Source organism: Gammaproteobacteria bacterium, assembly GCA_041395725.1.
Lineage (GTDB): Bacteria > Pseudomonadota > Gammaproteobacteria > Pseudomonadales > Pseudohongiellaceae > NORP240.
In genome coordinates this window covers 2,939,261-2,995,906 of record JAWKZW010000001.1, presented here as the reverse complement: position 1 = coordinate 2,995,906, position 56,646 = coordinate 2,939,261, and the positions used below count along the sequence as shown (strand labels likewise).

At 56.0% G+C, this 56,646-nt stretch carries 58 protein-coding genes (2 of these 58 only partly in view); 26 read left to right on the top strand and 32 right to left on the bottom strand.

Going from position 1 to position 56,646, the window contains the following annotated elements:
• The 5 genes in view from R3F50_13160 to R3F50_13140 are tightly spaced (at most 60 nt apart) and all read right to left on the bottom strand, a layout consistent with a single transcriptional unit that may run on beyond the window.
• A protein-coding gene (locus R3F50_13160; protein MEZ5491252.1) for an acyl-CoA dehydrogenase crosses the window boundary here: on the bottom strand, nt 1-141 show its 5' portion. 999 nt of this gene lie to the left of the window's left edge; 141 of the gene's 1,140 nt are visible here — the first part of the coding sequence; it begins with the start codon at nt 139-141; its stop codon lies beyond the left edge, outside the window.
• A 10-nt stretch (nt 142-151) separates the two neighbouring features.
• On the bottom strand, nt 152-1,372 hold the full coding sequence (locus tag R3F50_13155) for an acyl-CoA dehydrogenase family protein (GenBank protein ID MEZ5491251.1): 1,221 nt from the start codon (nt 1,370-1,372) through the stop codon (nt 152-154).
• 56 nt (nt 1,373-1,428) lie between these two features.
• On the bottom strand, nt 1,429-2,469 hold the full coding sequence (locus R3F50_13150; protein ID MEZ5491250.1) for an alcohol dehydrogenase: 1,041 nt from the start codon (nt 2,467-2,469) through the stop codon (nt 1,429-1,431).
• Between the two features lie 18 nt (nt 2,470-2,487).
• Nucleotides 2,488-4,593, bottom strand: coding sequence for a 3-hydroxyacyl-CoA dehydrogenase NAD-binding domain-containing protein (locus R3F50_13145; GenBank protein MEZ5491249.1), 2,106 nt, complete (start codon nt 4,591-4,593; stop codon nt 2,488-2,490).
• A gap of 60 nt (nt 4,594-4,653) precedes the next feature.
• On the bottom strand, nt 4,654-5,874 hold the full coding sequence (locus R3F50_13140; GenBank protein ID MEZ5491248.1) for a 3-oxoadipyl-CoA thiolase: 1,221 nt from the start codon (nt 5,872-5,874) through the stop codon (nt 4,654-4,656).
• A gap of 460 nt (nt 5,875-6,334) precedes the next feature.
• Here R3F50_13140 and R3F50_13135 point away from each other — a divergent pair, with 460 nt between their 5' ends.
• Together R3F50_13135 and R3F50_13130 are read left to right on the top strand one after the other, a co-directional pair.
• The gene (locus R3F50_13135; GenBank protein MEZ5491247.1) at nt 6,335-7,483 is read left to right on the top strand and encodes an acyl-CoA dehydrogenase family protein; all 1,149 of its coding nucleotides are present in this window, start codon (nt 6,335-6,337) and stop codon (nt 7,481-7,483) included.
• Nucleotides 7,484-7,733: 250 nt separating this feature from the next.
• Entirely contained in the window at nt 7,734-8,138 is a 405-nt protein-coding gene (locus tag R3F50_13130; GenBank protein ID MEZ5491246.1) for a hypothetical protein, read from the top strand.
• Here the strand turns inward: R3F50_13130 and R3F50_13125 are convergent.
• The gene (locus tag R3F50_13125) at nt 8,132-8,617 is read right to left on the bottom strand and encodes a cytochrome c (GenBank protein ID MEZ5491245.1); all 486 of its coding nucleotides are present in this window, start codon (nt 8,615-8,617) and stop codon (nt 8,132-8,134) included. The genes R3F50_13130 and R3F50_13125 overlap by 7 nt on opposite strands.
• A 339-nt stretch (nt 8,618-8,956) precedes the next feature.
• Between R3F50_13125 and R3F50_13120 the strand changes: the two genes are divergently transcribed.
• The 4 genes from R3F50_13120 to R3F50_13105 all read left to right on the top strand — a co-directional run bounded on the left by R3F50_13120 (nt 8,957) and on the right by R3F50_13105 (nt 12,381).
• Nucleotides 8,957-9,400: an Hsp20/alpha crystallin family protein gene (locus R3F50_13120; GenBank protein ID MEZ5491244.1), complete on the top strand. Its 444-nt coding sequence runs from the start codon at nt 8,957-8,959 to the stop codon at nt 9,398-9,400.
• A gap of 263 nt (nt 9,401-9,663) precedes the next feature.
• Nucleotides 9,664-10,578, top strand: coding sequence for a universal stress protein (locus R3F50_13115; GenBank protein ID MEZ5491243.1), 915 nt, complete (start codon nt 9,664-9,666; stop codon nt 10,576-10,578).
• Nucleotides 10,579-10,594: 16 nt separating this feature from the next.
• Complete coding sequence (locus tag R3F50_13110; protein ID MEZ5491242.1) at nt 10,595-11,452, top strand: universal stress protein; 858 nt, start codon at nt 10,595-10,597, stop codon at nt 11,450-11,452.
• A gap of 92 nt (nt 11,453-11,544) precedes the next feature.
• The gene (locus R3F50_13105; protein MEZ5491241.1) at nt 11,545-12,381 is read left to right on the top strand and encodes an ion transporter; all 837 of its coding nucleotides are present in this window, start codon (nt 11,545-11,547) and stop codon (nt 12,379-12,381) included.
• Nucleotides 12,382-12,462: 81 nt separating this feature from the next.
• Here R3F50_13105 and R3F50_13100 read toward each other — a convergent pair whose 3' ends face one another.
• The 3 genes from R3F50_13100 to R3F50_13090 form a co-directional block, all read right to left on the bottom strand.
• Nucleotides 12,463-13,050, bottom strand: coding sequence for a hypothetical protein (locus R3F50_13100; protein MEZ5491240.1), 588 nt, complete (start codon nt 13,048-13,050; stop codon nt 12,463-12,465).
• Nucleotides 13,051-13,134: 84 nt separating this feature from the next.
• Entirely contained in the window at nt 13,135-14,043 is a 909-nt protein-coding gene (locus R3F50_13095) for a universal stress protein (GenBank protein MEZ5491239.1), read from the bottom strand.
• A gap of 148 nt (nt 14,044-14,191) precedes the next feature.
• Complete coding sequence (locus R3F50_13090) at nt 14,192-14,524, bottom strand: TraR/DksA family transcriptional regulator (GenBank protein ID MEZ5491238.1); 333 nt, start codon at nt 14,522-14,524, stop codon at nt 14,192-14,194.
• 113 nt (nt 14,525-14,637) lie between these two features.
• Here R3F50_13090 and R3F50_13085 point away from each other — a divergent pair, with 113 nt between their 5' ends.
• The 3 genes from R3F50_13085 to R3F50_13075 all read left to right on the top strand — a co-directional run bounded on the left by R3F50_13085 (nt 14,638) and on the right by R3F50_13075 (nt 17,456).
• Nucleotides 14,638-15,381: an endonuclease/exonuclease/phosphatase family protein gene (locus R3F50_13085; protein ID MEZ5491237.1), complete on the top strand. Its 744-nt coding sequence runs from the start codon at nt 14,638-14,640 to the stop codon at nt 15,379-15,381.
• Nucleotides 15,382-15,433: 52 nt separating this feature from the next.
• Nucleotides 15,434-16,846, top strand: a complete 1,413-nt coding sequence (locus R3F50_13080; GenBank protein MEZ5491236.1) for a phospholipase D-like domain-containing protein — start codon at nt 15,434-15,436, stop codon at nt 16,844-16,846.
• 166 nt (nt 16,847-17,012) lie between these two features.
• The gene (locus tag R3F50_13075; protein ID MEZ5491235.1) at nt 17,013-17,456 is read left to right on the top strand and encodes a universal stress protein; all 444 of its coding nucleotides are present in this window, start codon (nt 17,013-17,015) and stop codon (nt 17,454-17,456) included.
• Nucleotides 17,457-17,764: 308 nt separating this feature from the next.
• Here R3F50_13075 and R3F50_13070 read toward each other — a convergent pair whose 3' ends face one another.
• Nucleotides 17,765-18,673, bottom strand: coding sequence for a universal stress protein (locus R3F50_13070; protein ID MEZ5491234.1), 909 nt, complete (start codon nt 18,671-18,673; stop codon nt 17,765-17,767).
• A gap of 302 nt (nt 18,674-18,975) precedes the next feature.
• On the opposite strand from R3F50_13070, the gene fnr reads away from it, so the two are divergent.
• Nucleotides 18,976-19,776 (top strand): fumarate/nitrate reduction transcriptional regulator Fnr, encoded by an 801-nt coding sequence (fnr, locus tag R3F50_13065; GenBank protein MEZ5491233.1) that lies wholly within the window; start codon nt 18,976-18,978, stop codon nt 19,774-19,776.
• A 364-nt stretch (nt 19,777-20,140) separates the two neighbouring features.
• Entirely contained in the window at nt 20,141-21,007 is an 867-nt protein-coding gene (locus tag R3F50_13060; GenBank protein ID MEZ5491232.1) for an NAD(P)-dependent oxidoreductase, read from the top strand.
• A gap of 9 nt (nt 21,008-21,016) precedes the next feature.
• Here R3F50_13060 and R3F50_13055 read toward each other — a convergent pair whose 3' ends face one another.
• The 4 genes from R3F50_13055 to R3F50_13040 form a co-directional block, all read right to left on the bottom strand.
• Complete coding sequence (locus R3F50_13055; GenBank protein ID MEZ5491231.1) at nt 21,017-21,868, bottom strand: alpha/beta hydrolase; 852 nt, start codon at nt 21,866-21,868, stop codon at nt 21,017-21,019.
• Between the two features lie 97 nt (nt 21,869-21,965).
• On the bottom strand, nt 21,966-22,901 hold the full coding sequence (locus R3F50_13050) for a fused MFS/spermidine synthase (protein ID MEZ5491230.1): 936 nt from the start codon (nt 22,899-22,901) through the stop codon (nt 21,966-21,968).
• On the bottom strand, nt 22,891-23,538 hold the full coding sequence (locus tag R3F50_13045) for a fused MFS/spermidine synthase (GenBank protein ID MEZ5491229.1): 648 nt from the start codon (nt 23,536-23,538) through the stop codon (nt 22,891-22,893). The genes R3F50_13050 and R3F50_13045 overlap by 11 nt, the downstream gene beginning before the upstream one ends.
• Before the next feature lie 230 nt (nt 23,539-23,768).
• Nucleotides 23,769-24,557, bottom strand: coding sequence for an SDR family oxidoreductase (locus tag R3F50_13040; GenBank protein MEZ5491228.1), 789 nt, complete (start codon nt 24,555-24,557; stop codon nt 23,769-23,771).
• A gap of 434 nt (nt 24,558-24,991) precedes the next feature.
• Here R3F50_13040 and R3F50_13035 point away from each other — a divergent pair, with 434 nt between their 5' ends.
• Nucleotides 24,992-26,359, top strand: coding sequence for an MFS transporter (locus tag R3F50_13035; GenBank protein MEZ5491227.1), 1,368 nt, complete (start codon nt 24,992-24,994; stop codon nt 26,357-26,359).
• Nucleotides 26,340-27,155 (top strand): phosphatidylinositol-specific phospholipase C/glycerophosphodiester phosphodiesterase family protein, encoded by an 816-nt coding sequence (locus tag R3F50_13030; protein ID MEZ5491226.1) that lies wholly within the window; start codon nt 26,340-26,342, stop codon nt 27,153-27,155. The genes R3F50_13035 and R3F50_13030 overlap by 20 nt, the downstream gene beginning before the upstream one ends.
• 44 nt (nt 27,156-27,199) lie before the next feature.
• On the opposite strand, the gene R3F50_13025 is transcribed toward R3F50_13030, so the two are convergent.
• Nucleotides 27,200-28,348 (bottom strand): glycosyltransferase, encoded by a 1,149-nt coding sequence (locus tag R3F50_13025; GenBank protein MEZ5491225.1) that lies wholly within the window; start codon nt 28,346-28,348, stop codon nt 27,200-27,202.
• A 171-nt stretch (nt 28,349-28,519) separates the two neighbouring features.
• Here R3F50_13025 and R3F50_13020 point away from each other — a divergent pair, with 171 nt between their 5' ends.
• Nucleotides 28,520-29,566 carry a hypothetical protein gene (locus R3F50_13020; GenBank protein ID MEZ5491224.1) on the top strand — a complete coding sequence of 349 codons (1,047 nt, stop codon included), beginning with the start codon at nt 28,520-28,522 and terminating at the stop codon, nt 29,564-29,566.
• A 254-nt stretch (nt 29,567-29,820) separates the two neighbouring features.
• Here R3F50_13020 and R3F50_13015 read toward each other — a convergent pair whose 3' ends face one another.
• The 7 genes from R3F50_13015 to R3F50_12985 form a co-directional block, all read right to left on the bottom strand.
• Nucleotides 29,821-30,900, bottom strand: coding sequence for a phosphotransferase family protein (locus R3F50_13015; protein ID MEZ5491223.1), 1,080 nt, complete (start codon nt 30,898-30,900; stop codon nt 29,821-29,823).
• A 46-nt stretch (nt 30,901-30,946) separates the two neighbouring features.
• Entirely contained in the window at nt 30,947-31,087 is a 141-nt protein-coding gene (locus R3F50_13010) for a hypothetical protein (protein MEZ5491222.1), read from the bottom strand.
• The gene (locus tag R3F50_13005) at nt 31,084-31,656 is read right to left on the bottom strand and encodes a histidine phosphatase family protein (protein MEZ5491221.1); all 573 of its coding nucleotides are present in this window, start codon (nt 31,654-31,656) and stop codon (nt 31,084-31,086) included. The genes R3F50_13010 and R3F50_13005 overlap by 4 nt, the downstream gene beginning before the upstream one ends.
• A 6-nt stretch (nt 31,657-31,662) precedes the next feature.
• A complete protein-coding gene (locus R3F50_13000; protein MEZ5491220.1) occupies nt 31,663-32,796 on the bottom strand; it encodes an acyl-CoA dehydrogenase in 1,134 nt (377 codons plus the stop codon).
• Nucleotides 32,797-32,857: 61 nt separating this feature from the next.
• Nucleotides 32,858-34,057 carry an acyl-CoA dehydrogenase family protein gene (locus tag R3F50_12995; GenBank protein MEZ5491219.1) on the bottom strand — a complete coding sequence of 400 codons (1,200 nt, stop codon included), beginning with the start codon at nt 34,055-34,057 and terminating at the stop codon, nt 32,858-32,860.
• A 216-nt stretch (nt 34,058-34,273) separates the two neighbouring features.
• Nucleotides 34,274-34,798, bottom strand: coding sequence for a DUF4136 domain-containing protein (locus R3F50_12990; GenBank protein MEZ5491218.1), 525 nt, complete (start codon nt 34,796-34,798; stop codon nt 34,274-34,276).
• 64 nt (nt 34,799-34,862) lie between these two features.
• Nucleotides 34,863-36,545, bottom strand: coding sequence for a Na/Pi symporter (locus tag R3F50_12985; GenBank protein ID MEZ5491217.1), 1,683 nt, complete (start codon nt 36,543-36,545; stop codon nt 34,863-34,865).
• 137 nt (nt 36,546-36,682) lie between these two features.
• Between R3F50_12985 and R3F50_12980 the strand changes: the two genes are divergently transcribed.
• The 3 genes from R3F50_12980 to pal all read left to right on the top strand — a co-directional run bounded on the left by R3F50_12980 (nt 36,683) and on the right by pal (nt 38,316).
• Nucleotides 36,683-37,171, top strand: a complete 489-nt coding sequence (locus R3F50_12980; protein ID MEZ5491216.1) for a YeeE/YedE family protein — start codon at nt 36,683-36,685, stop codon at nt 37,169-37,171.
• Complete coding sequence (locus R3F50_12975) at nt 37,168-37,602, top strand: YeeE/YedE family protein (protein ID MEZ5491215.1); 435 nt, start codon at nt 37,168-37,170, stop codon at nt 37,600-37,602. The genes R3F50_12980 and R3F50_12975 overlap by 4 nt, the downstream gene beginning before the upstream one ends.
• 168 nt (nt 37,603-37,770) lie before the next feature.
• The gene (gene pal, locus R3F50_12970) at nt 37,771-38,316 is read left to right on the top strand and encodes a peptidoglycan-associated lipoprotein Pal (GenBank protein ID MEZ5491214.1); all 546 of its coding nucleotides are present in this window, start codon (nt 37,771-37,773) and stop codon (nt 38,314-38,316) included.
• Between the two features lie 210 nt (nt 38,317-38,526).
• Here pal and R3F50_12965 read toward each other — a convergent pair whose 3' ends face one another.
• Nucleotides 38,527-39,870: a DUF4105 domain-containing protein gene (locus tag R3F50_12965; protein ID MEZ5491213.1), complete on the bottom strand. Its 1,344-nt coding sequence runs from the start codon at nt 39,868-39,870 to the stop codon at nt 38,527-38,529.
• Nucleotides 39,871-40,109: 239 nt separating this feature from the next.
• On the opposite strand from R3F50_12965, the gene R3F50_12960 reads away from it, so the two are divergent.
• From R3F50_12960 to R3F50_12950, 3 genes are all read left to right on the top strand, one after another.
• Nucleotides 40,110-40,325 carry a hypothetical protein gene (locus R3F50_12960; protein ID MEZ5491212.1) on the top strand — a complete coding sequence of 72 codons (216 nt, stop codon included), beginning with the start codon at nt 40,110-40,112 and terminating at the stop codon, nt 40,323-40,325.
• Between the two features lie 93 nt (nt 40,326-40,418).
• Nucleotides 40,419-41,399, top strand: coding sequence for an aldo/keto reductase (locus R3F50_12955; GenBank protein ID MEZ5491211.1), 981 nt, complete (start codon nt 40,419-40,421; stop codon nt 41,397-41,399).
• Nucleotides 41,400-41,518: 119 nt separating this feature from the next.
• The gene (locus tag R3F50_12950) at nt 41,519-43,084 is read left to right on the top strand and encodes an acetolactate synthase large subunit (GenBank protein ID MEZ5491210.1); all 1,566 of its coding nucleotides are present in this window, start codon (nt 41,519-41,521) and stop codon (nt 43,082-43,084) included.
• A 253-nt stretch (nt 43,085-43,337) separates the two neighbouring features.
• On the opposite strand, the gene R3F50_12945 is transcribed toward R3F50_12950, so the two are convergent.
• From R3F50_12945 to R3F50_12930, 4 genes are read right to left on the bottom strand one after another with little or no spacing between them, the layout of a single operon-like run.
• Nucleotides 43,338-43,805 carry a GNAT family N-acetyltransferase gene (locus tag R3F50_12945; protein MEZ5491209.1) on the bottom strand — a complete coding sequence of 156 codons (468 nt, stop codon included), beginning with the start codon at nt 43,803-43,805 and terminating at the stop codon, nt 43,338-43,340.
• Nucleotides 43,806-43,818: 13 nt separating this feature from the next.
• Nucleotides 43,819-44,424, bottom strand: a complete 606-nt coding sequence (locus R3F50_12940; protein MEZ5491208.1) for a LysE family translocator — start codon at nt 44,422-44,424, stop codon at nt 43,819-43,821.
• Nucleotides 44,421-44,837, bottom strand: a complete 417-nt coding sequence (locus R3F50_12935) for a cupin domain-containing protein (GenBank protein ID MEZ5491207.1) — start codon at nt 44,835-44,837, stop codon at nt 44,421-44,423. Before R3F50_12935 ends, R3F50_12940 begins: the two co-directional genes overlap by 4 nt.
• Nucleotides 44,838-44,855: 18 nt before the next feature.
• Complete coding sequence (locus tag R3F50_12930) at nt 44,856-46,385, bottom strand: sodium:solute symporter family protein (GenBank protein MEZ5491206.1); 1,530 nt, start codon at nt 46,383-46,385, stop codon at nt 44,856-44,858.
• Between the two features lie 282 nt (nt 46,386-46,667).
• Here R3F50_12930 and R3F50_12925 point away from each other — a divergent pair, with 282 nt between their 5' ends.
• Nucleotides 46,668-47,699, top strand: coding sequence for an amidohydrolase family protein (locus R3F50_12925; GenBank protein ID MEZ5491205.1), 1,032 nt, complete (start codon nt 46,668-46,670; stop codon nt 47,697-47,699).
• Here R3F50_12925 and R3F50_12920 read toward each other — a convergent pair.
• The 3 genes from R3F50_12920 to R3F50_12910 all read right to left on the bottom strand — a co-directional run bounded on the left by R3F50_12920 (nt 47,681) and on the right by R3F50_12910 (nt 49,838).
• Nucleotides 47,681-48,121, bottom strand: coding sequence for a PaaI family thioesterase (locus tag R3F50_12920; GenBank protein MEZ5491204.1), 441 nt, complete (start codon nt 48,119-48,121; stop codon nt 47,681-47,683). The genes R3F50_12925 and R3F50_12920 overlap by 19 nt on opposite strands.
• A gap of 31 nt (nt 48,122-48,152) precedes the next feature.
• Entirely contained in the window at nt 48,153-48,695 is a 543-nt protein-coding gene (locus R3F50_12915) for an N-acetyltransferase family protein (protein ID MEZ5491203.1), read from the bottom strand.
• Nucleotides 48,696-48,758: 63 nt separating this feature from the next.
• Complete coding sequence (locus tag R3F50_12910) at nt 48,759-49,838, bottom strand: patatin-like phospholipase family protein (protein MEZ5491202.1); 1,080 nt, start codon at nt 49,836-49,838, stop codon at nt 48,759-48,761.
• A gap of 104 nt (nt 49,839-49,942) precedes the next feature.
• On the opposite strand from R3F50_12910, the gene R3F50_12905 reads away from it, so the two are divergent.
• Nucleotides 49,943-51,127 carry an MFS transporter gene (locus R3F50_12905; GenBank protein ID MEZ5491201.1) on the top strand — a complete coding sequence of 395 codons (1,185 nt, stop codon included), beginning with the start codon at nt 49,943-49,945 and terminating at the stop codon, nt 51,125-51,127.
• A 181-nt stretch (nt 51,128-51,308) separates the two neighbouring features.
• Nucleotides 51,309-52,742, top strand: coding sequence for a sodium:proton antiporter NhaD (gene nhaD / locus R3F50_12900; protein ID MEZ5491200.1), 1,434 nt, complete (start codon nt 51,309-51,311; stop codon nt 52,740-52,742).
• Between the two features lie 91 nt (nt 52,743-52,833).
• On the opposite strand, the gene R3F50_12895 is transcribed toward nhaD, so the two are convergent.
• On the bottom strand, nt 52,834-53,430 hold the full coding sequence (locus tag R3F50_12895) for a cytochrome b (protein MEZ5491199.1): 597 nt from the start codon (nt 53,428-53,430) through the stop codon (nt 52,834-52,836).
• A 279-nt stretch (nt 53,431-53,709) separates the two neighbouring features.
• On the opposite strand from R3F50_12895, the gene R3F50_12890 reads away from it, so the two are divergent.
• Entirely contained in the window at nt 53,710-54,252 is a 543-nt protein-coding gene (locus tag R3F50_12890) for a CDP-alcohol phosphatidyltransferase family protein (GenBank protein ID MEZ5491198.1), read from the top strand.
• An 18-nt stretch (nt 54,253-54,270) separates the two neighbouring features.
• Entirely contained in the window at nt 54,271-54,813 is a 543-nt protein-coding gene (locus tag R3F50_12885) for a CDP-archaeol synthase (protein ID MEZ5491197.1), read from the top strand.
• Nucleotides 54,814-54,839: 26 nt separating this feature from the next.
• Here the strand turns inward: R3F50_12885 and R3F50_12880 are convergent, their stop codons facing one another.
• The gene (locus R3F50_12880) at nt 54,840-55,007 is read right to left on the bottom strand and encodes a hypothetical protein (protein MEZ5491196.1); all 168 of its coding nucleotides are present in this window, start codon (nt 55,005-55,007) and stop codon (nt 54,840-54,842) included.
• A 192-nt stretch (nt 55,008-55,199) separates the two neighbouring features.
• Between R3F50_12880 and selD the strand changes: the two genes are divergently transcribed.
• Nucleotides 55,200-56,646: the 5' portion of a selenide, water dikinase SelD gene (gene selD, locus R3F50_12875; GenBank protein MEZ5491195.1), read on the top strand. 839 nt of this gene lie beyond the right edge of the window; only the first 1,447 of its 2,286 coding nucleotides appear in the window; its start codon is at nt 55,200-55,202; its stop codon lies beyond the right edge, outside the window.

The window sequence follows — 56,646 nt, the reverse complement described above, 5'->3', positions numbered from 1 at the left end:
GCGCCAGATTTCCGGGTCATATCCCAGCGGATCCCGACTGTCCCGAAGCCGGCGAAGATTACTGAGTGACACATTTTCACGGCAGAAGCTGACCGCGGCTTCCTTGAGCAATCGTTGATCTTCGTTCAGAACCAGTGCCATAGCACCACCCCTATTTCCGCGTCAAACTCAGCAGGTCAGGTAATCCCAACACCCGCTTGGCGATGACATTCAGTTGAACTTCCGCAGTACCGCCTTCAATGGAATTAGCCTTGGAGCGCAGCCATTCCCTGGTGATACCCAGCTCGCCGCTGTCAAAATCCTCTCCCTCCCAGCCCAGGGCCCGATTTCCCATAGCCGACAGCATCAATTCGTAACGGCGCTTGTTCAACTCACAGCCGTAATACTTGAGCACCGACGAGGTGGCATTAGGCCCCTCACTCTGCTTCGACTCATCCAGCGAGCGGCGAGAGGTGAACTCGAAGGCTTCTGCATCCATCATGAAGTGGGCAATCTGGTCTCTCAGAACCGGATCAGTAATGCGCTCCCCATCTCCCCGGTAATGCCTGGCCGCCTGCTCCAGGGTCATCGCATTGGCGCCCCTGTCAATATTGCCGCCGGCCAGACCAAAGCTGGAGATCATCGTACGCTCGTGCTGCAGAAGACGCTTGGCGATAGTCCAGCCGTCATTCAGCCGCCCTACCAGGTTCCCAGCCGGAACGCGGACATCGTCGAAAAAAGTCTCGCAGAATGGCGAAGATCCGCTGATGAGCTGGATCGGGCGGGTACTGACCCCCTTGCTGGTCAGATCGAAAAGTATAAAACTGATGCCCGAATGCTTGGGCACATCGGAATCGGTTCTGACCAGGCAGAATATCCAGTCAGAAACATTGGCATAGCTTGTCCACACTTTGGAGCCGGTGATTCTGTAGGTGTCGCCATCAAGCACCGCTTTGGTTTGCAGGCTCGCCAGATCGGAACCCGCTCCCGGCTCGGAATACCCCTGACACCAGCGGATCTCGCCCCGCACAATCCTGGGGAGATGCTCCAGCTTCTGCTCCTGCGTACCGTACTCAAGCAGCACCGGGCCAAGCATGCTGATACCGAAGCTGCTCAGGGCCGGCCTGGCATTAATACGCTTGAGTTCCGCAGCGAGGACCAGGCTTTCCTCCTTGCTCAGGCCACCACCGCCGTATTCTTCGGGCCAAGTGGGGCAGGTCCAGCCTTTGCTGCCCATGCGCTCCAGCCACAGCCGGCTCTCCGGATTTTTGAACGTAGCGTTTCGTCCACCCCAGACAATTTCGTCGGTAACCATGGGCGTACGCATGGATGGCGGGCAATTCTGCTCCAGCCAGGCACGGGTAGTGTCCCGGAAGTCTTCAAGGTAGCTCACTGTATTTAATCCTCACTAATACTGCTGGCGGGCATTGTCGGGGCAGCCCTCGACTTTCAGACGTTCATCAGCACCTGCCGACCCTTGACCTTGCCCGCCTTCAGATCGGCCAGGGCGTCAGTGACTTCCGCCAGCGGGCGCTCAAGAATTTCAATGGGGGCAACCTTGCCGTCACGAACCATGGCCATTAACTCACCCATCTCCTGCAGGGTCCCTACATAACTGCCCTGGATGATTCGTGCGTTCATGGGAATAAAGGGAATCGGCAGGGTGAGGGAGCCACCATAGAGGCCCACAATAATCAGCTTGCCGCCCTTCCGCAGGCAGTTCAGCCCATAGTTGACACTCGCTTCGGCACCGACGAAATCAATTACCGCATAAGCGCCGCCAGTGCGCTTGCGAATTTCTTTCGCCGTCTGCGGGTCTGAAGAATTAAAGGCCGCTTCGGCACCCAGCTTCCTGGCGGCGGCAAGCTTTTCGTCGTCTATATCAACGACAAGGGGCTGAATGCCAAATACCGAGATGGCAATCTGGACTGCCATCATACCTACACCGCCAACGCCCAGGATGACAACCTTATCCAAAGGTTTCAGATCCCCCACTTTATTCAGTGCCCCGTAGGCGGTCAACCCACTGCATGCGTAGGTGGCCGCCAGGGAATCGGGAACTGCCCCCTTGTCGAACAGGTAGCGACTATGGGGTACCAGCACATGATCAGCGAACCCCCCCGGCCTCACGATACCCAGCGCCCTGCCCGGTGTGCACAGATGCTCGTCTCCCCGCTGACAGGCGGCACACTCGCCACAACCGATCCAGGGGTAGACCACACGCCGATCACCGGGCTTTATGCCCTCGGCATCGGGTCCGACAGCCACTACTTCGCCAAAAATCTCGTGCCCCAATACCTGCCCCGTCTGAGCCACATCAAGACGTTTGCCGTTGCCCAACTCAAAGGCTCCATCATGAAGATGAATATCTGAATGGCAAACTCCGCAGGCCAGCATTCTGAGCAGCACCTGAGCCCCTTCAGGCTGAGGGGTCTCTTTTTCGACCCGGGCCAATGGCGCACCCGGCTCAGTGGTTTCATAAGCGATCATAGGGCTTCTCCAACAAGCTCAAGCGTTTTCCCGGGCCCACTCAGCAAAAGTCTTGCCTTCATTGGCTAATTTTTCCAGCAGCGGAGCAGGCTTCCAGTATTGTTCGCCGTACTTATCGCGAAACTCACAGATTTTGTCATAGATATTATTCAGACCAAGCTGGTCGGCCCAGAACATCGGGCCACCCTTCGCGGCAGGAAAGGCATAACCGTAAACGTAAACGACATCGATATCGCTGGGGCGCTGAGCAATACCCTCTTCGAGGATCAATGCTCCCTCGTTGACCAGCGGATAGAAACACCGCTGGAGAATTTCTTCATTAGTGAATTCCTGTTGGTCAATACCCAGCTCTTCAGCCTTCTGGCGGATCAGCGCCTCGACTTCCGGATCCGAAGACCGCGCTCTGGTGGCGGGATCATATTGATAGAAGCCGGCACCTGATTTCTGCCCGAGGCGGCCCATCTCAACCAGCGTGTCGGCAACAATATAGCCCTTGGGATCAGCAGGCAGATCTTTGCGCGCCTTGCGGGCCTTGTAGCCTACATCCAGGCCTGCCAGGTCGCTCATGGCGATGACTCCCATGGCCATGCCGAAATCTTCCAGCGCCGAGTCGACCTGGGCCGGCGTACAGCCATCCATTAACAGCATCTGAGCCTCACGACCGTAACCGGACAGCATACGATTGCCAATAAAACCATAACAGACCTTCGACAACACGCAGACTTTGCCGATCTTTTTGCCCAGCTTCATCACCGTAGCCAGGACATCCTGGGCAGTTTTTTCACCACGCACCACTTCCAGCAGCTTCATCACATTGGCGGGGCTGAAGAAGTGCAGGCCGCAGACATCTTCCGGCCGTCGGGTGGCGGTCGCTATATCATCAATGTCCTGGTAGGAAGTATTCGACGCCAGTATGCAGCCCGGCTTGCAGACCGCATCCAGCCTGGTAAAGACTTCCTTCTTGATATCCGGATTTTCGAATACCGCCTCGATTACCAGGTCGACATCTCCCAGATCGGCATAGTCCGTAGTGCCCGAAATCAGACTCAGGCGCTCCTCAACCTTGTCTTCGCTGAGCTTGCCTTTCTTTACGGTGATGCTGTAGTTCTTCTTGATTATGCCGATTCCCCGCTGCAGCGCTTCGTCATTGATTTCCAGCAAAGTCACGGGAATACCCACATTGGCAAAGCACATTGCGATACCGCCTCCCATGGTACCGCCGCCGATTATGGCGACCTTCCGGATGTCGCGATTTGCGGTATCGCCGGGTACGTCTTTGATCTTTGCCGCCTCACGCTCTGCAAAGAAGATATGCCGCATCGCCGCCGACTCGGGAGACTGCACGAGTTCACCGAACAATTCACGCTCCCGCTCCAGGCCCCGGTCCATCGGCATGGTTACCGCCGCTTCCACACAGGATACAATCCGATCCGGTGCTATCTGGCCACGGGCCTTGCGCGCCAGCTGCTTGCGGTAATTCTCAAAGAACCCGGGTTCTATTGAAGAAGGGTCGATATTAATGTCCCGGATCCGCTTCAGCGGTGCTCCGGATTCGATCAGATCCTTGACATAGGCCAGCGCCCCGGCCTTAAGATCGTCACCCTGAATAACCTCGTCGATCAGCCCCATGTCACTGGCTTTGGTTGCGGGCACCGGACTGCCACTGGTCATCATGTCCAGCGCCGCCCTGACGCCGGCAACACGTGGAACTCTTTGTGTGCCACCTGCCCCGGGAAGCAAACCCAGTTTAACCTCCGGCAGCCCCACCTTCGCGGAAGGCAATGCGCAGCGATAGTGGCAGGCCAGGGAAGTTTCAAAGCCGCCGCCAAGCGCGGTTCCGTGAATTGCTGCAACGACCAGCTTCTTGGAATTTTCTATGCTGGCCAGAACCTCGGGCAGCGAGGGCGATTTCGGAGGCTTGCCGAACTCAGTGATATCAGCACCGGCGATAAAGGTTCGCCCCTCGCAGATCAACAACACCGCGTCACTGTCATCATCCTGAGCCTGTAACAGCGCATTCTGGATCCCTTCCCGGACCGGATGGGCGAGCGCGTTTACCGGGGGATTATTGACCGATATGACGCCTATGTTGTTGATTACTTCATAGCTGACTACGTTCGACATTGGAATTTCCTTCTTTATTTAGCAGGATTAGTTATTAACGTGCTGCCGGGAGAGACTGCACTAGTCCAAGCGTTCAATAATTGCGGCAGCACCCTGACCGATACCGATACAGAGACTGGCAAGCCCAAAGCGGCCGCCAGTGCGCTCAAGCTGCCGCAGAGTTGTCAGGGCAATTCTTGCCCCGGAAGCTCCCAGAGGGTGCCCTATCGCAATAGCCCCTCCATTGGGGTTGACCCGGGAATCGGTAAAATCGACCTCAAGCAGTTTCAGGCAACCCAGCACCTGTGTGGCAAATGCTTCGTTTATCTCAATAACATCCAGATCGGCCATGTTGAGACCGGCCCTCTGCAGGGCTTTGCGCGCCGCGAAGACAGGCCCCAGACCCATGACACGCGGTTCGACGCCGGCAACGCCACCGCTTATTATCCGCGCCCTGGGTTTGACGCCGTATTTTTCGCCGATAGCACGGCTGCCAATTATCAGGGCCGCGGCTCCGTCATTGATTCCTGATGCGTTGCCAGCCGTTACCACACCGCCCTCATAGAGCGCCCGCAGGCCTGCCAGCGCCTCGAGATCAGTACCCGGGCGGGGATGCTCGTCTGCCTCCACGGTCAACGGTGGCTTCTTACGCCCCTGGGGTACCGAAATAGGGATGATCTCGTCTTTAAAGAACCCGTCAGCGCGGGCGGCCTCGTACCTGGCCTGGGAGGCGGCGGCAAACCGGTCACTGTCCTCTCGCGAGATTCCCAGATCACGGGCAATATTGTCCGCCGTCTCGGGCATGCTGTCGTTGCCGAAGGCGGCAACAAAGGCAGGGTTGGGAAATCGCGCACCCAACGTGCTGTCGGCAATCTGCTGGCCGCGGTCGTAGGCGGTATGGGCCTTGGATAATATCAATGGAGCCCGGCTCATGGATTCCACACCACCGGCGATGAACAGATCACCTTCGCCGCACTTGATGGCCCTGGTGACATCCAGTACGGCCGCCAGACCGGACGCACATAGCCGATTGACCGTGAGCCCGGCCACGGTGGTCGGCATGCCTGCCAGCAAAGCCGCGAATCGGGCCACATTCCGACAGTCCTCGCCCGCCTGGTTGGTGTTCCCTGCAACCACATCCTCGTAAGCATCCGCGGCAAAATCGTTGCGGGCCGTCAGGTTCCTGATGGTATGTGCCAGCAGATCATCAGGCCGCACCGGCGCCAGTGCGCCACCGTGACGCCCGAAAGCCGTACGACCGCCATCGTAAATGAAGGCCTCAAAGAGTGTGCCAGTAGTCATCAGTCTTTCCCTCTCAGACAGGGCGGGACAAGCTGAAGACGCGGGGTTTCCCGGGCAGGACGGTCCCGGGACAGCACATCCAGGATGCCTGCCAGACCGCCCCCTTTCAGCTGGCCCAGCATTTTAAAGGCCGCCAATTCTAGCACAGGGCCAATGAGGGTGGAATTCGACCACCAGGCCCGCATTGCGCCAGGAATGGTGCCTGTTTCAAGGCGCAATCGCCGTTTATTGACGCCCGGTAGTCCAACCGATCGGGATATGACGTATCGGCTTCAATTCCCATCAAAAAAGTTGTTGTGCTGGGCCATTTTTGCCTCCAGCGTTGTTGGAATTCGCTTATTTAGAACGACTAAACTACACTCATTCCGCCTGGCTGGAGGCAAAAATGACCTCCAGCAGCGGCAATTAAATTCGTGGGAGCAGGCCCTGGCTTACGCGCTCCCGGCAGGAGGCAGAGAAAATGATCAGAGACCAGGAAATACTTGACCAGTTGGTGGACATCGTTGAGCGTTTCGTCCGTGAGCGCCTGATCCCGGCGGAAGACGAGGTCGCTGACAATAACAGGGTTCCCGACACAATAATCGAAGAAATGAAGGAGCTGGGCCTGTTCGGCATGACAATCCCGGAAGAATACGGGGGACTCGGCCTGACCATGGAAGAGGAAATCCACGTGGCCATGGCCCTGGGCCACACTTCCCCGGCATTTCGCTCTATCCTGGGCACCAACAACGGTATCGGCTCTGCGGCCGTGGTGTTCGACGGGTCTGAAGAGCAGAAACAGAAGTTTCTGCCCCGCTACGCCAGCGGTGAATGGATTGGCTGCTTCTGTCTCACCGAACCGGATGTAGGCTCCGATGCGGCCGCCTTAAAAACCACGGCCCGGCGGGACGGTGATCATTACATACTCAACGGCACCAAACGCTATATCACCAACGGGCCGGTGGCTGACACGTTTAACGTAATGGCCCGCACCAACCCGGAAATCAAAGGGGCACGGGGCATTTCTGCCTTTATCGTCGAGAAAGGAACTCCCGGGATTACCCTGGGGGCCATAGACAAAAAGATGGGACAGGCTGGATCCCTCACCTGCGATGTCATCTTTGAAGATTGCCCGGTACCGGCTGACAACCTCATTGGCGAGGAAGGCGCTGGATTCATAACTGCCATGAAAGTACTGGATCGCGGCCGCCTGCATATATCCGGGGTAAGCGTGGGTGTCGCTGAACGCTTGATAGACGACGCCCTCAATTACGCGATTAATCGCCAGCAATTCGGTAAACCGATTGCCGAACACCAGCTTATACAGGCCATGCTGGCCGATTCCAAGACTGAGGCCTATGCGGCACGCTGTATGACCCTGGAAACCGCCAGGGCGCGCGACCGTGGCGAAAACATAAGCACTGAATCCTCGGCCTGCAAACTGTTCGCCACGGAGATGGTTGGACGCGTGGCCGACCGGGCCGTGCAGATCCATGGCGGAGCAGGTTATGTAAGCGATTACGCGGTGGAAAGATTCTATCGCGATGTCCGTCTGTTCCGACTGTACGAGGGCACCAGCCAGATACAACAAATGATTATTGCCCGCAACATGATCAGGAGCGCATCCTGATAAACCGGGCTGAGAAGCGGAAAAGTGCAGACAGCTGCAGCCTAACCTGTGCGCAACTTGTGGAAAACTATGCTGGAGCTCCGTCACCGAAAACTTATATCAGAAAATAGTGGCGAAACTTCTGGCGGTTATTTAGACTCTTCGCCGAGAGAATTTTAATTACAATTCAAAAATAAAATGCGCCTGCCGGACTCGCTTCCTCACAGAATCAGGGGCGGTCGACATTTTTACTGATCAGGCGACACCGGCCATGGCTCAATTCAAACGCATCAAGGACTCGCGCTCAGACCTGACAATCATTGAGATTATCGGCAAACTTACCCTGGGAGAATTGAGCAGGTTTCTCGATTCACTCCAGGTTGACAACGCATCATCAAGAGCGATCTTCGATTTCCGGGCCGCGGATCTTTCCGCTCTCGCAAAGGCCTGTATCAAGTCAGAAATCCGCAAATTAGAGAGATTCTCCCACCCGGAACTCAAGGCGGCGCTGGTATTTTCCAACCCGACAGACTTTTCAACCGGCAAGGCCATCAGCAAGGCCGTCAGCAAAGAAGGATACCTGGCAGATATACGAGGGTTTTATAACCTTTATCTTGCCAAGGACTGGCTGTTGTACCAGGGCCAATCGACCAGTCTGATCCCCGCCACTCAGTGAGTCCGATAGAATCCCTCGGTGGGGATTTCCGGCTTGTACTGACGGTGACAGCCGTCGCAACTTTCCCGAATGGCGTCGGCGGCAGTCAGCAGTGCCGGCAGGTCCTGACTACGGCTAGCCCTCAGGGCGTCAGCGGCCGCTTCATTGAGCAGACCGACATACTCGCGCCAGCCACTTTGTGCCACCCACATGGCGTCATTGACGCCTGATCCACCCATGGTTATCGCCGAAGTGCTGGAAATCAACTGAATCGCGTTGTGCTCCAGTTCCTGCCAGGCGCCCAGGGTAAGACGGGGCTCGTCATCCAGGGTGAGGCGCAGCAATTCGTGGGCAGAATGATCAACCTGCCCGACCATGACCTCATTGATACTGATCTCCGGCACAAAAGGCACATTGATACCAACTACTCCCTCCCGCGGCCGGGGGGCAGGAGGGCTGCAGGCCCCAAGCAGAGACAACAACACAAGACCAACCGCCATCACGGGCACCCGTGCGCGCCAAAGTGTATTACTTCCCACGATATTTCACCCTCATACTGGTTCCACGTCATGTCATCAGCTTTTTACCCGGTTCGCAACCCCTGCCGGCGAAAATCCCGGACCGGCCCGGGCACATCACTTGAAACAGGCCATTTTGAATCCCATTTACCACTGCGTAAGCGTGACTTGACATAGATCAATCAGGGTAAGCACAAGCTGGCAAAAAATGAGTTCTCGTCCGCCTGTGAGCAGTCGAGAACCACTGATCGAATGCAACACCCTGGCAGATTGTCAAGCATGCAAGCTCTCAAGACTGGACTGAATTTGGAGGAATAAACGATGAACCTGCTTCCACGCAAGCACTTCGATGATTTTGACGCTCTGTTTGACGATTTTTTCACGGGCTTCCCCGTCCCTATGGGCAAATCCGATATGGCCAAGTCACTAGCCGCCATGCGCGTCGATATTCACGAAGACGACGACGGCTACGAAATCACGGCGGAGCTGCCGGGGGTGAAAAAAGAGGACATTGCTGTCACCTTGAAAGACCACGTTCTGTCCATCAGCGCCAGCAAGGAAAGTTCAAGTGAAAAGAAAAAGAGGGGTAAAATAATTCGTCAGGAAAGAAGCAGTGGCACCTTCACCCGAAGTTTCACCGTCGATGACGGTGTGCAGCAGGATGATATTACGGCCAGCTTCAATGACGGTGTGCTGACGCTGAGCGTGCCCAAGAAAGGCAAGGTAGAATCCACGCCAAACACCTATAAAATTGACATAGGGTGACAATTCAGCGCCTGATTCCTGGCAATCCTTCGCCCGATATACACCTCGGGGCCGAGGCTGGTATGATTGCAGCCACGTAAGCGTGCTGGTGATGCCTGCCCCGGCCCCAATCGATTGAGTTTTACTGACTGTCCAGGGCTAGCGCGCCGGGCAGTTTTTCAAATTTAAGGAGACTCTGATCTGTTACCAAAATAGCCTGGTAATTAACAAAAGGCTCCCTGTGATGGCCACGACTGATAACTAGAAAAAGCAAAGGATTTCCTATGGCAACCATCGACAGCATCCTTGTCATCGTCGACCCTACCGTTGAGCATGATTTTGTCATAGATCGGGTCAAGGCAATCGTCGAGCGTAACAAGGCATCCGTGCGCTTTTTTATTAATACCGCCAACACATTGACCCAGCATTCCTATGCCTATGAGGGAATGGACGGGCATTTCCTGGAAAAGCAGAGGCTGCTTTTTGTCGAGCACTACCAGAAGATTCTGCAGGATCTGGTCCTGGAATTCAGTGAGCTGGGCATCAGCGCCACCTCGGCCTTCACCGAAGAGCACAACCTGGCGGAGGCTATCCTGGCTGAAGTCAAGGAATACGATCCCGATCTGGTATTGAAAAGCACCCATCATCACGGTGTATTCCGTAAATCAGTCATCACCAACACCGACTGGCGGCTTATTCGTAAATGCCAGAAACCCCTGTTACTGGTCAAGCCACGCAGCTGGTTTGATAATGGCGCTGTAGTTGCGTCGGTTGACCCCTTACACGCCAAAGCCGCGCAATCAAAGCTCGACCATCGCCTGATCGAAACGGCGGAAAACATTGCCGCCGCCTTCAATCAGACCGCCAAGGTCTTTCACTGCTACTTCCCGTTCGTGGGAACACTGTTCCCGACTGCGGCCGAAACCTCAGAGCAGATGCTGGATCTTAAGATCAGGCATGAGGCCAAACTGACTGAATTGCTTGCGAGCCACTCAATCACACCCGAAAACGTTGAGCTTGTGCGCGGTGACCTGGTTCCTTCTCTGATTAATTACCTGGACAAGAGCCAGGCCAACATCCTGGTGATAGGCGCCCTTTCCCGGAATATCCTGGAACGCGCCATCGTCGGCAACACGGCCGAGAAAATTCTGGATGACTGCCCCTGCGACGTATTGATCATCAAACCAGCTCGAGAATGACTTCAGGCCATTGCCTATGAACAATCACGTCCTGGTCATAGCTGACCAAGAACCGTCCAGTATGGCGGCCCTGCAGAAGGCGAGCGAGTTTGTCAGCCCTGCGACCGCGCAAATAACGGTGCTGGCGTTCATAGACACCGGTGGCCCGAGTCGGGGAGACATAAGCCACAATGAAAGGCTGGAGGCTCTGGATGTCGCGACGAAGAAGTGCTTCGGCAGCCGGTCGCGCATCTCCCTCGACATCGTTTCAACCGCCGAAATCGCAGGCTACTGCGCCGATTTCTGTACCAGACAACAGGTCGAACTGGTAATCAAGACGGGCCATCGCTCTGAGTCACTGGTTTATACACCGCTCGACTGGCAGCTGATAAGAGCCCTGCCCTGTCCGGTCATCATAGCCGTCAATCACCGACTTTCCGCCGAGCGAAAGCTCCTGGTGACTCTCGATGTACAGACCGGCTATTCGCATCAGAAAGCGCTGGACACCAAGGTATTGAAATGGGCTGGGGAATGGTGTGATCAGCACGACTACTCTCTCTATGTTGCCTGTTGCGTGGAAGCATCCGATCCGCTGACTAATGCAGATCTCCAGATGCTGATGGACCTGGAGGCCAAAATGCGTCCACGTATTGAGCCGGTTGTGCAGCAGATGCTGAGCCGGCTCTCACTGGCCTGCAAGGCGATACTGATCACGGCAGGCTCTCCTGTAACGGCACTTCGACGACTGGCCGACGAACTGGACGCTGACCTGGTGGTACTTGGCTTTACAGCCAGGCACGGGCTGGGTCAGCTGCTGGTCGGTCATACCGCCGAGAAACTGATGCACAAACTGGATAGAAATCTGGCCGTGGTACCAGATAAACCCGGCGTCTAATTCTATTTACCCGAACAGTGGTGCTTCGATTGCGGAAATCCCATCGATTACCTCGGGGACGGAATACCGACGTCAGTTCACACGGACAAAGCATGAACGCTGAAAACACTGATAGTTCGGGACTGAAAGCAATCATCTACGATGTGATTTTCGGTTACGAGTCCAAGGCCGGCAGGCTGTTCGATCTGGCACTTATAGTCATGATCATGGCCAGCGTGGTTGCCGTCGTGCTTGATTCTGTCAGCACTTTCCACCTGCAATACGGCCAGTTGCTCGCCGCGCTGGAATTGTTCTTTACCCTCGCGTTCACCATCGAATACGCCCTGCGCATCTATTCCTCACCGCATCCACGAGGCTACATATTCAGTTTTTATGGACTGATCGATCTGCTCTCGATTCTGCCAACCTATATTGCCTTCCTTTTTCCGCAAACAGTCTATCTGATCGTGGTTCGCATACTGCGGGTTTTAAGAATTTTTCGAATCCTTAAGCTGTTCAGGTACATAGGCGAGGCCAATGTGCTGTTTCGGGCACTGGTGCATGCGCGGCGCAAAATCTTCGTTTTTCTGTTCAGTGTTTTGACACTTATTGTTGTATTTGGCACGTTAATGTTCGTCATAGAAGGACCGCAAAACGGATTCACCAGCATCCCCAAAAGCATGTACTGGGCTATCGTAACCGTGACCACTGTCGGCTACGGGGATATCTCGCCACACACCCCATTCGGCCAGCTGATCGCGGGTCTGGCAATGATTTGCGGATACGCCATTATCGCAGTACCCACCGGAATAGTCGGCGTGGAAATAATGAACGAAGTTCAACGGCAGGACTTCGCCCGGCAGGACATTCAGAAAGCCTGCATCAACTGCAATCTCTCCCGGCATGAAGCCGATGCCAGATACTGCAAGCGCTGTGGCACGGAACTCTGAACTTCTGGCAGAGACCAACAGTCTTCCCAGGACCCCCTGACCAACTGCCGCGGTGCTCTGCGACAGTTAGTCAGAGGCGCCCTAACTCTCTGAACGGACTTCGTCCCGCAGCGTCAACACTCTGGCCTCGATGTCCCGCTCATCGCCGTAATCCAGGAACTTTGCGTAACGCGAATGCGCGCCGGACAGATTTCTTGCATGCTTTATCGGGCACCAGTACTGTTCGGTGCGAGAGGTCACCTCCCGGGCATAAGCAAGGACGCCATTCGCGTACCCACAGTACACACAGTTGATTTTTTCAATGGCATTCAGATAGGAGAGGTAGTGACGATCGATGATGATGTAATCCGATCGTCGAACCCGTGGCACCTGGTAAAGACGAAAGCAAACAATCTGGTACAGCGTTATTGCCAGGTCGAGGGCCGCGACAGGGAAAATCATCGCGTAAATAAACGGTGCCGACAGCACATTTCGGATGGAAGCTGACCTGAACCAGGTCAGCAGGCCGGTTTTGACTTTCACATGGGCATCTTTTACAGCCTGGTCGAACCGGACCCGCGTTCCTTCCAGCTGGTATTGGAACTGCTCTCCCTGCTCACGAACCTCCCTTCTTATTTCCTCCTCCAGCCGGTCCAGCTTCTCCAGCAGCTCTTGCATTCGCGCGTTCATAGTTACCCCTTTTGTGGTAAAGAACCTGGCTTGAAATCAGGCTGCAGAGAACCAACGACCGGTTGATTCAAGGTGGCTGCAGGGTCAGGAGATAGATTGAGGCTTCACAATCAGGACATCGGATTCCAGATAATCCAGTACTTGCTCTGCCGTATTGCCTATCAACGCATCTGCCAGGCGTGAACGTGAGAGTGCACCCATTACGATAACATCGCTCCCCAGCTTCTCTTCGTAGTTCTGCAGGGCAAATACCGGAGATTCGTCGACCAGGTGGCAGTTTTCCCCCGCCAGAGAGAAATCGGCCAGCAACTCTTCGAAAACCTGGCCATGCGCCCTGATGACCTTATCCGGCAACGCGAAGGGTCTGCCGACCTCGGCGTAGGCGTGGAGTACGTGAACCGTGCCACCCAGCTGGGCACCGACGCTGACAGCGGTACTGACGATTTTATGATCCAGTCGCAGAGGTTTGTGATGTCCGTGCATCGGATCCACCGCAGCCAGTATGACCGGGTTCTGCTTCCAGGGCCGGTCCTTTAACAACAGTAACGGTTTGGGACAGTAACGCACCAGCTGCCAGCTGTCATTGCTCAAGAACGCACGGGCCAGCTTGGAATAGGGCCGCGTGTGCTGAACTACCAGGTCGGCGGCATACTCGATGGATTTTCTGGCAATCTGCTCATAACGTGGAAACGCCCACACCAGCTCCGAATGCACACTGTATCCCTGCGCTTCAACGCGGGAGGCGACACGGCCCAGGGTTTCCTCCAGGCGCTTACAATGCTCTTCCCGGAGTACCTTCAACTCATCGCCAAAACTGTAATAGCTGTCATGTAAAAATTTTTCGTAGCCACAGATCAGCAGAAATATTTTAGCGTCCTGCTTGTCTGTAACGAACCGCAGTGCCTTGCTCACCTCGACGGGGAGCGCATCGCCATCCTCCGGCAGCTCCTCGTAATTATCGAGCACTACCAGTATGTTGTTGTAAGACTGCATGCCTGATTCTCCCAGTTCGAATTACCAGTCTCGGGAAACCTGACTGTGTTCTGCAGCGCCCTTGTCGGAGAGCCAGGGCGTTGCGGTAGTCAATCAGTGGTTCCCTGTTCCACGTTAATGTCCTGCGCGCTTCAAGGCCTTTCCGCAATCAATCTGCCGCGCTGGCGCATTCAATACACAGATCCGCATAGGGGATTGCCAGTAAACGTGCTTCCCCGATATCTGCGCCACACCCTGAACAGACACTGTATTCGCCCTGCTCAAGCCTCTGCAAGGCTTTATTTATCTGTCTCAGCTCTTCACGCCCCTCCAGGTCCAGCGCTCGGACCAGTTCGTCGTTCTCTGTTTCTTTGATCTGCTCATTGAAATTGGCGCTGACAGGTTCCTCTTTTTCAAAGAGGTGCTTGTGAGTACGTTGCAGCCGGGACTCTATCTCGGCCTTCTTTTCCAACAGACTTGCTTTTACCAGATCCGTATTCATGAACTAATTCTCCTGCTTGGGCCAAATGCCGGTTTTATAATCTAATTCAAACACCTATCATACAGGTTGACCCAGCTCAACACGGACCGACTCCCGAAGAACACACTGGCAGTATGACGCCGACCGACTTTAACGTACTTACCCTTAACATCCATAAGGGGTTTTCCACCGGGCAACGGAAGTTCACCCTTGAAAACATACGCAATTGTCTGCGCGACAGCAAGGCAAGCGTGGTCTTTCTGCAGGAAGTGGTGGGTGAGCATCGACATCTGGCCAGCAAGGTTCCTGGCTGGCCGCAGGAAAACCAGCTGGAATACCTGGCCGACTCGGTCTGGTCACACCATGCCTATGGCAAAAATGCGATTTACCAGCAGGGCCATCATGGTAATGCCATCCTCAGTGAAGTGCCGTTCAAGTCCTGGCACAACCTGGATGTGTCGCTGCTCAGTTTCTCCCAGCGGGGTATACTCCATGGGGTAACATCCAACGACATTCATCTGCTGTGTATCCACTTCGGACTGTTTGAAAGCGAACGGAGGGCGCAGGCACGCAAGCTGATTGATTATATCTCGGACAGGATTCCACCGGATGCTCCTCTTATTCTGGCTGGCGACTTCAATGACTGGCGCAAAAGCATACACAATCTGCTGGTCGGGGAACTGCACCTGCAGGACGCGCATCAGAAATTCAACAAACGTATGGCAAGGACCTTCCCCTCCTTTCGCCCCCTCCTGCCGATGGACAGAATTTACCTGCGGGGCTTTCAAGTGCGATCCTGTGACGTGATGAGCAGTCCACAGTGGCGCAGGATCTCTGATCATTGCGCCTTGATTGCGAGGCTGAGTCTACGACACTGACTGCCGCTGCCCTGCCAGCTGCCGTCGCCGCACAGCCCCCTGCGAGGACGAATTGAACACGGCACTACTTATTTCAACGTTGGTGGTACTGACCGGTTTTTCTGCCGCCTTACACGCCCTGCTAACCAAGCGGGATTCCAAGTCCGCTTTCGGCTGGATCGGGTTCTGCCTGGTGCTGCCGGTCGCCGGCCCGCTCACCTACCTGCTGTTCGGCATCAATCGAGTCAATCAGCGGGCCCACCGCGCCTACCTTGCCCGTCTCGAAACTGACGAGTCACCGAGCATTCTCGATCCGGCCAATGTTGATCTGCGACCAATGTCTACTGTCGGCGAGAGAGTCACCGGCAAAGGATTACGTGCCGCAAGCTCCGTCACTCTGCTGGAGAATGGCGAGCAACTTTTCCCCCGGATGTTGCAGGCGATTGAAGCTGCCGAACTGCAGATCCACCTTTCCAGCTATATTTTTGACAACGACAGTGTCGGAGCGCAGTTCATAGACGCGCTCTGCAGGGCCCGTGACCGGGGCGTCAATGTCAGGATAATTGTCGACGCCCTGGGAGAATTAATGGGCTTCCCCCGAGCCCGGATCGGCAGCCTGCTGAAAAAGAACCAGTTGAAATTCGGGCGGTTCAATCCGATCACCCTGGTACCACCGGCCCTGCATATCAATATGCGTAATCACCGCAAAATTCTGGTAGTCGACGGCAAGGTAGCTTTCACCGGGGGGCAGAATATCGGCGAGCGGCAGCTGGCCGGGAACGCCAGTATTCGGCACCGGGCCACCGACCTGCATTTCATGTTTACCGGCAAGATTGTTGACGAACTGGAGCGGGCATTTCTGCGCGACTGGTATCACTCGTACGGTAAAAAGGATATTGAGCCGTTTCAACCGTCCAATGATAACCCGGACACAGCCCCTATCTGGACCCGCCTGGTTCTTGACGGCCCCAATGAATACCTCGACCGGCTGAACGACCTGCTGGTCGGCATTCTATCCACCGCCCGACAGCGGGTGTGGATAATGACACCGTATTTCCTGCCCGGCCCTGACATTGCTGCGGCACTGGTGGGTGCCAGGCTCCGGGGTGTCGACGTCAAGATTATCCTGCCGTCCAGGAGCAATATCTTTCTTGTTCACTGGGCGAACCAGAATATACTGCCCTATTACCTGGAGAAGGATATCGAGGTCTATTTCCAGCCACCGCCTTTTGCCCACGCCAAGGCACTGATTATCGACCAGAACTATTCCCTCATCGGCTCAGCCAACCTGGATGCCCGCAGCCTGCGCCTCAATTTCGAGCTGGGTGTGGAGATATTCGATACCTCACTCAACGCTCTACTGGCCAGCCACATCGAGGAGAAACTCCAGTTGTCCAGCCGACTTACCAGGCAACAGCTGAAAGCCATCTCTCTGCCTGCCCGGATCCGCAACGCCATCGCCTGGTTGTTCACTCCTTACCTGTAAGCCAGCGCGGTGAACCGGCCGGATTCAGGGAAGCCCGGCACGGCGCTTGACATAGGTCAATTGCATAATCGAACATATGTCGTTCAATGGTCTGAACACGACCCAGCGGTCCCAGATCCCCGCACCGGCTCCTGACCCGGCGCACAATACGAGAAAGGGAATAACTATGAGCGTATATAACAAGATTGTGGTTGCCATTGACCTGTCCAGTGATTCGCAGAAAGTCATCAACGCGGCACTCAAGGTAACCGGGGGTGATCCTGGCAAAATTCATCTGGTGCACGTGGTAGAACCCATCGCGGCTGCGTACAGCATGGATGCCTATGCAATCAACATCAATGAATTGCAACAGGAAGCCCTGTCGATTGCCGCCGACAACCTGGCGGAAATTGCGGCGAAAAATTCTGTAAGCAAAGAGCATCAGCATACGCTCCTGGGCTCTCCTGCCATAGAGGTGCGGAATCTGGCGTCAGAACTCGAAGTCGACGCTATCGTGATAGGCAGCCACGGACACTCCGGGTGGAAAATCCTTCTTGGCTCAACCGCCAATAAAGTGCTACATGGCGCCTGTTGTGATGTGCTTACAGTTCGGGTTGGCAGCGACGACTAGCTGGCCGCTTGAAACGAATTGGTGGCGGGGAGCGCACAGAAAAAAGGCGGCATAAGAACACAGCGACTACAAACAGGAACCATAAGCCCGGTTGAAAAACCCTGCCAGAACAGGCTTTAACACGACAACCTCAAACTGACACAGGCCGGCCAGCAGTAGAAGCTGACCGGCCTTTTTGATCACACCGAGAAGCACTATGACCCAGGCACCGATGATTTCTTAAAGTTCCCCTGAGCCTGTTTTGCCCGGCTCAGAGACAAGAGCACCCTGAAGGCCCTTAGGAGATGGGCTCCATAACACTTTAAGCGCTATAAAAGCACCGTTTCGTGGGCCTTCACGTCATCCGGCTTGATAACCAGGACATCACACTCCAGCTTATCCAACACCTTCTCTGCAGTATTACCTATCAGCATGCGATCCAGCCTGGATCTTGAAACGGCACCCATAACCACGACACTGGCCTGGATCAGGTTGACCAGCTCGGGCAAGGAACGAGTGATCTCCACATCGCTCACGTAGCAGTGGTCTTCAGGGACATTGTGCTGCGCGCCCAGATCCTTGATTTTAGCTGTGTCGACCCGGTAGTCGCTTTCGATTGGGTACATACCTGCAAGCGGTGGCAGGTGGGTTGAGTGATACAGATGCACAGAACCGCCGCTGACTCTTGCCAGCTCTGCCGCCGCACGCACCAGCTTGTGATCGAGAGCGGCGGGCTTGTCATGGGAATGCTCAGGATCGACAGACGCAACAAACTTGGGCTGCCCGGCCCAGCTACCGTCTTTCACCAGCAGCAAGGGTGCGGGACAGTAGCGGATCAGCTCCCAGTCATCGTTGGCGAGCAGCAACCTTGTCAGGCGCTCGTGGTGTCTTGTGCTTTTAATGACCAGATCGGGTTTGAGTTCGTCGACGCGCCGGATGATTTCTTCATAAGGGGGATTACCCCATGCTGTCGCGCAGGACACCTCCAGGCCATTTTCCCGCAAGGGTTCGGCCAACTGCTCCAATACACCCAGGGTCTTTTCACCGTGCTCGCGTCGCAACTCCCGGGCACGTACCGGATCGAAGTAATAGCCGTCTTCCAGGTAGGTGCTGTAATCACTGACAAACAGCTCCAGCTCGGCTTCAGCACACTTTGCCAACTCCATGGCCCGCTCCAGCGCCGGTTGTTTTTCTGCGCCGGATTCGATAATCACCAGGATCTTATTCAGTTCAAGCATGGAGGACTCCCTGATTGTTCTATTTGTCTTGCTGCTCAGTCTTTCTTTTTGTCTTTTTATTCGCTTTTCTATTAGTTTTTCTATTTGAATTTCTACTTGCCTGCTTGTCTTTTTACCCGTTCTGCCCGTTGCCTTCGCCGGCCGGGCCGCTATGACCGGGCAACCGGGCGGATTACGTCAAAAAACAGCCGCCCGGTCTCTCACTGAATATGTTAATGCAGAACGGGCAATTATTCTAAGAGATTGTTTATTTGAGAATTTGGTGGCACTATCTATGCCCTGCAACAGATCGAGGAGTGCTGATGACTGCGCCTAGCCAAAACGCTGGTATTAGCGTTGCCAACCAGGGGTCTGAAGGGATCCGTGTCTCCACTATCACCAAGGGCACAGCCAGGCCATGCCCCCATAATCCGTCTATTTCCTGTGCAAGCTGCCGACTCAGCGAGCTGTGCCTGCCTATTGCCCTGAATAAGTCTGAAATACACCAGCTAGATGAAATCGTCCAGCGTAACAGGCCCATGAAGAAAGGCGATCACCTGTATCGACAGAACGATACCTTCCGATCAGTCTTCGCAGTGAGATCCGGCAGCTTTAAGTCCTATGTCCTGGGCCCTGACGGCCAGGGCCGGGTAACCGGGTTTTTCATGCCAGGCGAAATCCTCGGCATGGACGGCATCGCCAGCAAAGCCTACTCTAACTCCACTGTGGCGCTGGAGCATGCGTCAGTCTGCGAAATTCCGTTTACCCAGCTTGAGAAATTGAGCCATCAGCTACCGAACCTGCAACATCATTTCTTTGCCATTATGGGTAATGAGATTGCCAAGGATCAGCAAATTCACACCCTGCTGAGCAGTTACACGGCCGAAGAGCGGATTGTTTCGTTCTTACTTGGCCTGTCAAGCCGCTACGCCCGTGTCTCTCTGGCGCCAGACAAGTTTCTGCTGCACATGACCCGTGGTGACATCGGCGAGTACCTTGGCCTGACGCTGGAAACAGTCAGCCGCATATTCACCGGCTTGCAGAAGAAAGGCGTGATTTCAGTCAAGAACAAGGAAATCGAGATTCTTGATTTCGACAAGATGAAAGCTATTGTTTCCAGTTAACTGACTGGAAATCACCAACTCTTCCCTGCCCGGTGCCACCCGCCAATTCCGAATGAGACGCGGTCTGCAAGACCGCGAATCATATCTGGCCAGCAGTCCTGTGTGACCCGCCCCTCGCCAGTCGCCTGTTCTGAAACCTAAGCCGCAATCGCAAACCTGAGTCTGCAGGAATAGAAGCCCAAACCAACAAGGGACAGTCACAGAGCGATTGCTGCGCGCCTGACTTGCGCCTTAGAGGTTCATCGGCCTGGCAGGCAACCAACCTGGCATTGGCGGCCCAGATCAGAGAAAATAATTTCGCCAGCAAGACAGCAACGCCGGCGGAGTGTCAATTCACCGTTATAACTGACCAGGGCAGAAAAACATGAAAGTTGCATTTATCGGACTGGGGGTCATGGGCTACCCAATGGCAGGCCACTTACAGAACGCCGGGCTGGATGTCTGCGTTTACAACCGAACCAGCAGCAAGGCAGAGCAGTGGTGTAATGAGCACCCGGGCCGGCGGGCAGAGACGCCCGCCCAGGCGGCCGACGGTGCTGAGATCGTGTTTGTCTGTGTTGGAAACGACGACGATGTGCGAGCCGTCGTCCTTGGCGACGAGGGAGCCCTCGCCGGCATGCCCCCTGGCGGGGTTCTTGTTGACCACACCACGGCATCCGCCAGCCTGGCGCGGGAACTGGATGCCGCGGCCAGCGGGCAGGGCAAGGAATTTCTTGATGCCCCTGTTTCTGGCGGTCAGGCCGGCGCCGAAAACGGCGTTCTGACAGTCATGGTCGGCGGCCAGGAGAGTACTTACAGGCGCGTAAAGCCTGTACTGGATCACTACGCCAGGTTCAGCAAACTGCTGGGTCCTGCTGGCAGCGGACAACTGGCCAAGATGGTGAATCAGATCTGTATTGCCGGCATCGTCGAGGGTCTCGCCGAAGGCCTTAATTTTGCACTCAAGGCCGGCCTGGATGCTGAGGCAGTGATTGAAACCATCTCCAAGGGAGCAGCCGGGTCGTGGCAAATGGAAAACCGTTATAAAACCATGCTGGATGACAGATATGATTTCGGCTTTGCTGTGGACTGGATGCGAAAAGACCTGGGTATCGCCTTCGCAGAGGCCGAAAGAAATGCTGTCGAGCTGCCGGTAGCCCGGCTGGTCGACAACTTTTACGAGGAGGTTCAGGCCATGGACGGCGGTCGCTGGGATACCTCCAGCCTGCTGGCCCGCTACACCAGAAAATAGCCCCCGGAATCAGTCGGCTGCGGCGCTGTGGCTCAACAGGTACCGGCTGAACCAGGCCAGCCTGGCGGCGGCTGCCCGGTCGGCGTCATCACCGCGGAATCCGTGCCCGGCCCCGGGAATGGTAATGAAGTCAGACGCCACATTGTGCTTCTGAAACTCAGCAAAGATTATTTCTGAATTGCTTATTCCCACCAGGTCGTCGGCATCCCCGTGAATCAGCAGGGTTGGCGGGTCTTCAGGGTCCACATGAAGAATAGGTGAAATTGCCGCCGCCTCGTCCGGGGGAAAGTTCAACGCAGGGAAACGCTCGCTGGGGCCGGCCAGCGGGCGCAGGTCGACCGGCGGATAATAGGCGACTACCGCCGCCACCCCATTGCCGGAGCGGAGCACCGGGTCTTCGGCATCAGCCATGCCGGTATCGGAATTCAGCCCCAGCATCAGGGAAAGATGGCCGCCGGCACTGCCACCGGTAACTCCGATACGCGCTGCATCGATCCCATAATCGTCGGCATGCAGGCGAATATGCCGAATGGCACGACTGACATCGGCGTATGCATCGGGCACGTGGTACCTGGGAGAGCTGCCGTGATGAACTGGAATAACGGTGAAACCGGCTTCCAGCAAATCGGCGAACTGCCGCACCCGCTGTTCCGGCGGCGCCCAGCGGGAGAACCAGCCGCCACTCACCATGTAGACCACTGCTGCCCCGTTGGCATCGTCTGGCTGCAGAACGTCATAGACCAGCGCCATGCCGTCCTTATGTCCATAGACCACATCGGCCCTGATGGCGGTTTCGGCACTGCCGGACTGAATCTGGACCAACAGCATGAGCGCCATCAACCCTGTACTCAATTTTTTCATACCCTACTCCTGATGCTTGTTATCATCTCTTGGTTCCCAGTAGCTCGACAGGCAGGCTCTGGTTGGAGCACCAATAAAAATACGGCAGGTGAATCCCTCAGTTGGCCCTGAGCAGGTTCGCTGGCGAGAACTGATCAGTCAAAACCCGTCGGCTCATATCCCAATCCACAGTGGTGGACAGTCTTGCCGGGTATTCCAGTATGGGAATGTCATATTTTTTGAGACGCTCCGAAAATGCCCTGGCCTGCTGGGTCAGGTCTCCCTGCTCTGGCAATGGCTCCAGGCCGGTAATAATTATGCGGTTCCCGGATGATGGCAGTTTGAAATTGAAAAACTCCCCGAAAACCGCCTGATAAGTGACTGACTCGTGATCGTAAAATCTGCTGGTGGAAAAGGTATTCGCCACCAGGACACCGCCCGGCGCAAGAATTGCTGCAACCTCTTCCAGAAACTCCCTGGTCAGCAGATGCTCGGGAATATAGTCACCAGTGAATGCATCCAGGACGATATAGTCATACTGCCGGCCTTCCAGCCCCGCTCTTTTCACAAAAACCCGCGCGTCCATGACGGCAACAGTCATGTTGTCGTTCTCTTCGAAAAAGAAATAGTCCTTAGCCACACTGTAAACCGCCTGGTCAATCTCCACCACATCAATGCGCGCAGCGGGGAACAGGTCGGCCAGAGTCATGGGGATACTGCCACCGCCGAGCCCCGCCACCAGAATCCGCTCTGGTTGTGGCTGCAGCAACAATCCGGCAAAACTCATGCGAGTGTAGGAGAAAACCAGTTTCTCCGGCTCATCCACGTCGACACAGGTCTGATTACGGTCACCGATTCGGATATTGAAGATCAGGCAACGACGGGGGCCATTCTGAACAACCGTAATATCACGGTAAAGCGAACGCTCTTCGTGGATCACCTCGGCACTGACCGACACGGAAAAAAGCAGCGGAATAAGCAGCAGCACCACTAAAGCCGCCACTATGATGATCGCCCTTCGCAGAGCCTTGTCGTAATCTGCATTAACTCTCATATTGCTGAACTCCTGTCGTGGAACGCTGTGGCAGGTAATACACCCCCAGCACTGTGGCTCCGGCGGCACTCAGCGTCAGCACCACACCCCACAGGATAAAATTAACATCGAACCAAAGAACGAAATAAAAGGAAGTACCCAGAGTACCAAGCGCACTGCCAATCGTGGAGACAAAATAAAGTTGCCCGGCAATGTGACCACTGTGATCCTCGTTACGCACCAGCAGACGAATCGAGTAAGGCGAAATCATGCCCAGAACTACCGTAGGGAAGAAAAACAGCAGCATAGAAGCCAGCAGTGAGCCATACCGGGGATCTTCGACTATCAGAAATACCTGCTCCATGATGCCATCGGCAAACAGCACAATAGGCATGACCAGCACTGCTGCCATGACGAAAAACAGGGCATAGGTAACCGGATTGGGCGAGCGCATCGAAAGCCTGCCGCCGCCAAGGTATCCGAAGGACAGGGACAGCATAAACACCGTGATGATACTTCCCCACACATACACGCTGCTGCCGAAGTAAGGCGAAAGAATCCTCCCGCCAAGCAACTCAATAGTCATGATGCAGAAACCGCTGATAAAAGCGACACATAGCACGGTCGTGCGAAGGATTTTCTGATGCAAGGCTGTCATTAAAGTGGGAACCCGGTTCTGGTTAGGCCTGGATTGTTATTGTCGGACTTCGTCGGAAAAAATCTGCCCGCTAAGTTAACATCTGGGTAGAACGAAACAAAGAGGTTTTGCGGCTAATGCCCAGAACCCCGCTATCTCAGGCACTGAGCGCCAGTGTAACAATCAGCCCGGCGGGAAGATAACCGTTTGGCGTCAGATGACAGGACTTCACCGCAACTCCAGCCGACAGCTCATTGGCGACTTCCCAGGTGACGACCGCCATCCAGTGCAATCACCTGGCCGGTCATATACCGGGCAGCGTAGGAGGCCAGGTAAAGTGCCAGGCCGGCCATGTCCTCGGGACATCCTATACGACCCAGCGGATTCTCACTCTCAATCCTGTCACGGTAGTTGTCCAGCATATAAGCCATCATCTGACTTTCGAACGGCCCGGGTGCAATGGCATTGACGGTGACACCCTGTGGCGCAAGTCTGACGGCCAGATTCCGGGTAAGGAAATGCACCGCAGCCTTGCTGGTACCGTAGGCAAAGTTGTCGGTACTGGACACCCGCAACCCGTCAATGGAGCCAATATTGATTACCCGGCTGGGATTCGCCGGGCTGGCATCCTTGCGCAATAGCGGCAGTAAATCCCGCGTCAGCATGAACACCGCTTTCACATTGATATCCATCACCTTGTCATAACCGGACTCCGGGTACTCCTCGAATGGTGCACCCCAGGCAGCGCCAGCGTTATTCACCAGAATATCCAGCTTCGCCTCACGTTCATTGAACTCACCGACAAACTTTTTGCGCCCCTCGCTGGTCGCCAGATCAACCGGTATCGGGATGCATTCCCCGCACTGGGACAATTCTTCGGCTGCGGCTTCACAAGCCGGCGCTTTGCGAGCCGTGATGTAGGTCCGTACGCCGTTCTCAACGAATCCCTGCGCAATCATTTTCCCGATGCCACGGGAACCGCCTGTCACGATGGCTACCTTCCCGGCCACGGAAAAAAGCTCGTTTACCTTGTATGTCATGATAGTGCGACTCCAATGGGTGCATTGCCCTCCCTGCCTGCTGCAATCCGGAATGCCGGGACGGAACCAGCAACGGGCGCCAAAAAACGACGCCGAAAATACGTTATCGATGATGACTGGTCAAGGTGAGCCCGGACCCAGGCCTGGTCTTTTAACCGCGCACGGAACTGTGTTTGGTGTATTGATTATGGGAGGGACTGCTTCGAAGCAGCCGGTCTCTGGCGAACAGTTTGTGGTGCTCCGCGGACTGGCCCGCACCGCCTCAATCGAAGGCGCTGCCGTGGCAGGCAAACGCCACCGCCTTATTGTGTGGACATTTGCCACACCCGCTTTTATGCTTCGGGTTCGCTCGATGGCAGCGAAGTAATCGCCCTGCTGCCTTGGTTGCCCTACTCACCCGCCAGCTACAACTGGCATACCGGAACAGTCAGCGTTTGATATTTTATACCGAGGAAAAAGGCCAGTTCCTGCCGGTTACCGAGGAACAGCACAGCCGTCTGTTACGCTGGCGCATCTCCACCTTCTGGGTGATGCTGATCGGCTATGTCGGCTACTACCTGTGTCGGGGCAACCTGTCAGCCGCGTTTCCGCTGCTGGAACAGGAATTCGGCTATTCAAACACGCAGCTGGGTGTTATCGCCTCGCTCTCGGAGATCGCTTACGCCGTCGGTAAGTTCATCAATGGCCCCCTGGCAGACAAAATGGGGGGGCGACGTATTTTCCTGATCGGCATGGGCGGGGCCATCTTCTGGAACCTGATTTTTGCGCTGTCCTCCAGCCTCACGGCATTCATTATAGTCTGGTGTTTCTGCCGCTACTTTCTGTCCATGGGATGGGGCGGACTGACCAAGACCATAGGTAACTGGTACCCCCCCGAACGCAACGGTACCGTCATGGGGCTGATCAGTGTCAACTTCCAGTTTGGCGGTGTTGCCGCCACCTTGTTCGCCGGGTTCCTGGTTGCGCTTGGCGTGGCCTGGCAGGGTCTTTTTGTCTATCCCGCCCTGGTGGTCAGCGGCATCCTGCTCTGGTCCATAATGGCGTCGAAAGCCGATCCGAGGGACGTGGTTCCTGGTGTCACATTCGGGCGAAGCGAGGTCGGGAAGAAGCAGCTGGCAGATTATGGCGACGAGGAAAACCTGGGTGTAAAAACCATCCTGAAGACCCTGTTAGGCCTGCCAATCTATCGGCAACTGCTGGTCTTCAGTTTTTTAACCACCCTGCTGCGCTCAGTGTTTTTCTTCTGGACTCCCAAGTTTCTGTTCGACATTGGCCTGGGCGCCAGCGCAGCGATTCTGCAATCGGCAATTTTCCCTTTCCTGGGCGTCATCGGAACAGTCTTTATAGGCTGGTACACGGATCACTATGCCGACAACGGGGATCGTGCCAGAACCATGTGGATCATGTTGTTGTGCCTGGTGATCTGCCTGGGTTTCATTACCATACTCAGCAATTCTGAAACTCCCAATTTTGCGCTTATCATGGTTTTCCTCGGGGCCAGCGGCTTCTTTCTGCTGGGGCCCTATTCCATGAGCAGCGGCTGCCTCACCCTGGATATCGCCGGGCCTAAAGGGGCCGGGTCGTGCACCGGTATAATCGACGGCCTGGGGTATATCGGGGGCGCTATCGCAGCGTTCAGCGCCGGCTATCTGTCAGATTATGTTGGCTGGTCACAGGTTTTTATGATCCTGACCGGTTTTTCCGTTATTTCCACCTTGAGTGCGTATTTCATGAGCAGGGAGTTCCAGCGAATTGCTGCCACCAAGAACAAGGAGACTACTCATGTTCAGCCGTCTATTTAGCGCCTTCGTCATCACCCTGGCACTGTTTTCTTGTCTGCCCGTTGCACAGGTATCCGCCCAGCCCGGAATTCCCCTGCCGGCTCATTCCCACAACGATTATGACAGGCCCCGGCCGCTGTTCAGCGCCCTGCAACTGCGATTCGCCAGTGTCGAAGCCGATATCTACCTGTCCGACAATGAACTGCGGGTGGGTCACGACCCCGAGGACCTGCTGCGTGGGCGAACTCTGCGCAACCTGTATCTGGAACCACTGCGCCTGATTGTTATGCGTGGCGCCGGACAGGTATACCCGGAAACGACCACTCCCCTGATTCTGCTGATCGACATCAAGTCAGAGGCGGACACCACCTACCAGCAACTGGAAAGAGCGCTGGCGCCCTATGAGCCCTTTCTGACCCGTTTTACTCCTGACGGTGTCGAGCCTGGCGCCGTCACGGTAGTCGTGTCCGGCAACCGGCCGAGAGAACTGATGGAGTCCCAGGCAGAGCGGTTCATGGGCTACGATGGTCGCCTGTCAGATTTGAGCAGCGGCGCCATAGATCCAAACTTCATGCCCATGGTGAGTGGTAACTGGGACGACGTGTTCAGCTGGCGGGGCGGCGATGCCATGCCAGCCGAGCAACGGGAACAACTCAAGTCCCTGGTTGCACTGGCCCGCGAGCAAGGAGTCAAGTTGCGCTTCTGGAATGCCCCGGACATTCCGCCGGTCTGGGGAGCATTGAATGAGGCAGGTATTGACCTGATAGGTACCGACCGGATCGACGCCCTGAGAGAGTTTCTTTTTCAAGCGCCCTGACCATTTTTATCGCGGCGCGAAAACCGATGCCGGCGCCCGGCCGGTCATTTCTTTCTGGCAGCGCGGAGTAACTCCTCGTACAGGCTGGTGTGCAGGCTGGCGGCATGGTTCCAACTCATATCCTGTGCCCTCCTCAGCTGCAACCGGCGTTCCGGCAGATTACTGCCTGGCAATTCCAGCTTCCTGCGCAGCAGTGCCCGCAACGACTCCTGATTGCCTGCCTGAAAAACATTTTCCCTACCCGTTGCCAAAGATGCCAGGCCTCCGACGTCGCTGACCAGAACCGGCACGCCCTGAGCGGCAGCACGCGAGACAGCGCCGGAGTGCCCGGAAAACCGGCGATAGGGAAAGATAGCGTAACGGGCCTGCCGGATGAGTCTGTCCAGTTCGTCATCGGCAATAAACCCTAGGCGGGATTCAACATTGAGCAACCCGGGATCATCCAGCAACTGCCGAATAATCCGGCCGTGTTTTTCTGTACCCAACAGCCGTGCCACCACCCGCGACAGCAACGTCTCTCCCTGCCAAAGCTGCCCCGCCACGATCAGTCGGAACTGGGGATACTCTGCAGCCAGGTCCTGCCAGGCAGCCAACAGGAGGTCTACCCCTTTGTAAGGCCGGATGTTGCCGAAATACAGCAGGTAGGGCGATGTGTGATCGGCTGCCTGCAAGTCTCTGTCAGATAATACGAGGGACTCTGTGCCATGGTGAATCACGTGTACCTTGGGTCGCCATTGTGACGGTATGGCCGTCAAGCCGCAGGCGTCGTGAATTACCAGGGCATCGGCCAGCCTCAGACAACTGTTTTGCAACCAGGCGGGCAGGCCAGCCATTTCATGGGCTGCCGGATTGTGCAGGGTCAGCACGGTCGGGATACCCAAGCGCTTCGCCTCTCCGAGCACCCGTCGATGCATCAATGCCGTGGCAAAGGTCCAGGCCTGCAGATGGATCAGGTCAGGCTGATAACGCTTCAGACTCCAGGTCCAGGGCCGGGCATAATGGAGCACCCGCAGATTGTTCTGCTTCGGCGGGGACTTTTGCGCCGGATGCAGCCAGTCGGGGTAGATCTTGGCGTAGTCCACCGGCATAACCTGGATAGCATCAACCGCATTGAGTGCCCGCAACAGGCAATCGCTGTAATAACTGATACCTCTGACTTCCGGACCAAAGGTAGATAACAGGGCGACCTTCATGGGCCAGACTCCGTAACACAGTGTGGTTAATGGGTTTTCGGCCGCCAACAGCCGATCTTGGCAATCCGGGGTTCCTGATCCCAGCCTTGCGCCGCCGCCGGTCAGGCCTTTACAAAGCCGACCGACAGGGATACTTTTGACCGGTTACCTTTTATTTTCAGGAGATCAGACATGTCAAACCCGAAGACACTGTCCCTAAAGTCAACACTGCAGGGGCTGTCAGTCTCATTGGCGGCGACCTCACTGTTCGCCCAGAGCGGGGCCATCCCGGACCTGGAAGGAACCTGGACAAATGCATCCCGGACGCCGCTTACCCGTCCTCGTGGTATAGAGAGCCTGGTCGTCACTGCCGAGCAGGCGGAGCAGATCGTGGCAAACATGTCGATTGCCGGAATTTCCGCAGAAAATGTTGCCTCCGGGCCGGCAATTGACACAGCCACCGGCGCGCCACCGGCAGGAGCACAGGATTTCGGCCTGCGGGGATATAACCTGTTCTGGACCGACCCGGGCGCGACCCTGGCCTATGTAAAGGGTGAATTTCGCACTTCACTGGTTATCGACCCACCCAACGGCCAGATACCCCGCCGCGAGGACCCCAAACTGGACTTCCAGCGAGCCAACTATGGCGCCCGCTACCTGACCGGCATCGGCGACACCCGCGGCCCTGAGGCTATCCCGCTGGCTGAGCGCTGCCTGATTGGATTTGGCAATACCGCCGGACCCGGCATGATGGGCACGCTGTACAACAGCTCCTACCAGTTCGTGCAGACCGATGACTACGTCGTGATTCATGTGGAAATGGTGCACGAGGCGCGTGTCATTCCCCTGTTCGACAATGCCGCGGAGGCCCGGGCCAACCGGCGCCCCGAGGTGCATGAACCCTGGCTCGGTGATTCTGTCGGCTGGTACGAGGACGGCTCGCTGATTGTGGAAACAGTCAATATCAAGCCTCTGCAGCTGAGTGAAAGCGCCATCCCCATCACCAAAGAAGGCCGGATTGTCGAACGCTTCACTCCCTACTCCGACACCGAGATCGTCTACCAGTTTACCGTTGAAGATGACAACATCTACCGTCAACCGTGGACTGCAGAGATGAGCTACCACGCTCTGGACGGGCAGATTTATGAGTATGCCTGCCACGAGGGCAACTACGCGATGCCAGGTATACTGGCAGGTGCCCGCCGTCAGGAAGTGCTCGATGAGTTCAAGGTAGATTGATAGCGATCGTCAGAGTCCAAGGGGGCAGCAGTTGCCACTGGCATAAACTGCGCAACCCGCGACGGGGCGGCCAGCCGGTCGCAGGGCCTCCACCAGCCCTGCGGCAGGGGCTGGAATAACTGACCGAAAAGGGCATCCAGAAGAAGATTCAACAGCTGCCGAAAGCCCCGCTGGAAACAGGACTTCAGACCTGTCTCCAGCGGGGCTTTTCAGTTTACGGCGGACAAGGCCGAACGGACCGGGCCCCGGGTGGCTTAGCTGGCGACCTTGCCACTGATAATCAGGTCACACATCTGCTTGAGGATACGAGTCTTTTCAACCATCATCCTGAAACGCTGATCCTGAGTCACACCGTGGTAATAGCGATAGTAGATCTGTTGCCCTATAACGGCGAGCCGGAACTGTCCAAAGCAGAAATAGAATGGGAAATTGTCAACCGACAGGCCGGTGCGCTGACTGAATCGCTGTACGATCTCTGCCCGCGTGGGAGCGCCGGGCGTGTCGCTTGGCATGGTTCGATACTCACGCATCCACTCCGGGTCACTCTCCTGTACCCAGTAAGCCAGCGTGCAACCCAGATCCATGAGGGGATCACCTACCGTAGACATTTCCCAGTCCAGCACGCCGATGACCTGCAGCGGGTCTTCGAGGGAGAAAATAACATTGTCCAGTTTGTAATCATTGTGTATCACACTGGCCAGACCACTCTCCGACGGCATGTTATCCAGCAGCCACTGCATGACCGACTCCATCGCTACGGTATCCGGCGTGACGGCGGCCTCCCAGCGCTTTATCCAGCCTTCAACCTGGCGCTTGACGTAACCCACCGGGCGACCAAAATCCTGCAGGCCGGCTTCGACAAGATCCACGGAGTGCAGCTCACTGAGCACATCGAAAAAATTGAGCAGTTGCTGGCGAATCTGTTCCGGGCCGAGCGCCAGGCCCTCAGGGTAATCTCTGCGTATAACCAGACCCTGGATATAATTCATCAGGTAAAAATCGCACCCGATTACAGAATGATCATCACAGAAATGAACCGGCCTGGGGCCATAGGGGTAAATATCTTTGAGCGCGCTGAGAATGCGATACTCACGGGACATGTCATGGGCAGATTTGACTTTACTCCCAAACGGGGGGCGTCTGAGGACCCATTTTTCATCTCCGCAGCTGATAAGATAAGTAAGGTTGGAAAAGCCGCCCGGGAACTGCCTGATTTCAAGCCTGCCGACCTGTTCTCCCAGAATCGGGCGCAGATACCCCTGCAGCTTTACCAGATCCAGCTCTTCACCACGCCGGATTTCACCGGCTTTGTCCATCAGGCTAGTGTCTGCCACCACACAGTTTTCCCCGTAATCCCGAGACGTTGTTGTTACTAACAGCTCAGCGAAATGTCACCATGTGTTGCAAATCCGGCTTCTCAAGGTGCGCGAGATTGTTAAACAGGGTCAGCGAAATCTTACCGCCGCCGTAGCGGATACGGGTAACCGAACTGTTATGCACCATCCAGTTTGTAGCAATCACCTGGGCATCAGGAAACCCCAAGGCCCGCGCAGGGCTAATGCTATCACACCCCCGGACGTGGAGATGAGCACCTTGCTGCCATTCTGATGGGCTTCCATCAGCTCATCCATGGCACTGTGCACGCGGGCCTGGAAATCCCGCCACGGTTCAAAACCCACATCCGTATCGGCAGGCTCAAGCTCATCTCGGATCCATTTTGCCGTGGCCGCTTCAAACACCCTCTGGTAGAGACGCTCTTCCGGTATTGGCAGGCTCAGTTCCGCCGGAAAGCCTCCTTCCCGCCGGTGATTGCGCAGGTAGATAGCAATCAGAGGATCACCGTTGTATTCGTTGAAGGCTGGCATAACCTGGATCCTGCGCTGCGACACTTCCACATGGTCCAGCAGTTCCCTGGCCGTTTCCTGCTGACGTCTCAGATCACCGGCATACAGGTGATGGAAGCTTTCGCCCAGTTCCCGCCAGTGTCGGGACAGCTGCTTTACCTGTTCTATGCCCGCCTGGCTGAGTTTGTCGTAAGAATCAGCACCAAACGAAGCCTGGCCATGTCGCACGAATACCAGTTCGCTCATAAGCTTCTAAAGGCTGGCAAACCGACGGGTATGAAAATCCGTGTTACCGAACAGGGTTTCAATGGCAGTGACCCGCTTGAACAGATGGGCAACATCCAGTTCATCAGTGATGCCTATTCCGCCATGCAACTGCACGGCTTCCTGGCTGACTTTGATTAGGGCCTTACCGACCCGGCTCTTGGCAGCCGACACAGCTTTAGCCTTCTCCGTCTCACTGGCGCTGCTGTCCAGTTTCATTGCCGCCATCAAGACTATCGAACGCGCCAGCTGGCACTCGACAAACATATCAGCCATGCGATGCTGAAGTGCCTGAAAAGTGCCGATAGGCACGCCAAACTGTTTACGAGTCTTACTGTATTCGACTGTTTTCTGAAGCAGGGCATCCAGGGCACCAACGGCTTCCGAAGCCACTGCTACGGTAGCAATATCCACCACCTGCTCCAGCCCCGCCAGGGCCTCGCCAGGCGTCCCCAGACAGGCATTGGCGGAAACCTCAACGCCGTCGAGCTGGACGGTCGCAGCACCGTGCCCATCTATCTGAGTATACCCCTGGCGGGTAACCCCCGCAGCTTTGGCATCTACCAGAAAAACCGAGATCCCCTGCCGATCCTGCGCGGCGCCGGAGCTTCGGGCCACCACCAGCAAGCGATCAGCCTGAGCACCGTTAAGTACCGCCACCTTGCTGCCACTGATGACAAAACCATCACCCTTTGCGGCCGCCGTGGTGGCCACATTGGCCAGATTGAAGCGACTGCCGGGCTCACTGATGGCACAGGCCAGCTGCAGTTCACCACACATGATTGCGGGCAGCAGATCCGCCTTCTGCTCAACCGTTCCCAGCCTGCTGATCAGGCCGCCGGCCATTACGGCAGTGGGAATAAACGGCTCTACGACCATCCCTTTACCCAGCGCTTCCATCATCACCATCAGGTCCACAGCGGAACCGCCAAAGCCCCCGTCTTCTTCCTGGAATGGCACTGTCAGCCAGCCCAGCTCCGCAAACAGGTTCCAGTTGTCGATGCTGAACCCGATGTCGCTGGCCAGAATCCCCTTACGGGTCTCAAAATCGTAATGCTCGCGCACAAACTTCTGCACGCTGTCCTGTAGCATCTGTTGCTCGCCAGTAAATGAAAAGTCCACTTGCTAAACCTCGAATTCTTGAGTTCGAACTGTGACAGATCGCGCCATGACGCGACCGTGATTACAGCCCCAGCACTGCCTTGCAGATAATATTTTTCTGGATTTCGTTGGACCCACCATAAATGGAGACCTTGCGATGATTAAAGTAATCCAGGGCCGTCGATGCCAGGTAGCCTTCACCCAGGGGCTCTCCCTGGAACCCGCCCTCGAACTGCTCCGGCACAAAAGGCAGGGCGTCGTAGTCGGCGACCTCCAGGAACAGCTCATCAGCCCGCTGAGCTACTTCTGTACCAACAATCTTCAGAATTGAGGATTCAGGGCCCGGGGCCTTGCCAACAGACACAGCCGCCAAAGTTCGCAGTTCAGCATATTCCAATGCCAGCAGATCGATCTCCATCTCCGCGACCTTGGTTGCAAACACGGGATCATCGGCAAGCTTGCCACCGAATCCGTCATCGCGATTGGCAGCAGCAGTTTTAAGCTCATTGATGCGGCGTTTGGTGTAGGGCACGCGGGCGATATTGGTCCGCTCATGGGTCAGCAGTACCTTGGCATAGGTCCAACCCTTGTTTTCCTCGCCAATAAGGTTCTCCACCGGGACTTTGACGTTATCGAAAACCACCTCGTTGACCTCGGGGCTGCCGTCCATCAGCACGATAGGATTGACGCTGATACCGGGTGACTTCATATCGATAAGCAGAAAGCTGATTCCCTCCTGCTTTTTGGCGGTATTGTCGGTACGCACCAGGCAGAAGATCCAATCGGCGTATTGCCCCAGTGTGTTCCAGGTTTTCGTTCCGTTGACCACATAATGATCACCTTCCCGGACCGCGCTGGTTTTGAGGGAGGCCAGGTCGGAGCCTGAGTTGGGTTCGGAATAGCCCTGGCACCACCAGGTCCTGCTTTCGAGAATATCCGGCAGAAAGCGTTGCTTCTGCTCTTCCGAGCCGTAAGCGATAATGACCGGCGCCACCATTTTGACACCGAAGGCAACTGGCTCGGGGGCGCCGATACGGCCCATTTCCTGATTGAAAATATATTTCTGAGTCGGGGTCCAGCCGGTTCCCCCGTACTCTTCAGGCCAGTTCGGGGCCATCCAGCCCTGCTTGTTGAGAATTTTTTGCCAGCGGACCAGGTCGTCCTTGCTGAGGCGCAGGTTATTGTCAACTTTCTCCCGGATTTCAGCCGGAAACTCAGTCTCCAGAAATTCTCTTACCTCTTGTTGAAAGGCAAGTTCTTCTGCCGTGAATTCCGCGTTCACCACTTACTCCTTCTCTGCCAGAATCGAAAAATCAGTCTCGGTGTCTGGATATTTTTACGAACCGGACATCCTGACGGTTCAGCAATTCATGCCACCAGAGTATCCGGAAACCGGGTGACTGAAACCACCCGGCCGCAAGGAAGGAGAACTTTAACATTTTTAAGCAGAGCAAATAAACAAATATCGAACACTTGCTCTATAGCGGAAAGGCCCGTATCAGTCCCGGCCGGGGTAGTCTGCCAGCAGATCCCGGAAGGTTTCCAGGAAAGCCACTCTGGCAGGACCTTCGTGCATGTATTCGCCCGGTGAAACCGTATGAATGCGGCTCACCTGACCAGCCCAGACTTCCTCGCCCGTGCTGGTTTCCCGCATCGAGATCTTGACCACCGCGATGTAGCGTAATTCAACGTCGATGTTCTCCTGTCTGATAAAAGGATTGACGTCTTCCGTCTCGGGGCTGAGGTTTACGTGCTCGTAAGAAAGGGTGACGATCAGATCGTTCACCTGGTCATTACGCTCCATGCCCCTTTCCTGAAATGAGGAATCGAACATATCCACCACCCAGTCCCTGAGGAAGATCGGCATGTTCTCAGTCTGCAATCGATAGGCTTCATAATCAGCGTAGGTGCCCGGGCAACAGAGAGTCACCGTATTGCCGATTCGTAAACCCGTCTGGGTGCATCCGGTGAATGCCAGCATCACTGCCAGCAGTACTGCCCTTGTCCGTTTCGCGTTGTTCATTTTGTTGTACTTCCTCCGGTTCGATAATCGAGGGTCTGAATGTAGATGGCCTTATAACACAAAATCAGCTGCTAACCGGCAACTTCGATTGTAACGAGATGTTACCAGCAACTGTTTTATCCAGGATCAGAGATTTGACCGATTTGAGCATCTGGCGATAAGCCAGCCTGATTTCCCGGTTAACATTCAACTGCAGGGAAATAAGCGCTGTATCGGAAGATTCCAGAGCCGCCCTGGTCTGCACCAGACGATTGACGGCATCGTAGTGCTGATCGTTACCTGCATCCAGCTGCTCAAGCTCTTCCAACACATACTCCCATGCATGATCAGCGAGCAGCAGATCGAGCAGATTCTGATAGGCATTGCGGTGATATTCACGTTGCAGTTCATACAGCTCATTCATTACCGGCGCGGCATTCAGGCGCAACTCGCGTAAATCGTGCTGGATGTCCTTGAGCGATTTGTTGCAGTAAATCACGCCCCTCGTGAGTCGCTGAAGCCGGGCCAGTTCCGACACATCGCCCTCCCCCAGTGGCTGCAATTCAATACGGGCCACATAGCGTAAAATTTCGCCCTCCTGCCGTTTCAGGTGTTCGTAGCCGCGTTCGAAATCGAGCCCGACCTCCACATCGGCTGATTTTTCAACAATCTCCCTCACGGCGGCCAGATTCACCGGCGTCAGGTTGAATACGCGCATGGCGTTGACCAGTGCCTGCAGGGTCACCGCGCGAACCGTTGTCTCCAGCGCCACCAGTGCCGCGTCCACTACGTCGGTCGTTACTTTTTCCAGCAGTGATCCGGGTTCGCCATCATGCTGCTGAAACAGCTTTTCTATCCAGCGGGCGAAAATACCGAGGAACGGAACGAATGCCGCCAACCCGATGACATTCATCACACTGTGAAAGGCGACCAGCCCAAACAGCGGGTCTGAGACCTGCAGCCAGGAAAGGACCAGTGGCAGCACCGGCAAAAGGAACAGAAAGGCGGACAGGTCGACGATAAGATTAAAGACACAATGAGCAAGAGCCAGTTGCCTTTTTATAGCAATGCCGCCAAGGCTGCCCAGCACTGTGGTACTGGTGGTCCCCATATCGGCGCCGACAATCAGAGCGGCCGCTTCCGGCAGAGTGACAAATTCTGCATTCACAGCAGCCAGGGCCATCATCATCACAGCCGAGCTCGACTGCACCAGGGCCGCGATCACTACACCAGCCCCCAGATACACTACCGGACTGTGCCCCTGCAGAAGCGACACATCAAAACGTGCCGGCAGCGCCTCCATACTGGTTTTCATGACACCCAGCCCGAACAGCAGCAGGCCGATTCCGAGAACCACCGTCATGCCGTTGGCCGGATAACTTTCCCGACGAAAGAAAACCAGCCCGAAGGCCGACAGGCCCAGCAGCGGTAACGCAAAAGACTCCAGGTTCAACTTGAAACCAAAGATTGCCACCAGCCAGCCAGTCACGGTGGTGCCAAGGTTGGCGCCCAGGATTATTCCCACCGCATTGACGAAAGGCAGCAGCCCGGCGCTGGCAAACGCAAGCACGAGCAGGCTCACCATGGAACTGCTCTGCAGCAGCGCGGTCGCCAGCACACCTGTCCCTACGCTGCCAATACTGGTCCCGGTACTGGCGCGCAGCCAGCCACGCAGGCGCACATCGCTGAGCTTGCGAATACCCTGCTCCAGCTGGGACATGCCGTAAAGAAACAACCCCAGACCAAAAATGAAATTAACGGAAGTCACCAGACAGAACCTGTTTACGCGGGTAAAGGCCGAGCAAGCTATTATGGTAACAGCCATAGAGCCAGGAACTGATCCTGATCAGGCAGTTTCTGAATTTCTGCTTTATACTCGACCGGTATGGTTCGGCTGGACGGCAAATCAGGCACACCGACCCTGCCGGGCATGGCAAAAAAACCGCACAGGATCTCATGCATATGGAAAATTTTACTCCCTATAGCGCCTTGCTGGGAGGCGCGCTGATTGGAACTGCAGCCACTCTGATGTTATGGATAAACGGCCGGATTACCGGTATCAGCGGCATTCTCGGTGGCGTTCTGTTCCCGGTCAAAAGCGACGCCCTGTGGCGCGTGCTCTTTATTGGCGGGCTGCTTTGTGGCGCCCTGCTTTTCACTCTGGTCAAAGGCTCGCCAATCGACCTTGAGGTACAGGCCACCCCGCTGGTGAGCATTCTCGCCGGGTTCCTGGTCGGACTCGGCACCCGCCTGGGAAGCGGCTGCACCAGCGGCCATGGTATTTGTGGTATCGCGCGCATTTCCAAGCGTTCATTTGCCGCGACGCTGGTGTTCATGCTGGCCGGTATCGTGACAGTTTTCCTGGTCCGGCATGTAATAGGAGCTGGCTCATGACAAACAGACCTAACCAACCCCTCGCCCTGGTCTCTGTGTTTGTTTCCGGCCTGTTATTCGGTCTGGGCCTGACCGTGTCAGCCATGGTAAACCCCGCCAAGGTGATCGGCTTTCTCGACCTGGCAGGTAACTGGGACCCAAGCCTTGCCCTGGTCATGATCGGCGGCCTGGCCATCACCATGCCTGCGTTTCAGCTGGTGCTGAGAAGAGATCGACCGTTACTTGAGGCGCGCTTTTTCCTGCCGACCAGCAAAGATGTGGACCGGCGCCTGTTGGGCGGTGCCGCGCTGTTCGGGGTTGGCTGGGGGCTGGCCGGTTTATGCCCGGGCCCTGCCCTGACTTCACTGGTGACGTTAAATGGATCAGTCTGGCTGTTCGTTATCGCCATGGTGGGCGGGATGTTTTTTCACCGCCTGGTGCTGGAACGTTGAAATTTTCAGTCTGCGGGCAATTAAATCGCAAGAAAAATGTCAAAAAAATTATTTATGCGCCGATCAATAGAACTAAGTTGCAGTTTACTGTATGTTGCGCGCACCTGCAGACCTGACCAAAAGGTCAAATCAGGAATTAACCTGGGAATACCCAACGTAGGAGAAAAAATGAAACTTTCAAAACTAGCCCGAAACCTGCTAATCCTGCTCGCCCTGACCAGTGTAGTTGCCTGTAGTTCCAGCGGTGATATGGAAGACCAGGCCGGGGGAGAGTCAGATACCGGCCTGTCCGGCATTGACGCGACCACTCAGCGTGCCCAGCAGCTGCAAAGCGAAGCTGAACGTCGAGCCGCAGAACAGCAGGCCCGCGTCGAGCGCGCTGCCCTGCAGACCACGGTTTTCTACTTCGATTTCGATATCGCTGAATTTCGGCCAGCTGACCGTGATGTACTGACCTACCACGGCCGTGATCTGGCAGCTAATCCCAACAAGCGCATTCGCCTCGAAGGGCATGCTGACGAGCGCGGCACCCGGGAGTACAACCTGGCTCTTGGCGAAAGGCGGGCTCAAAGCATCATGAATTTTCTTATCGTAAACGGTGCATCCCGCTCTCAGATCGAGGTTGTCAGCTACGGCGAGGAACGTCCAGCCGACTCCAACACCAGCGAAGCAGCTTATCAGCGTAATCGCCGTGTCGAGGTCGTTACCCGCTAGTATTCCCGGTCACGGAATGGAAAGCCCCGGCTCTTTGGAGTCCGGGGCTTTTTTTGGCCAGCTCTCTATCGCTTAAGCGACCTGTGCCTAACTGACAGTATACGCTCGTCCTCAGACGCTCTCGCCGGCAACGGCCCTTACCGAAGGCACGCTACCGCCCGTCAAGAAATGCCACCAACCCCCTGAAGGTCCCGCCAGGCAAACTGGCCGTTAAATCAGCAGGTTCTTGGATTTGGCTGGCTCGAAACCGACGATCCAGACCAGTAAGATCAGAAGGAACAGGCCCGGTGTAACCGTCAGTAGAAAGGTCATGGTTGACTGCGGTGCCAGATTGAACACAGCAATGACAGCATAGGCAACAACCGACACTAACCGTGCAAGCATGTAGTAGTTGATGAACGGAGCACTGTTGTGGGTCAGGGGCCAGGGCCTGGCCTGAATGAACCAACGGCCCGCCACCACGACGCCCAACAGGTCGGCAGGCCAGCAAAGCAGAAGATTGACGTTCTTATAAAGATCCATATGGTCTGAGAAAAACCAGCCCCCCAACATAAGACAGCCATAAATGCCACTGAACAGGGAAACCACCAGCCCCACCAGGCCCAGCAGCCGAAAACTCAGGCCCGGAGCATTCAGGGTAATGCGCGAATGCGTCGCAAAATAGGACATGGATACCTTGCGCAGCAGCAGGAACAGAAACAGGGCTGGCGCCAGCAGCAGCGTACCCGCCACGTAGTAGGGGTTAGCCCCGGCTTGCGGTGTCGGAAACTCTGCGATCACGACAGAGTCGCTCAGCAATGGCTGCTGCCGGCCGGCGACAGCCACATCCGATGGCAGGGTCATCAACCGCGCCCGCAGACTCAGGGGTAGAAACATTTCCTCCCATTGCGTGACAGGCCGGTCGATATTGGCGTTCATTAACAGATCCACGGAAAACTCGATCAGTGGCGCAGAGCGGTAATGGTAGGTCACCAGATCGCGAAAGGTGTTGTCGGTGGTACTGCCCGTGGCCGCGCTGATCTTCCCTTCCAGCGCTTCATCCAGATAGTCACGCACCCGGGTCGTGCAATTATCGAAAAAATAATGGTAGGGATAAACGATGTTTTCGGGCCGGACATTCCACAGCAGGCGCTTATAGAGCGTCTCTTTCTGGCGATTGTTCAGATTGATCGCGTCCTGCCAGACGCTGCGCTGCTGTTGTCGATAGGCGCCAAACTCCGCGCCCGGGCTGCTGGTGCCCAGCTGATAGTTCATGATTCCGCGGAAAAAATTGAACGAGAACTGCACAACCCCGCCGCTGGCATCGAACAGACCCCAATTGTAGACCGTATCCGTATTGTTGTTCTCATCGATGACGCGCAGGGCCGTGTGGCCGAAATTGTCCCAGACATTATTGCCGGCATCGACAGTGATCAGATAGAAATGCACGCGACCGAAATCTGCCGGCAGCGCAGCGCTATCAATGTCGTCTACCGCTTCCAGCGCAGCGCTTCCTGCCAGGCCGGTGCCAAGCGCCAGCATTAGGACCGCCAGCTGCAGAAGTGAGAGAGGCATAAACCTGGTCAAGGAGACACCAGGGCGACAGGAGGGCGCAATTGCCCGTAATCGGCGGAGAATTTCTTTTGTTTGATTGGATTTACCTGGTAACCGGTGCCGCATAATGTGCCAGCTGCTGTACGGTTTTCCGCTGCTTGATGTGAAAGACCAAGTGCCGGGTTCTGTCCCGGAAACGCAGTCGTTTATCTGCGCAATGGTAGCAGAGATTTGCTTTCTAGCAAGCGGAGCTTGCCGGGATGGCAACAGATCTGACCGAAAAAAATCCTCGCCGGCTATCCGCCATAGCCAGGCGAGGAGTTACGGCAAGCCCGCTGGCGCCGATCAGTGTATCGCCGGTCAGGCAGGAACTGGCCACTGGCAATCGATCGGGTCATCACGGTCTGTTCGAAGAGCCAGAACCGACTCGTACTGCAGCAGACTTCCATCACAAGCGCTACCCTAAGGGACCGTGACTGAACAGAATCTGAACGGCTCTGCGCTGCCCCGGATTTCCCCGATTCATGATAGACTCCGGCCATCCCCCTGCCAGGAGTGATTGACCGACAATGAAAACCAGACAACTTGGCCCGCTGACAGTTTCCGCCCTGGGCCTGGGTTGCATGAGCATGTCCCAGTCTTACGGCACCGCGGATCGGGACGAATCGGAGCGTGCGTTGCATCGCGCCCTGGATATCGGCTATACCTTCCTGGATACCGCCAGCCTTTATGGCATGGGTCACAACGAAGCGCTTATCGGTTCAGTACTGGGTAAGCGACGGCAGGAATTTATTCTGGCCAGCAAGTGTGGCATCACCTCCCTTGACGGCCAGCGCATCGTGGATTGCACCCCGGCCAATGTGAAGAGAACCTGCGAGGAAAGCCTGCAGCGACTCAAAACCGACGTTATCGATCTGTATTACCTGCATCGTCGGGACTTTAACGTCCCCATTGAGGACAGTGTTGGCGCCCTGGCCGATTTTGTCAGGGCCGGCAAGATCCGTTACATCGGCCTGTCGGAATGTTCTTCACAGACAATTCGGCGCGCCCACCAGGAACACCCGATCGCCGCCGTCCAATCTGAATATTCCCTCTGGACCCGGGATCCTGAATACAAGGTATTCGAGACCTGCCGGGAACTGGGAATCGGTTTTGTCCCCTTCAGCCCGCTGGGCAGAGCGTTTCTGTCCGGCCGGATTCGCGATATGTCGCAGCTGGAAGAGAACGACATGCGCCAGACCATGCCGCGATTTACCGGCAGCAATTTTTCCCACAACCTGGGTCTGGTTGAACAACTGGAAGAAATTGCCCGGAAAAATAACTGCAGCCCAGCCCAGTTGTCCCTGGCCTGGGTTCTGGCGCAGGATGAGAATTTTGTTCCGATACCAGGAACCAAGCATGTCCGCTATGTCGAGGAGAATGCGGCCTCGGTGGCGCTGCATATTGACGCCGAAGATCTGCAGGCAGCGGGAGACCTGTTCACAGCACAGGGAGTTCTGGGAGACCGCTATGCCAGTTCCCAGATGATTTCGCTGGATCCGGACAGCTGATATCTGAGTGATCGATTATTCATTTAAGTAAGGAATCTCTGATTAACAGGCTGTTGAAAACCCTGGTGAGCGCAGCCGGCAACCAACTGACAAATATTTGCACACAAGGATAGACAACCATGAACGGTGCCCATGCACTCATAGAAACTCTCGCCAATTGTGGTGTAGAACTTTGTATCGCCAATCCCGGTACGTCAGAAATGCATCTGGTCCAGGGTCTCGATTCCGTGCCGAAAATTCGCTCGGTACTGGCGCTGTTTGAGGGGGTCTGCACCGGCGCAGCGGATGGCTATGGGCGTATGACCGGCAAACCGGCTGCCACCCTGCTGCACCTGGGTCCAGGCCTGGCAAACGGTATTGCCAATCTCCACAACGCCCGCAAGGCCCGATCGCCAATTATCAATATTGTCGGCAACCATCCCAATTACCATGTGGGCTACGATGCGCCACTCACCTCGGACATTGACACGCTGGCGCGCAATGTTGCCAGCTGGATCAAATCGACCAGCACCGCAGACACGCTGGCCGGAGACGGCGCCGATGCCTACACAGCGACTCTGCGCCAGACGCCTGACTCCCAGGGACAGATAGCCACGCTCATCATGGGCGCAGATGCCGCCTGGGGCGAGTCCCGCGGTCCGGCGCAGCCGAACCCGCTACCGTCCCGTGCCCTGGTGGAAGAAGCGGCAATCGAGACAATCGCGCGGTTATTGGCGGACGGTTCGAAAACCGCCCTGCTCCTGGAACACCATGCCCTGGAACCAGCAGCTCTTGAGGCCGCCAGCCGCATTGCCGCAAAAACGGGCTGTCGACTGCTGACAGGGACTTTCCCAGCCCGTATCGATGGCGGCCCAGGCCGGGTCGCCGTAGAACGACTGCCCTATTTTCCCGAGCAGATCCTGGCCACTCTTGACGGCACCCGGAACCTGGTGCTCGTCAATGGTCACATACCCGCCAGCTTTTTTGCCTACCAGGGCATCCCCAGCCAATTGATCCCGCCTGGCTGTCAGGTACAGCGGCTTTCCCGGGTAGAAGAAAACGCTATCGACGCCCTGCAGCGCCTGGCTGAACGCGTGGGCGCCACCGATGCCACGGTTACCCGCTTCGAAAAGAAGGACATCCCGCAGCCCACAGGTGAACTGTCCAACAAGAGCATTATTCAGGCCTTTGCCTCGACGATGCCGGAAGACATTATTGTGTGTACTGATTCGGGCGGCGGCAATGCCGCCTACCCGTTCTGCCAGAACTCGGTGCCACACAGCTGGCTGAGCCTGACCGGAGGCTCCATAGGCCAGGGCGGTCCAGTCGCCACGGGAGCCGCGCTGGCCTGCCCCGATCGACGGGTCGTAGCCCTGCTTGGCGATGGCGGAGCGGCGTACACGATCCAGTGCCTTTGGACCCAGGCACGGGAAAATCTTGATGTGACAACGGTGATCTTCGCCAACAACTCCTACAACATCCTCAACGTGGAATACGCCCGCCTGGGTGTGGAAAACATGGGTGCGATTGCCGCCAGTCTGTTCGACATCAGCAATCCGACCATCGGCTGGGTCGACCTGGCCAGAAGCTTTGGCGTGCCCGGGGCGGTGGCAGAGACCGCCGAACAACTGTGTCAACTGCTGGAACAAAGCTACCAGACACCTGGCCCCTTTCTGATTCAGGCTAACGGGGAATTGCAGCGCTGAGAAAGTCAGGGAATTTCTGATCAAGCCACACAGCGCTGGGGCCTTCAGAAAAGTCTGCCGGCGAGGCGCATTGCCGCCCGCAGGCGTTGGCCTGTCAAGGCACTGCACAGAAGCCACCGGGCCTGTTTAAGGCTCCTCCGGGTGGGGCCTCTCGGTTTCGTTGCTTCGTTGCTTCGTTGCTTCGTTGCTTCGTTGCTTCGTTGCTTCGTTGCTTCGTTGCTTCGTTGCTTCGTTGCTTCGTTGCCACAGATTGTCAGGCAAGCGACTTGACCATCACCAGGGTTTTATCACCTTTATAGGTCAGGCGGTCGATCGGCTTCCAGCCCAGTTCTGCATACAACCCACCAGTCATATTCACCGTCTGCAGATAGAGCTGCGCTATCCCGCGCTGCCTGGCAAGTTCAACCACTCTGCCGGCCAGCCGGGCGGCGACCCCCTGCCCCCGGTAATCCGACTTCACATACACACTACCCAGCCAGTGCTGGTAATCGGGGTAGATTTCCCGCATTTCATACTCTTTAAGGGCCGCCGTTCCGATCGGCTTACCGTCCTGCATGGCAAGTATATTCACTGGTAGATCATCTCCACCCAGGGTCACCATGAAGTTCCGCGTAAACGCCTCCAGATCCCCCATTCGATCTCCCCAGATTTCCTGCCACCAGTCGACGACCATCCTTACATCCTGGGGGCGGTCGGCTAGCAGTTCGAATGAGAGGGACATGGTGAGGATGAAGTCAGGCCTGACGGGCGGACGCGAGCAATGCGCCGGCACCCAGGTAGGTGAGACCGGACACGCGCCCGAGGGAGCGGGACTGAGCCAGCTGTGTATAACGCTCGCCAAGATGCCCGGCCAACAGAGCATAGATGGAGTCCAGGCTCATTGCCAGAATCCAGAACAGCGCCGAGAGAAAAGCGATCTGTGGCAGGTAGTCTGCACCTGGGTCTGTGAACTGAGGCAGAAACGCCGCGAAAAACAGGATGGTCTTCGGGTTCGTCAGTGAAATCCAGAAGCCGCGACCAAATGTCATTGCTGCTGAGACACTCTCGACTGTCTCAGCAGGTTTTGCAAGCAGCTTACCGATCCCCAGGTACACCAGGTAGCCAACACCCAGCCACTTCAACCACAGCAATCCACGAGCCAGTGAATTAACCAGCAAACCTGTACCCAACGCGGCAACAAGGAGCTGGAACAGCATGGCGACACTGGTTCCAGCCACTGTCTGCAGGCCACTTTTAACGCCCCTGGCAAGGCTGGTGCCGACAATAACCAGAACATTGGGGCCAGGCATCACAATTATTGTCAGGGATGCCAGAACAAAGGTGATAAATTCGAGATTCACGTCTGCACTCTGGGTTCGTGGCAGGTATCCGGGCACGGCGTAATATAAATCGCCGTCAGAGTCTCTCTGATGTCTGCTGTATGCCAGACGCCCGGGGGATTGATAACGACGTCACCGGCTCGCACAGGCATTTCAATTATCCGGCCATTTAATTTTTGGAAAAATGTCCCACTGCCGGATATCACAATCACAAGTTCGTGCCCTGCTGGATGGCTCTCCCAATGACTCCAGTTAGCGTCACTGGTTTCCTGCATTACCAGCAGGCCACTGTCTTCTTTGCAGTAGTGATTCAGGTAGGATTCAAAATCCTCTGGTTTGAAGCCAAACTGCTGCAAAGGAATGGCAACGCTGTTGCCACCCGCATCTTTGCCCAGGTGCACAGGGGTCTTATCCAGCCTTACCGGTTCGTCCATGACTTTCTGCTCCAGGGATCAGGCCCTGGCACTCTTGAGTGCTACGTAAAAACCGTCCGCCATAGTGTCCTGTTCCGGTCGCAGCAGGCTGACCAGAGGTATCACCACCAGAGGTACCAGGGTGGCAGCGAATGTCGGATCGCGCCACTCCCCGAGAGACTGGCAAAGCTCATACCAGAACTGCGCGAAACCGCCGGCGTTGGCATTCTCCGCTCCCTCGAACAGAGTATTCAGCCCCCAATGCAGCAGGCCTCCTCCATAACCGGTTACCATGCCCCAGAAGACACCCCGCTCGGTAGTGCCCCGCCAGTAAAAGATATAGCCGATGGCGATGGCCGGCGGCACAACCATGGCAAAGCCCAGCAGCAGCAATTGCAGAACCGAAGAAATGTCCGCCTTCCAGGCGATTGTCGTTGCCACCAGGCCGTACACTACAGTGGTGATCTTGTAGGCTCGCAGGCGCTTTTCCTGGGAGTAATTTTTGGATGCCGGGATCCAGTCGTTCACGAACAGGGTGGCACTGCCCAGCAGAATCGGCGCACCGGAGGAGATCAACGCGCCCAGAATTGCCGCCAGGGCAATGCCGCCAATGATCGGGCCTACATCGGTGGCAAGCTGAGTGATATTCCGATAGCTGCTGATTCCGCTTTCAGGTCCGTATTCCGCCAGCGTACCAATTCCGATAAACCCGGCCAGAAACGGCATTACGGCAGCCATGGTGCCGGCTAACAGGAAACCGGGAATCAGCAGGTTTTCGTGGCGCGCCGAGGTGGAGTAGTTGCAGTAAACCGACGCAGCGGGAGTGTGCAGCGTGGCAGAGAAAAACAGCGCGATAATGCTGGCCCAGCCGATACCGGTAAAACTCCACCAGGACGGTTGGCTGATATTGTTTGCCACCAGCGCTGCATCCGCCTGCGCCATCATGCTGGACCAGCCACCCATGTTCTGCATGGCGAACAGCCCTACCAGAGCCAGGCCGCCGATGGTGACCGCGCAATGAATGATGTTGGTGATCCCGGTACCTTTCAGCCCGCCGGTGGCGGTGAAGGTAAAGATCACGATGCCGCCGATGAAGACACAGATGCCGAATGGCAGTCCGGTGACGCCACTGATGATGGAGCCGATGACAAACGGCTCAATGATGTTGACGATCAGGTATTCAGTCTGTACACACAATGACGACAGCCACTGACAGCGCTTGGAACCGAACCGTAAATCAAATACCTGGCCGGCACTGGCCAGCTTCAGTCGCCGGTAGGGAACCGCAAAAAAAATGCCCACCAGCGCCAGTGCCGCGAAAGAGTTGACACCATACCAGAGATTGCCCAGTCCGCCGGTTACCACGTCCCCGGCCACACCATAGGTGCCTGCGCCGCCAATACGGGTACCTGCCACACCGGCCGCCAGCATCCACAACCCCAGTGTCCCGCCGCCGGTCGCCCAGTCGTCTGAATTGCGGTTGCGGCGGTTAAGAAAAAGTCCAAACAGCGTGAAGCCGGCCAGATAGGTAACAATTACGGTCGTTGAAATTATCGCGGTACTGTCCACAAATCCCCCTCGATTACCGGTTTCTGCTGCTTAAATCCGGGGCTCTGCACTGAGTCTTTGCAGGGTCACCCGCTCGCCCGCCGGGCAAGTCCGCTGGCGCTGAAGCCCGGCGGCTGTTGGCGACCGGTTGACATGCATCAATTCGATTTGACCAGGCGCTGGCCATACTACACCATTTGAACAGCCTCGGACACATGAGACCAGGCAGGCTTTGTGCCCGCCGTCCGGCCGTGTACCGGCAACTCGCCGGGTCCAGAAAATAACAGCGAAGAGCCAATAACTATGCCTGCATTACCTCCGGTGTCTCCCCAATGGCTGGCCCAGGTGCGCGAAGAAATTCTGGATCCCCAGCGCCCGATCATCGACCCCCACCACCACCTGTGGAAACGCGGTCTGGGCTTTGATTACATGCTCGACGAGTTATGGCAGGACACCGGCTCCGGACATAACATCACCCGGACTGTCTTTATGGAGTGCCATGCTTTCTATGACCGGGATGCACCGCGACACCTGCAGTCCCTTGGAGAAACCAGAACCATCGCCGAACTGGCCCGGCAAAGTGCCGCAAACACCGAAGGTAAACCGCCTGTCGCGGCACTGGTCGGCCATGTGGATCTCTCCATGGCCGGCGAGTCGAAAGCTCTGTTACAAGAAGTGATCGCCCAACACCGCGAAGCGGGTCAGGGCTACCTGCGGGGTTTCCGCCAGGCCGGCGCGCACGATAAAAATGCCGACAAGCTTTTCATTTCCCCCAGGGGGCCGTCCTATCTTTACGGTCAGGAGCCTTTTCGCCAGGGACTTAGAGTACTCGCTGAGCAGGAGCTGACCTACGATACCTGGCACTATCACCATCAGAACCAGGATTTCTGCGAACTGGCCCAGGCAATACCCGAGTGCACCATGGTGCTGGACCACTTTGGTACTCCCCTGGGCGTCGGTGTTTACGCGGGCTGCCGCGATGAAATCTTTCAACAATGGAAGCAGGATATCAAGGCCATCTCCCGTTGCCCTAACGTCTACGCCAAACTGGGCGGCCTTGCCATGCCGGACAATGGATTCGGCTGGCACACGCGCGATCTGCCGCCCGACTCGGATGAATTCGTGAGCAGGCAGCAGCGCTACTACCTGCATACCATCGAATGCTTTGGGCCCCAGCGCTGCATGTTTGAAAGCAATTTCCCGGTCGATCGCTATTCGATTTCCTACCCGGTACTGTGGAATGGATTCAAGAAGCTGGTGGCTGATTTCACCGAAGCTGACAAGCACGCCCTGTTTTACGGCACTGCTGCCAGGGTTTACCGGTTGGAGGACTGATCTGCCGCCGGCCGCAGCAGCTTGATGACACCACTGCAACTCAGAATAACATTGCCGTCCACCACCAGTTCGCCGCGAGTGAAGACCAGGGAACGGCCGCGTCTGACCACCTCACCGCGCCCCAGCACCAGATCGCCCTTGTGGGCCGGGGCCACAAATTCGTTGTTACAGGTCACCGTGGCGACACTCTGCTCCGCCCCACCATTGGCTGCCAGGCACAGCGTATAATCGGCAAAGGTCATCATGACGCCCCCGTGCAGGGAGTTGTGGGCATTACAGTGCCGCTCATCGACGCGAAACGCGGTATGTAGGACACCCCCCTCCAGCCGGAAGAAGAAAGGACCAAGAAAATCTTCGGCGCGATCACCGTGCCAGTGCCGGTAATCGGCGGGAATGTCGTAAGCTTCCGGTTTGAATTTCATAATACTCCTCTTTACCGCGTCACGGTGATTGTTACCCAGCCTTTGACTGATCAGCGTTTTCCGAGCCCAGCAGCAGCTGCCAATGCCCGACGTCAATCCAGCGATCGAATTTGCGGCCAACCTGTTGCAAGTGGCCCGCTTTTTCAAACCCCAGTTTTTCGTGCAATCCGACACTCCTGTCATTGGGCAGGGCAATTATCGCAATCAGCAGGTGTGCCGGTGTCGCCCGCAACCGGTCAATCAGGGCCTCATAGAGGCGCGTGCCCAGCCCCTTACCCTGCGCCTCCCGATCAAGATAAATAGTAGTTTCTACGCTGTAGCGATAGGCTGACCTGCTGCGGAATGTCCCCGCATAGGCAAAACCAAGCACCCTGCCACCCTGCTCCAGCACAATCCAGGGGTGTTGCGCTGTACCGAGTCGCTGCCCCATGGCCGCTTCGCTGACCGGCTGCTCTTCAAAGGTAATCGGTGTATTGTCCACGTACCAGTTGTAAATCCTGGCTATGTCCAGGGCATCGGCCGGCATGGCAGCGCGGATAATCGGGTCGGAAGTTTGACTGGAGGAGGGCAACATGGACGGGGCTCGGCTGACTGCTGATTTCAATTCCGGGAAGGTTTCTGATTCCAGTAACAGGCTCTAGGGAACCTTGCTGTCGGGATCAAACGGCAGCATCGTGTCCAGGCCTGCGCCAGTGTTCACCAGCCCGGCAAATTCCTCCGCCAGGCGTTCACTCTCTTTCAATACTGTCTGCCAGTACCTGACCCTGCTGTCGTAATCCATCGTCCTGAAATCCTGCCGATCCGGTATCTTGCCATAAGGCAGCGCCGCAACAAACTCCCGTGACGGGACGACCAGCAGCACATTGTCGTAGTATCGCCTCACCACCTTCCGCCAGGGCAGGCGTTTGTCGAACCAGCCGGGCACGACACGGGAATAGAAGTGCGGGTAAAGCACCAGTCCGTCATTGACATGAAAGGGGACATCGAAGTGATAATCGGTTATGCCGCCATCCACATAGAGACCCGGCGGACCACCGGCAATATCCCGCACACCCTCCAGGGCGAAGGGTATCGACCCGCTGGCGATGAGCGCATCGAAAACGTTGTGCCCGGTCAGCTTGACATCCAGTGTCCGAATGTCGACAAGGCTGGTCAGCTCGCAGGCATGGGCATGATTATTAAAGACCACCCGGTCAAAATACCACTTCAGCGTGCGCCGGCTGGCCAGATTGGAGACTGCGGCGACTGCCAGACCTGCACCCAGCAGCAAACGGTTGTCAGCACCCAGAAAACCGCGACACCGATCCGCGATGATGTGGGTTTTGATCCTGGTGTTCTGCACCAGCTGTGTGCCACCATCGGGGCCCAGCACCCGATGCAGCATGGCGCGGGCCTTGGCGGTGACTTCTTTGACGGTCGGATGCGCAGAATATTGCTCGGCACTGTACAGGGATGCCAACCGGTCCAGGCTGGCTACCGGCTCCGCAGTCCCCAGGCAGGCAAGACGCCAGGCGCCGGCAGACGAACCAATGGTTGCCAGCGCATCCTTGCGGCCAGCAAAAAAATCACCGAACAGATAACGATCCAGACCGTACAGGACGAACCATTTCGGACCACCGGAGGCGCCGGCCATAACCTTGAACTGCTCCGGCTGCAGCCCGTTGGCCTGAAGCTGGCGCATGGCTCTGGGCCCGGCATAGAGTGAGAGGGCTTTCATAACGGCTATGATATACTTTCGTCATTCGCCAGGCACGGTCTCGTGGCGTCAATCTGGCACCGACTACCCTGCACTCGCCGACGCGGGTTGAACCCGGATTTTCAATGGAAACCGTCAGCCACATCCTGAGTCAACGTAAAACCCTGCTCTTTCTGCTCGCCATCGGTAACGCAATCGCCTTCTCCACCTGGCAGGTGTTACTGAACAACTACGTGGTTGAGCAGGCCGCTTTCAGTGGCGAGCAGATCGGTATCCTGCAAAGCCTGCGGGAAGTGCCCGGCTTCCTGGCCTTCACCGCGGTGTGGGTACTGCTGTTCATACGGCAGCAGAATTTTGCCATCCTGTCCCTGGTCACCCTCGGAGTGGGCACGGCGATAACCGCCTTCTTCCCCCAGGCCCTGTGGCTGTATTTCGCCACCGTGCTTATGTCAGTCGGCTTCCACTATCTGGAGACCCTGCAGAATTCACTCAGCCTGCAGTGGCTTGAGCACAAGGAGGCACCGCAGGTCATCGGGCAGATCCTGAGTGCTCGCAGCTTCACCAGCCTGGTCGTGCTGGGCTTCCTTTATCTGTACTTCCTGATGTTCGAGCCCAACTACCTGGCTATCTACCTGCTGGCGGGCAGCGTCTGCATAGCCATCGGCTTGTGTTGCTGGCTGCTAATGCCTCGCTTTGAAGACACAGTTATCCAGCACCGGCACCTGTTTCTGCGGCAGAAATACTGGCTGTATTACCTGCTGACCTTTTTGTCCGGTGCCCGGCGCCAGATATTCGTTGTTTTCGCCGGCTTTCTGCTGGTCGAGAAATTTGGCTTCCCCATTGAGAATGTCGTATTGCTGACATTGGTCAACGCCGCCCTGACCACCTGGCTGGCCCCCAAAATAGGCCGCCTGATCTCTCTGGTGGGCGAACGTCGCGCCCTGACCCTGGAATACCTGGGCCTGATCGTTATCTTCGTCAGTTATGCCTTCGTCAACAGCGTTGCCATCGCCGTCATGCTGTATCTGCTGGATCATCTGTTTTTCGCCATGGCAATCGCCATCAAGACTTATTTTCAGAAAATCGCCGACCCGGCGGACATCGCGTCAACCTCGGGCATCAGCTTCACCATCAATCACATCGCCGCCGTGGTATTACCAGCCTCGCTAGGCCTGCTCTGGGTGATCAATCACAGCGCCGTGTTCCTTATCGGTGCAGCGATAGCCTGTTGCTCTCTGATTCTGAGCCAGTTGATTCCCGACCACCCGATACCGGGGATCGAAACCCGGATGCTGGCTCGCCAGGCGTGAAATCGGCACGTCACTGTGGCCTTGATGGGCAGGAAAATTGTTTCAGAGTGTCAGCAAACGGCTGTTTTACTTGCCTGCCGCGGCAAAAAAGTCTATTTTCCTGCATCCCCATCTGAGCGGAGAATCCCGTTCGTGGGAACCAGAAGCTTTCTAAAATCAAGAACCACAAGCGGAAAAAATCATGAGACCTATCTCCAGATCCCTTCTGTTACTCCCCCTGCTGTTGTTTGTTCCACTGATGGCCTTCGCCGCATCGAGTGGCGGAGAACACGGTGAACGACTTGACCTGACCAGCAGCTGGGTTGGATACACCGCCATCTTCCTGTTCATAGCGGCCTACTCGCTGGTGGTCCTGGAAGAGTTCACCGAGTTAAGGAAATCCAAGCCGGTCATGCTGGCAGCGGGCTTCATCTGGGGCATGATCGGCCTCGTCTATGCCCAGAACGGGATCGAACACACCACCGAGGAAGCAGTACGGGAATTCCTGGTGGAATTTGGTGAACTGTTCCTGTTCCTGCTGGCGGCCATGACCTACGTGAACGCCATGTCGGAGCGACGGGTCTTCGAAGGGCTGCGATCCTGGCTGATATCCCGGGGCTACGGATTCCGCAAACTGTTTCTGATCACCGGTGTCATCAGCTTCTTTCTGTCGCCGATTATAGATAACCTTACCACTGCCCTGGTCATGTGCGCCGTGGTGATGGCGGTCGGCAAGGGCAATGACCGCTTCATCGGACTGGGTTGTATCAACATCGTGATCGCAGCCAATGCCGGTGGGGCATTTTCACCTTTCGGTGATATCACCACCCTGATGGTCTGGCAGTCCGGCATGGTGGATTTTCTTACCTTCTTCTCCTTGTTTATTCCGTCGATAGTCAACTACCTCGTTCCCGCCGCGGTGATGTATTTCGCCGTACCAGACGAAATACCCCACGTGGAAGATGAAGCCGTCCGTATCAAGCGCGGCGCCACCGTTATCATATTCCTTTTCGCCTGCACCATTGTAACTGCCGTCAGTTTCCACAACTTTCTAGGGCTGCCGCCGTTCCTTGGCATGATGACAGGCCTGGGTTACCTGAAGATTTTCGGTTACTACCTGTCCAAAACCCACAAGCCCCATCCGAATGATGATGCCGAGTACGGCCAGGTAGGCGATGTTGGGGCGTTCGACAGCTTCAGGGCCGTGGCGCGCGCTGAATGGGACACGCTGCTGTTCTTCTTTGGAGTCATCATGTGTGTGGGCGGGCTGGGCTTTATCGGCTACCTGGCGCTGATCAGCGAGTGGATGTACATGGACCTCGGCCCCACCATTGCCAACTCACTGGTTGGCGTGCTGTCCGCGATTGTGGACAACATTCCGGTCATGGTGGCAGTTCTGCAGATGAATCCCTACATGAACGAGCAACAGTGGTTGCTGGTCACCCTGACCGCCGGGGTGGGAGGCAGCATGCTGTCTATAGGTTCGGCCGCCGGCGTCGCGCTGATGGGCCAGGCCCATGGCAAGTACACGTTTTTTGGCCACCTGAAGTGGACTCCGGTTATAGCCGCCGGCTACATTGCGAGCATTGTTGTCCACATGCTGATCAATGGCCGGTACGCCGAGATTTTTCACTGACCGGGAAATGCTCTGAAGGGCATTACTTGAGGAACAAAAAAAAGGGGGCCATAGGCCCCCTTTTTTATTGGCTGATCAGCAACTGGATTAATCAGCGGTTTCTCAACAGGAAACGGGGCAACATCCGAACCAGGGTGTTATCGCGAACCAGGTAGTGATGATAAAGCGCAGCCAACGCATGCAGAGCAATGAACAGATACCCGGAGGTCCCCAGCAACACATGCGCCTCTTCGGCGAACTCAGCCAGACTCTCGGATTCAGGCGCTATGGCGGGCAGGGGAAAAGCCCAGACGTTAATCGCAGCACCGTCGGCGCTCAGGTAAATCCATCCAAGCAGGGGCATGCCCAGCATCAAGACATACAAATACAGCCTCATCCAGTAGGTGAGCTTCATCTGCCATGCTGGCAGCGCCGGGACAATGACCGGAGCTGACTTGCGACGTATATTGAATAAGCGCAACAAAACTACCGGAATCAGCACGAATCCCAGATAGATATGCCAGTCTTCGGTTGCACCACGTAATGCATTGCCCCGTGGAATCATTTCATGAGCTTCTATCAAGGCATAAATGGCAGCGATGAGAAAGAGGGTCAGCCAATGTAATAGAATTGTAACCGACCCGTAACGGGAAGCAGGTGCCCCCGCAGGCTCAAGATTACCGCTTCCAGTTTTACTTCGAAAAATCATCTTTCTGCCCTCTATAGTTGGCTGACACCGTCAGCCGCACAATTTCAACCATCCACAATGCTCACTAAAGCTGAGTCATTTTATGGTAGCTTATCCCTTAACAGCATCAGGAACCGCTGCTTATTTAACCTGACGTTGTGTGGTAATTAATCAGAAATTCCTTAAGAATACATTAATACCTGTGATTCGCTGTATGGCGTGATACTACTGCCAGAATCGGTCGCCATTGCGGGTGAAGGACGGAATTACCGCCAAACAACCCAGCTGATCCTGAAAACCATGACCCAGCCAGCAACCAGCAATCTGACCAGGCACATTCCCAACGGAATCACGTCGATACGCATTGTTATTGCCGCGGTTTTCCCATTTTGCCCCGAACCGGCCCACCTGCCGCTGGTTCTGGCTGGTCTGGCCACTGAGTTTCTGGACGGTTTTGTGGCCAGGCTCTGTAACTGGACCAGTTACCTCGGGCAGGTGCTGGATCCCATTGCCGACAAGCTGTTTGTTCTCTCCATCAGCGTAACCTGGATCATGCTGGGCAAGATCACGCTCCTGCAGTGGCTGTTGTTTGCCCTGCGGGACTTCGGGGTGTTCTTTATCTTTCTGATATTGCTGGCGATCGGGCGCCTTCGCACCGTCAGATCTGTAAAGGCAAGGTTTCCCAGCAAATTGACCACCGCTTTTCAGTACCTGCTATTCCTGGTGGTGCTTTCAGGCAATTCACGATTCCTGATGCCGCTGGCCATCTTGACCGCCATCACCGGCCTGATTGCAACGCTTCAATACGCTTATCTGATCCGACTTGAACTGAAGAATCTCTGAGTTGCAGGGGTGGATAGGATGAATTTGTTATTGCAAGTAATCTGGTTCCTGATTCCCGCCGGGATAGCCAATCTGGTTCCACCGGTTGCTGCCAGAATACTGCCGCGCTGGGAGACTCCGATGGACTTTGGCCTGCACTGGCGCGGTCAGCAACTGCTTGGGTCCCATAAAACCCTGCGCGGTCTGCTGACCGGGACGTTGATGGCCACCGTAGCACACTTCTTTCAGGTGCTGCTGGCGAGGAACTTCAGCCGCCTGGACGAGTTGGCAATTTCGCCGTTGTTTTATGAATACTGGTGGCTGGGCGCCTGGTTGGGGTTTACCGCCCTGCTGGGAGATGCGATAAAAAGCATGATAAAACGCCAATTGCAGATTGCACCCGGCAGACCCTGGCTGCCCTGGGACAAGATCGACTGGGTCATTGGGTGCCTCGCTGGCAGCTGGCTCTTGCTGCCCCTGTCTCCAAGGTTTGCCGCCACGGCCATTCTGGGTGGACTGGTGCTTTCCTCGCTGGGACGAATAATAGGCTACTGGCTGCACATCAACGACAAGTGGCTGTAGGTCGCCCACAAGCCGCCCTGTAACCGTCAGCGCTTCCGCTCACCCAGCTTATGTTGTCGAGTCCCTCGATCCTCACGAATATCTTTGGAGGTCTTGTGCTTGCCATACTCCTTCTCAGGCTTACTGGAGGGATCATGCCGGTCAGCACCCAGCTTGTGACCCTGTTTGTCAGTTTTGCGTTTATCGTCGCTCATGTTTTACCCTCCACTCAGACCTGCCTATGTACCTGACTTGACACCTGCCTTTATAGCGTGGAGGAGGCCTGTGCGGATTGATGCCGGTCAATCAAAGAGCATTGTGGTAATTAATCACAGGCTCCTTAAATAGCGCATTCTGCCCCACAGATAAATAGGATACACTTCGACCATGCTCCAGGCAGTACCACAATGAAAAATTCCCCGGCAAGTTCTCCGGCAGTCAAGCGACTGATCCTGATCGGTGGCGGGCATAGCCATTTGAGTGTTCTGATGCATCTGGGCATGAAACCGGTGCCAGGCCTGGAAGTGGTCCTGATAACCCGCGATGTGCATACGCCGTACTCCGGCGCACTGCCCGGCTTTATTGCCGGCGTATACCAGCCCGATGACATCCATATCGACCTGCGGCCGCTGTGTCAGTTTGCCGGCGCCAAACTGATTCATGAAGAAGTTAACCGGCTTGACCTGGAAGGCAAACGGGTATTGTTCAGTAACCGCCCGCCTGCCAGGTTTGATCTGATCTCCCTGAATATCGGTTCGCGCCCCGACGCGGCAAAAATACCAGGTGCCGGCACGCATGCCATCGGTGTAAAGCCTATTGACCAGTTCCTGGCCAACTGGCAGCAGATAAAGCAGACCGCCCTGGAAAACATTCAGGCATCGAAATCCTATACCATTGCCATTGTCGGGGGTGGCCCTGCCAGCGTGGAGCTGGCTTTTTCCGCTCAGTTCGCGATACACAAGGCTGCCGGAATAAAGAAGGGCGACCCGTCCCCACTGATCATCAAACTCGTCACGGCAGATACCCAGCTGCTGAAATTCCACAATAATCGCGTCAAAGACTACACCCGGGCAGAACTGGAAGACCGCGGCGTAAAACTGTATTTCGATCACCGCGTAACAGAATTCGAGCCTAACACCATAATCTGTGACGGCAAGGACCCGGTAACAGCCGACACCATTGTCTACGCCACTGGGGCAGGTATCCCGCAATGGCCGGCTGACTGCGGCCTGGCAGTCACCGAAGATGGCTTCATCGCAGTCAATACCCGCCTCCAGAGTATCAGTCACCCGTTTGTGTTCGCCTGTGGTGATGCCGCTACTATAGAAGGTCATCCGCGACCGAAATCAGGCGTTTTTGCGGTTCGACAGGGAATGCCCCTCGCCCGCAACCTGATCCGCTTTGCCACCGGCAGGAAACTCGAGAAGTTTATTCCCCAGCGCCATGCGCTGGCCCTGATGTATACCGGGGATAACCGCGCAATTGCCTCCCGCCGCCAGTTGTTTTTCAGCGGCCGGTGGGTCTGGGCACTGAAGCACAAGATCGACATGGATTTTATGCGCAGGTTTTCCAAGTTTCCCGTTCCAGAACGGGAGCTGGAACTGAAACGCGGCCTGGCGGATCCCGAAACGGAAAAGGCGCTGCAGGACCACGCGATTCGATGTGCAGGCTGCGCAGCCAAGGTTGGCAGTAACACACTGCAATCTGTGCTGCAGCGCCTCCGGCCTCATACACAGCCTGATCTGGTTGGCGACCTTACCAGCGCTGAAGATGCAGCGCTGATTACCATCAGCAGCGACCGCACCCTGGTGCAGACTGTCGATTATTTTCCTGCCTTTATCAACGATCCCTGGC

Excerpts from the sequence above, each read along its gene's own strand:
- R3F50_13150 (MEZ5491250.1), bottom strand. The coding sequence starts at position 2,469 with ATGATCGCTTATGAAACCACTGAGCCGGGTGCGCCATTGGCCCGGGTC.
- R3F50_13145 (MEZ5491249.1), bottom strand. The coding sequence starts at position 4,593 with ATGTCGAACGTAGTCAGCTATGAAGTAATCAACAACATAGGCGTCATA.
- R3F50_13140 (MEZ5491248.1), bottom strand. The coding sequence starts at position 5,874 with ATGACTACTGGCACACTCTTTGAGGCCTTCATTTACGATGGCGGTCGT.
- R3F50_13135 (MEZ5491247.1), top strand. The coding sequence starts at position 6,335 with ATGATCAGAGACCAGGAAATACTTGACCAGTTGGTGGACATCGTTGAG.
- R3F50_13130 (MEZ5491246.1), top strand. The coding sequence starts at position 7,734 with ATGGCTCAATTCAAACGCATCAAGGACTCGCGCTCAGACCTGACAATC.
- R3F50_13125 (MEZ5491245.1), bottom strand. The coding sequence starts at position 8,617 with ATGGCGGTTGGTCTTGTGTTGTTGTCTCTGCTTGGGGCCTGCAGCCCT.
- R3F50_13120 (MEZ5491244.1), top strand. The coding sequence starts at position 8,957 with ATGAACCTGCTTCCACGCAAGCACTTCGATGATTTTGACGCTCTGTTT.
- R3F50_13115 (MEZ5491243.1), top strand. The coding sequence starts at position 9,664 with ATGGCAACCATCGACAGCATCCTTGTCATCGTCGACCCTACCGTTGAG.
- R3F50_13110 (MEZ5491242.1), top strand. The coding sequence starts at position 10,595 with ATGAACAATCACGTCCTGGTCATAGCTGACCAAGAACCGTCCAGTATG.
- R3F50_13105 (MEZ5491241.1), top strand. The coding sequence starts at position 11,545 with ATGAACGCTGAAAACACTGATAGTTCGGGACTGAAAGCAATCATCTAC.
- R3F50_13100 (MEZ5491240.1), bottom strand. The coding sequence starts at position 13,050 with ATGAACGCGCGAATGCAAGAGCTGCTGGAGAAGCTGGACCGGCTGGAG.
- R3F50_13095 (MEZ5491239.1), bottom strand. The coding sequence starts at position 14,043 with ATGCAGTCTTACAACAACATACTGGTAGTGCTCGATAATTACGAGGAG.
- R3F50_13090 (MEZ5491238.1), bottom strand. The coding sequence starts at position 14,524 with ATGAATACGGATCTGGTAAAAGCAAGTCTGTTGGAAAAGAAGGCCGAG.
- R3F50_13085 (MEZ5491237.1), top strand. The coding sequence starts at position 14,638 with ATGACGCCGACCGACTTTAACGTACTTACCCTTAACATCCATAAGGGG.
- R3F50_13075 (MEZ5491235.1), top strand. The coding sequence starts at position 17,013 with ATGAGCGTATATAACAAGATTGTGGTTGCCATTGACCTGTCCAGTGAT.
- R3F50_13070 (MEZ5491234.1), bottom strand. The coding sequence starts at position 18,673 with ATGCTTGAACTGAATAAGATCCTGGTGATTATCGAATCCGGCGCAGAA.
- fnr (MEZ5491233.1), top strand. The coding sequence starts at position 18,976 with ATGACTGCGCCTAGCCAAAACGCTGGTATTAGCGTTGCCAACCAGGGG.
- R3F50_13060 (MEZ5491232.1), top strand. The coding sequence starts at position 20,141 with ATGAAAGTTGCATTTATCGGACTGGGGGTCATGGGCTACCCAATGGCA.
- R3F50_13055 (MEZ5491231.1), bottom strand. The coding sequence starts at position 21,868 with ATGAAAAAATTGAGTACAGGGTTGATGGCGCTCATGCTGTTGGTCCAG.
- R3F50_13050 (MEZ5491230.1), bottom strand. The coding sequence starts at position 22,901 with ATGAGAGTTAATGCAGATTACGACAAGGCTCTGCGAAGGGCGATCATC.
- R3F50_13045 (MEZ5491229.1), bottom strand. The coding sequence starts at position 23,538 with ATGACAGCCTTGCATCAGAAAATCCTTCGCACGACCGTGCTATGTGTC.
- R3F50_13040 (MEZ5491228.1), bottom strand. The coding sequence starts at position 24,557 with ATGACATACAAGGTAAACGAGCTTTTTTCCGTGGCCGGGAAGGTAGCC.
- R3F50_13030 (MEZ5491226.1), top strand. The coding sequence starts at position 26,340 with ATGTTCAGCCGTCTATTTAGCGCCTTCGTCATCACCCTGGCACTGTTT.
- R3F50_13025 (MEZ5491225.1), bottom strand. The coding sequence starts at position 28,348 with ATGAAGGTCGCCCTGTTATCTACCTTTGGTCCGGAAGTCAGAGGTATC.
- R3F50_13020 (MEZ5491224.1), top strand. The coding sequence starts at position 28,520 with ATGTCAAACCCGAAGACACTGTCCCTAAAGTCAACACTGCAGGGGCTG.
- R3F50_13005 (MEZ5491221.1), bottom strand. The coding sequence starts at position 31,656 with ATGAGCGAACTGGTATTCGTGCGACATGGCCAGGCTTCGTTTGGTGCT.
- R3F50_12990 (MEZ5491218.1), bottom strand. The coding sequence starts at position 34,798 with ATGAACAACGCGAAACGGACAAGGGCAGTACTGCTGGCAGTGATGCTG.
- R3F50_12975 (MEZ5491215.1), top strand. The coding sequence starts at position 37,168 with ATGACAAACAGACCTAACCAACCCCTCGCCCTGGTCTCTGTGTTTGTT.
- pal (MEZ5491214.1), top strand. The coding sequence starts at position 37,771 with ATGAAACTTTCAAAACTAGCCCGAAACCTGCTAATCCTGCTCGCCCTG.
- R3F50_12965 (MEZ5491213.1), bottom strand. The coding sequence starts at position 39,870 with ATGCCTCTCTCACTTCTGCAGCTGGCGGTCCTAATGCTGGCGCTTGGC.
- R3F50_12960 (MEZ5491212.1), top strand. The coding sequence starts at position 40,110 with ATGGCAACAGATCTGACCGAAAAAAATCCTCGCCGGCTATCCGCCATA.
- R3F50_12955 (MEZ5491211.1), top strand. The coding sequence starts at position 40,419 with ATGAAAACCAGACAACTTGGCCCGCTGACAGTTTCCGCCCTGGGCCTG.
- R3F50_12950 (MEZ5491210.1), top strand. The coding sequence starts at position 41,519 with ATGAACGGTGCCCATGCACTCATAGAAACTCTCGCCAATTGTGGTGTA.
- R3F50_12945 (MEZ5491209.1), bottom strand. The coding sequence starts at position 43,805 with ATGTCCCTCTCATTCGAACTGCTAGCCGACCGCCCCCAGGATGTAAGG.
- R3F50_12935 (MEZ5491207.1), bottom strand. The coding sequence starts at position 44,837 with ATGGACGAACCGGTAAGGCTGGATAAGACCCCTGTGCACCTGGGCAAA.
- R3F50_12925 (MEZ5491205.1), top strand. The coding sequence starts at position 46,668 with ATGCCTGCATTACCTCCGGTGTCTCCCCAATGGCTGGCCCAGGTGCGC.
- R3F50_12920 (MEZ5491204.1), bottom strand. The coding sequence starts at position 48,121 with ATGAAATTCAAACCGGAAGCTTACGACATTCCCGCCGATTACCGGCAC.
- R3F50_12915 (MEZ5491203.1), bottom strand. The coding sequence starts at position 48,695 with ATGTTGCCCTCCTCCAGTCAAACTTCCGACCCGATTATCCGCGCTGCC.
- R3F50_12910 (MEZ5491202.1), bottom strand. The coding sequence starts at position 49,838 with ATGAAAGCCCTCTCACTCTATGCCGGGCCCAGAGCCATGCGCCAGCTT.
- R3F50_12905 (MEZ5491201.1), top strand. The coding sequence starts at position 49,943 with ATGGAAACCGTCAGCCACATCCTGAGTCAACGTAAAACCCTGCTCTTT.
- nhaD (MEZ5491200.1), top strand. The coding sequence starts at position 51,309 with ATGAGACCTATCTCCAGATCCCTTCTGTTACTCCCCCTGCTGTTGTTT.
- R3F50_12895 (MEZ5491199.1), bottom strand. The coding sequence starts at position 53,430 with ATGATTTTTCGAAGTAAAACTGGAAGCGGTAATCTTGAGCCTGCGGGG.
- R3F50_12890 (MEZ5491198.1), top strand. The coding sequence starts at position 53,710 with ATGACCCAGCCAGCAACCAGCAATCTGACCAGGCACATTCCCAACGGA.
- R3F50_12885 (MEZ5491197.1), top strand. The coding sequence starts at position 54,271 with ATGAATTTGTTATTGCAAGTAATCTGGTTCCTGATTCCCGCCGGGATA.
- R3F50_12880 (MEZ5491196.1), bottom strand. The coding sequence starts at position 55,007 with ATGAGCGACGATAAACGCAAAACTGACAAACAGGGTCACAAGCTGGGT.